We start from the raw sequence: 57,671 nt of genomic DNA on the forward strand, positions 1-57,671 counted from the left end.
GTAGGTATTCTAGTACTGCGTAAAACAGATCCTAATTTGGAACGCCCATTTAAAACACCATTGGTTCCTTTCGTTCCAATCATGGGTATCTTGGTCTGTATTTTAATGATGGCTTCATTGCCAATTGAAAGCTGGGAGCGTTTAGCCGTCTGGCTTGCTATAGGCTTATTGATTTACTTTGTATACGGCAAAAAACATAGTGTCATTAGAAAACAACATCAGAACCAACAAAAGGTTGGTTAAACATAAAAAAGGCTTCTTAATAAAGAAGCCTTTTTTATGTTTAAGAAATCCAATAACACATTCTTATTACAGCGCATTCAGTTTAAAATATCCATTCGCAATGGTATCTTCTTCTAGACCGATCTTTGGCGTAATTTGAATACTATACAGCTCTTTATCATGAGGTAATAGCAAATCTTCTATCTCATAAATATCATCAACATCCAAACCGTACTTATCATCGATATGTGCCGAACTGTGGTGCTTCCAAAAAACAGTGCGTTTTGCCTTTTCAGTCGCCTTGGCCAAACTAGATGCTACAATAAGTTCTTTGTAATGGAACTCGTCAAATTCATTCGGTTTGTAGCCACCTAAATTGACAAAAAACAACTTCAATTCCGAATCAATAGCCTGTTCATTCCCCCTTTCAGTAACCTTGATCTCATATTCCCCAATCTTATGGACAATACGGTACGCATCAATGTGAATTTTACCGTCAGCCTCTGGCCAAAAATCTTTAATGGGATCGACAAAATCCTTGAGCTCATTACCAATACCAAAGAAAATGTCATGCTGTTCTGTCCGTCTATTTTTCGGTTTACAACCGATCAAAATCATAAATAATTTCATAGTCAAAATCAGTCTTCAATGTCCGTGCTAGTATATCCAGTTTATTTTTCATCGATGTCTGTGCGTACGAATCATGGATATTTCATAACTTAAGCCCTATAAACAATAAAAATAACTATTATCCACCACATTTAACATATATTATATCTTCACAATGCACAAAATATTCCTATCATTTGCGTTACTATTCTCATCATTACTGTCCTTTGGTCAAAAAGCCGCTACCGATAAAAAACTCGAATCACAGATTAAACAGCTGATTCAGGGTTTTCAAGGCGATGTTGGCATTTATGTACACCATCTCAAAAAAAACAAAGAAGTCAACATCCAGGGCGACAGCATTTTCCCGACAGCAAGCATTGTCAAAATCCCCATTTTAGTCGGCATATTTGATAAAATTGAAAAAGGTGAACTACAACTTGATCAGCAACTGCTCTACCGTGCTAGTCAACGATATGGTGGCTCAGGGCTGATGCAATTTTTTAAGGACAGTACACAAGTTGATCTGAAAACCTTGGTTGCGCTTATGCTATCTTATAGTGATAATGTAACCAGCATTTGGAATCAAAAACTTGCGGGCGGAGGTGTCGCGATCAATAAATTAATGAGCGATCTTCAACTGGCCCACACACGTGTCAACTCACAGACAGAGGGACGGAAGCCGGATTGGGAAAGATATGGTTGGGGCCAAACTACACCAAAAGAAATGGCCGACTTGGTCACACGGATCCGACAAGGCAAAGTTGTATCCCAAAAATCTTCCGATCAGATGTATCGTTTTATGGGCAACATGTTCTATGATGAAAGAGGGCTATCGCAAATCCCATCCACTGTTAAAACAGCTTCAAAAACAGGCTCTTTAGATGACGTACGCAATGAGGTCATTTTGGTCAATGCGCCGAAAGGAGATTACGTTTTCAGTATTTTCACTAAGAACAATACAGATAAAAGCTGGGGAAAAACAAATGAAGCAGAGGTACTAACCCGTAAACTTTCCAAATTGTTATGGGATTACTACCAATAAGCTTATTTAAGCCAACGTTATAAAGATGTGATATAAAAAGGGGAGCACTCAAAAAAGTGCTCCCCTTTCCTATCGTTCAAATGAAATATGTCAACTAATTTTTCAACGCTTCACCTACATTTTTAGCTTTCCGACTAATATCGTCACCTACTTTTTTGGAAGCATCTTTTACATCTTTAGCAGCCTCCTTGGTTCCGGTAGCAACATCATTTGCAACTTTCTTCGTACCGTCAGCGACATCTTTTGCAGCGTCTTTTGTTTTATCAACAGCTGTATTTGTCGCATCTACTGTCGCATCTTTTGCATCTTTCAATCCCTCTTTTACATCCTCTCCAGCATTACGCAAAGCATCCTTGGTTTTCTCCCAAGCTGTGTTAGCTTCTTCAGAAGCAGCTCGAGCTTTTTCCTCGGCGGCTTTATCGCCTTTCGCGATAGCTTCATCCAAATCCTTTTTCGCTTGTTCTGCTTTCAAACGGGCATTTTCCTCCGCATTTTTTAAATCTGCGATTGCCGCATCTACATGCTCACCGACTGTTTTTGCCGAATCTGTCGCTGTAGTGTCTTTTTTCTCCGAATTGTTGCAAGAAGACATGACCAATGCTCCTGCTACGACTGCTAAAAGTGCAATTTTTTTCATTATAAATTGATTTATGAGTGTAGTTTTCAACGGCTCATCAGAGCACGTATACATCAATTTACAACTTCTATGCCAATTAGACAAAATTATTGCTTCGGATAGATTGTTCCTTTCGCAGCTTCTAACGTATTTTTCAATAAACCCACGATTGTCATTAACCCAACTCCGCCCGGTACCGGTGTAATCCAGGATGCTTTAGGAGCAACATTTTCAAAATCGACATCACCAAATAGCTTAAAACCAGATTTTGTAGCTGTAGAAGTTTCTCTATTAATACCGACATCAATCACAACCGCACCGTCTTTAACCATATCTGCTGTAACAAAATTTTTCTTACCGATTGCTGCAACAATGATATCACCCCGCAAAACCTCTGTTTTAAGGTCTTTTGTGCGACTATGTGTTAATGTCACAGTACAATTACCTGGATTGGAATTACGAGCCAGTAAGATACTCATTGGCGATCCCACAATATTACTTCTTCCAACCACTACAGCGTGCTTGCCTGCTGTATCGATCTTATAATATTCCAACATCAACATAATACCATATGGCGTAGCTGGAATAAAACAAGGAAGATTACGTTGCATACGTCCCAGGTTGATCGGATGGAAACCATCAACATCTTTGCGGTAATCAATTGCTTCGGTAACTTTATCTGGATCAATATGTTTTGGTAAAGGCAACTGCACAATCAAACCATCGATAGACTCATCCTGATTGATTTCTTTGACCTTAGCGATCAATTCATCCTCTGTTATGTTTTCATCATAACGAATGTTTGTTGATTCAAAGCCGACCAGTTGACAGTTGCGCATTTTGCTAGCTACATAGGTTTCGCTACCACCATCATTCCCCACAAGGATAGCAACCAGATGAGGCTTACGGCCAGTCTGTGTCGTAAATTCAGCCGCATCTAACGCAATTTGCTCTTTAATTTTTTCGGAAACTAGTTTACCATCTAAAAGATTCATGTTTAGGAGATTTTATTGTATTTAAAAGGAGCCCAAGAGCTCCTTTATTATTGTGTTATTTTGATTAATCTAATTTCAATACCGCCATAAATGCAGATTGCGGAATCTCTACGTTCCCAACCTGACGCATGCGTTTCTTACCTTTCTTTTGTTTTTCCAAAAGCTTACGCTTCCGGGAGATATCACCACCATAACATTTTGCCGTAACATCTTTACGTAAAGCTGAGATCGTCTCCCGGGCAATAATCTTTGCACCGATTGACGCCTGGATACGAATTTCAAATTGTTGACGGGGTAACAGTTCTTTTAGTTTTTCACAGATCTTTTTACCAAAATCATACGCGTTGCTCCGATGTATCAACGATGACAAGGCATCTACAGGTTCATCGTTCAATCGAATATCCAGTTTTACCAAATCTGACTTGCGATAACCAATCTGGTGGTAATCAAATGAAGCGTAACCTTTAGAGATTGTTTTCAACTTATCATAAAAGTCAAATACAATTTCTCCCATTGGCATTTCAAAAACCAATTCAACACGATCTGAAGTCAAATAATGCTGGTTCATGATCGTACCGCGTTTTTGGATACAAAGTGACATAATTGGTCCAACGAAATCCGATTTCGTAATAATATTAGCTTTGATATATGGCTCTTCGATTGAATCCAATTTACTTGGATCAGGTAGATCAGAAGGATTATGTACGATCACTTCCTCTTTATCTTTGGTCATATAGGCCTTATAGGATACGTTGGGAACTGTCGTGATCACCGTCATATCAAACTCGCGCTCTAGGCGTTCTTGAATAATCTCCATGTGAAGCATACCCAAGAAACCACAACGGAAACCGAAACCCAAGGCTGCCGACGACTCTGGTTCAAACACCAAAGAAGCATCGTTTAGCTGCAAACGGTGCATCGATTCACGCAACTCCTCGTAATCCTCCGTATCTACAGGATAAATACCCGCAAAGACCATCGGTTTCACCTCTTCAAACCCTTGGATAGCCTCAGAACAAGGGCGATCTTTATGCGTAATGGTATCCCCTACTTTCACTTCACGTGCCTCCTTGATACCAGAGATAATATAACCTACATCACCGGTCTTAATGACTTCTTTAGGTACTTGATTCAACTTCAGTGTACCAATTTCATCGGCAAAATATTCTTTCCCAGTAGCAACAAATTTCACGCGGTCGCCCTTGCGGATTTCACCATTTTCAACTTTAAAATAAGCCATGATACCACGGAATGAGTTGAAAACAGAGTCAAAAATCAAGGCTTGCAAAGGTCCATCAGGATCACCAACTGGATGTGGAATACGGTCAACAATAGCTTCCAAAATATCCGGAACACCAAGACCTGTTTTACCAGATGCAGGAATAATCGCATCGCGGTCACCACCGATCAAATCCACAATCTGATCTTTGACTTCTTCCGGCATAGCACCAGGAAGGTCCATTTTGTTGAGAATTGGGATGATTTCCAAATCATGTTCCAACGCTAGGTATAAATTTGAAATCGTTTGCGCCTGAATACCTTGAGATGCATCAACGATCAACAAAGCGCCCTCGCAGGCAGCAATTGAACGCGACACCTCATAAGAAAAATCCACGTGTCCCGGGGTATCAATCAGGTTCAAGATATATTCCTGACCATCTCTTTTATAATTCATTTGGATGGCGTGACTCTTGATCGTAATACCACGTTCACGTTCCAAATCCATATTATCAAGTAATTGTGCCTGTGCCTCACGCTGACTGATGGTATTGGTATACTCTAAAAGGCGGTCTGCCAAAGTACTTTTGCCATGGTCAATATGCGCAATAATACAGAAATTACGAATGTGCTTCATATAGGATTTTTAAACTCTTTTGCTAAAAGGCAAAGATACCTTTTTTTATATATATTTATATAAACTAGCTTTTTTTTAGTTTACTATACGCGAAGAAATCAGACTAGACACTATTCCTACTAAGAACGGTAGAAACTGCATCCGCTATTCAGCAATAGCATATAAAAAATGTTTCTGATTTCGTGTAACATTGTCTGTGTCCCAAGAAATTCGTCCCCGAAATTGCTCCGAACGAATTGGACAATTGCCGACCTGACAATATTGGCAGCACTGTGGAAGACAAGGATCCGCATGAACGAAAAATTCGGTCCGTACCGACATTTCCTTATTGACAATCTTATCTACAGCAGAAATTTCATCATGCACCTGGATCAGGTCAAGGTAACGGGGTAGTGTGAGATGGCAATCCACATGGAGTTCGTTCCCATAGCGCTGTACACGAAGATTATGAACATCAATCCATTCATCTTTCCGATTGCGCTCCAAGATTTCGACTACATCCTGTACGAGCGCTGTATCCGATTCATCCATCAATCCACCGATCGATTGGCGAAGTAGCTTATAACCATTGAAGAGGATAAAAAGCCCCAGTACAATTGAAATGACCACATCGATCCATTGGAAACCTGTCAGTCTCATCAATAGTAAACCCAGTATCAATCCGACCGTACTATAGGCATCTACCTGCAGATGTTTTCCGTCCGCCACCAAGGTAATAGACCCCAATGCACGTCCACGCTTCATGATATAGAATCCTACTGCAAAATTTATCACAGATGTAATACCAATTAGATAAATCCCTTGTTCAAGGTGTGTTAACGCTGCAGGAAAGAAAAGATTGTAACAAGCCTTGGCTAAGATAATGGCGCCGGCGATAAAAATAAGTCCACCTTCTAAAAACACCGAAAAGAATTCCACTTTACCATGCCCGTAGGGATGATTCTCATCCTTAGGCTGCGCCGAAAGATAAATACTATAAAATGCAAAACCCGAAGCAATCACATTAACGATACTCTCTGCCGCATCTGTAAAGATTGCACTGGAGTCCGTTAAAAAGTAGGCAAAAAACTTCACAATCATCAAACCTATTCCCGTAAAAAGCGATAATAAAACCAATCTTCTTTGTCTTGACATGATGCTTATCTTCTATATGAAACCTTCTATGAGCTAATGATGAAATGAGGACTAGCCAGCATTTTTGTGAGCGCAAAGGTAAAGATATAACGACAAATCAGAACGATTAGTTTTGAACATCCAACATCAGGGATCAATTAAATAACTGTGCTAAATCGCTTCAACTGCCCTTTTATTAAAAAAGCCCAATAAAAGAGCTACTTTTCTTTGTAAATTCTCAAAAATAAAGAAGATTATTTGCAACGTATATAATATCTTTGTCTTACCATGAGCACATCATCATACTTATCAGACAGGATAAATAATTTGTCCGAATCGGCTACACTTAAAATGACCAAGTTGGGCCGCGAATTAGCAGCAAAAGGCGTTAATGTAATTAGCCTTAGCGTAGGTGAACCTGATTTCAACACCCCTGAGCATGTAAAAGATGCAGCGAAGAAAGCCCTAGATGAAAACTGGACGCGTTATTCGCCGGTACCGGGATACCCTGAATTGCGCCAGGCAATTGTAAACAAGTTGAAGACAGAAAACAATTTAGATTATGATATCTCTCAAATTGTTGTTTCTACAGGTGCGAAACAATCCCTGTCTAATGTAATTTTGACTTTGATCAACCCAGGTGATGAGGTAATTATCCCAACACCATATTGGGTATCATACTCCGAAATGGTCGTTTTAGCAGAAGGAAAATCGGTATTTATCAATACAGAGATCGACAATAACTTTAAGATTACACCAGCACAATTGGAGGCGGCAATTACACCAAAAACCAAATTGTTTATGTTCTCTTCGCCAAACAACCCTACAGGAACAGTTTACAGCAAAGATGAATTGGCTGCATTAGCCGAAGTTTTCGAAAAACATCCACAGGTATTTATCCTATCCGATGAAATCTACGAACATATCAACTTTGTAGACAAACACGAATCCATCGCACAATTTGAAAGCATCAAAGATAGAGTAATTATCATCAATGGCTTTTCAAAAGCATTTGCAATGACGGGATGGCGTTTAGGTTATATCGCTGCCAACAAAACCATTGCTGCCGCGAATGATAAATTACAAGGACAGACAACCTCAGGTACATGTTCAATTTCTCAACGTGCGGGTATCGTCGCTTATGAACAGGGATTAGAATCTGTCAACAAAATGAAAGAAGCTTTCGCTCGTCGTCGCCAATTGGTATACGATCTATTAACTGAAATCCCTGGCGTAAGAACAAATCTTCCAGAGGGTGCATTCTATTTCTTCCCAGAAATCTCTTCGTTCTTTGGTAAAAAAGACCAAGATGGTAATGTCATTAAAAACTCATCTGATTTGGCATTGTACTTATTGAATGTTGGTCACGTAGCTACAGTAGGTGGAGATTCATTCGGTAACGACAATTACATCCGCTTGTCTTATGCAGCCTCAGACGAAAGTTTGATCGAAGCTTTAAAAAGAATCAAAGAAGCATTAGGAAAACTGGCCTAATCTCCTATCCAAATATAAAAAAGAGCTCCTCTGAGCTCTTTTTTTATGCAGTTCTAATTTTCCTCCTAAATTTTCGGCACAGCCTAACCGCCTATTCGGTCAAATATCATCTCAGCCCCATAATTTAAGCAGATGTTATCGCTTAAAATAAATATTTATTACATTTACTCCTATGAGTATTTTAACAGAGAAATTTAAAACGCAGCACGACACGGCTCCGTTTTCACAGATAAAAAACGAAGATTATATTCCCGCATTTGATGAAGCTATTCAGAGGACAAAAGATGAAGTCGATGCTATCGTCAACAATCCCGAAACGGCAACTTTTGACAATACCATCGCTGCTATGTCCTACTCTGGACAGACACTAGATCGTTTGTCCAATATATTTTTCAATCTCCATTCCGCTGAAACCAATGCTGATCTCGAAAAGATCGCACAGGATGTCGCCCCAAAACTATCTGCTTTAGGTAATGATATCACCTTAAATTTCGATCTTTTCAAAAGGGTTAAGGCTGTATACGATCAGAAGGATCAACTGACATTGACAGCAGAGCAAACCACCTTATTGGAAAAATCCTATAAGGATTTTGTACGCAACGGCGCACTTTTAAATGATGAACAGAAAGAAAAGCTCCGCGAAATAGATGCTGAGCTATCACTTTTAAAATTGAAATTTGGAGAGAATGTCCTGGCCGAAACCAATGCCTATCAGCTGTTGGTAACAGACGAAAAAGATCTTGCCGGACTTCCAGAGGGTGCTGTAGAAGCTGCCCATGCTTTGGCTAAAGCCAACGAAAAAGAAGGCTGGCTTTTTACCCTGGATTTCCCGAGCTATCTTCCTTTTGTCACTTATGCCGACAATCGGGAACTTCGCAAAGAAATTACCCTCGCCGCAGGCCGTAAAGCTTTTCAGGACAACGAGCACAACAACGTGGACAATGTCCTTAAAATTGTAAAACTGCGCTTCGAACGGGCCAAATTATTAGGCTACGCCACCCATGCAGACTTTGTCCTTGCCGAACGTATGGCGCAAAACCCAAGCAAAGTCACCGAATTCCTAAACGACCTCCTTGGAAAAGCGAAACCAGCAGCAGTGAAAGAATTTGCAGAATTATCCCAATTTGCAAAAAACATGCATGGCATAGACCAATTGGAAAAATGGGATGGTGCCTATTATGCCGAAAAGTTGAAACAAGAACGCTTTAATCTGGACGATGAAAAGCTCAAACCTTATTTCAAACTCGAAAATGTCTTACAAGGTGCATTTGAAGTAGCCCATCGCTTGTTTGGCATCAACTTCAAGGAAGTCGATACAATAGATACCTACCACGAAGAAGTACAAACATTTGAGGTCAGTAAAGACAACGGTGAATTAGTCGCTATCTTCTATGCCGATTTCTTCCCACGTAAAGGAAAGAGAAATGGGGCCTGGATGACATCTTTCAAACCACAGTACATTCAACAGGGTAAACAAGAACGTCCGCATGTCTCCATTGTTTGCAATTTTACGCGTCCTACAGCTTCAAAACCTTCGCTGTTGACCTTTCAGGAAGTGACCACATTATTTCACGAATTTGGACATGCCCTACATGGTATGCTAGCTGACAGCACTTATCCTACACTATCTGGAACCTCTGTATATTGGGATTTTGTCGAGTTACCGAGTCAGGTGATGGAAAACTGGTGCTACGAAAAAGAAGCTCTTGAGCTATTTGCCAAACACTATGAAACTGGCGAAGTGATCCCGATTGAACTTGTCGAAAAGATCCGCGAAAGCGCTTCATTTCTTGAGGGTATGGCAACAATGCGCCAATTGAGCTTTGGTCTATTGGATATGGGCTGGCATGGACAAGATCCAACAGCGATCTCGGATCTGAAAGCATTCGAAGATGAACAGTTTGCCTCAACAAAACTCTATCCCGATGTCAAGGAAAATGCCATGAGCACGGCCTTCTCCCATATTTTCAATGGCGGTTATTCTTCGGGCTATTACAGCTACAAATGGGCCGAAGTACTGGATGCCGATGCATTTGACTACTTTAAACAAAACGGCATTTTCAATCAGGAAATCGCAACCAAATTCAAGGATAATATTCTTTCAAAAGGTGGAACCGAACATCCAATGGTCCTTTACAAACGTTTCCGCGGACAAGAACCTTCGGTAGAACCTTTGTTGAAAAGAGCTGGATTGATCAAATAATTAGATTGATCAAATAATAAAAAAGCTGGATTTTATATCCAGCTTTTTTATTGGAAACATAAATCCATCAAGAACTTCCTCCCTATCAAAATCCCTGTAAAAGTAACAGAACACTCAGCCAATCAAATCAGGTTCGATTCTTAAGCTATTTTATTAAAGCATCATTTGTTTTCCATTCAGAACCAAAGCATTAAACAAGAATCGCACGTATCTTGCTGATTAAGCAAAAAAATTGTACCTTTGTAAGACATAATTGGGGTTGACCGGAATTGACAGGATGGAGACGGTTATGTAAGCATGTAGTGCGTTGTTAGTAGAGCACTTTAATCTGAACTTTCAGAATTATAACTGGCGAAGAAAACTACGCCTTAGCTGCTTAAGTTAGACTTAACATAGCTATTTGTCCCGTTAGATCCTGTTCTTTGGTTTAACATTCGGGGCATCGAACAATAGAACTGGCAAGTGTGATGTTGCTAAGCACTTGTGAGAAACAGCAACTACGGCGTACGGTATAGGTAAGCGACTCACCTTCCCTCGCTCGACAATTAAAGAGAAGCTAAACATGTAGAAAGCGTATACAGTACCATGACTGGACGAGAGTTCGAATCTCTCCAGCTCCACTTAAGGAGACACTTCATAGAAAGTGTCTCCTTTTTTATACCCATAAAAAACTATGAACCAAGCTATTAAAGCATATTCATTGAGAGTTCGATTTCTCCTTAAGGATTCGGCATCCAAAATACTTGAATCGCCATGGCAATATATTAGTGGTAATAATCAATCTTATATTTAAACTCTACATCAGCAACATCCAATAAGAATAACATTGATACGATTATTCTCATTTAATATAATCGCCTATTCTATTGATATCAGATATTGGGAATATAATATTATAAAGAACAATTCAGTTTAATAAGGAAATTAATAAAAACGGGAATAAAAGTGTCGCTTTATATTGCTAGAATTTCCAAGCTAATCTCACTTAAAACAAGAAATACTCCGGACTCAGTAGGGAGACACAAAATATTACTCTAATGATAAAAATTAAACACTTTTTAAAATTCGTGTTTTTTTCGGAGATACTTTTTAAGCAGTATCAACCGCCCTTTTGTTTGCTTGGTGATCAATGGAAAAGTACAGTTTTTGACAACAAAAAGTAAACAACTGTGGATATCAAGAAACTTTGCCAAGTTTGAAAGAATCTAAACGTCCCGAACCCTGAAATTTAATTCGTATACCAACAATATTCCCTATTCCGTTACTGAATGATCCTTCATACGCTAATTCGTTATTCAGTTTGATCTTAATCTTTTCAGAAGAAGCAGAGCATTCAACAGCAACGGGGGAAGAAAAATCCACCCCGAAAGCAGAGAGGTCATTTGATCTACCATCCATAAATAAATTGCCAATTCGTAATTTGATATCTCCAATGCAGCCCCGACTTGAAAGGGGAATGATTATTACTCCTTCTGTACCGAGAAGGACTATTTCTGTTTGTCTACAAGGGGCTCCAGGATAATCATAGGTATTCTGAACGTTCAACGATAATGAAAAAGATCGGCTATCTACACTGAGTTCCTTGTTCACATGCGTAAGCATAAATGAATGAACATCTTGGTTATAGATGTTCAGATCCCGACCTAAATCTTCGGGAGTTATGCCGAGCCAGTTGTCATGTCGGTAAATTTCCTCTGGAAAATAGAAAGGAATTGAATCTCTTAAAAGGACACCCATCCATTTCTCAGATTCAATAAAGACGTCATGTTCCTTTACAATGGAATCATTGAGAACTAACTTGGCTCGATAATATCCAGGTAGATAATATACACTTGCATGTTCGTGGTGGAATTTCTCCACCCTTTTCCTTCTCATATCATCCCAATTCTGTTGTATAAATACACTATCGGCATTTGACTGACTTGCATCATATTTAAATATCACAGTATTTGGAACACCATCTGTAACGGCTTCACTCTGAAATTTAACATTGCTGAAACTAAGGGTTTTATTGGACCTCATCTGCAAGAGAAAGCTGACTGCAAAAAACACTATACCAAAGATTATGAATAACCTATAATAGTCAATAGACTTTTTAGGCCGCGACGTAAGAGTTTCTGGATTATCGATCCCTGGTAAAGATTTTACAAAATCCCTCCAATTGGAGTAACCGATAAATCTAGACAATGCATCGAGGGTACTAATGTTGGGCCTGCTTTTATACTGAACCTTTCCCCATATACGCTTTAACGTGCTTGAACTGATTATTGTGTTTGTTTCTACAAAAATTTGCTCGCTTAGGTTTTCAAAGTCCTGTGATTGCCAACTGGAGCTATTTTCCCATCCTAATTTTTCTTCGATCAGTAATTTACATCGATCTATATATTGTTGATTTTCAGCCATATTTTATAATGTTCAGAACTTGAACAGATTTGAACAGGAAATGAACCGTTAAACGTCCTCAATTATTCTATTATTGATCAAAATATCTCAAAAATATAAAATCAAATCTTAATACTATGATCAAAATCAAATTAACGTTAACCCTGTTAGCAATGTTCTATCTTATGGTTGAACTGTACGGTCAGCAGTTTACAAAGCCCCTATTGCAAATGGAAAAATTAGAGTCCATTAGAAGAGAGTTTGTAATTTTAAAAGATGGTAAAGGAAATACCTATGTTCATGTGAAGGGCCAGCCAAATGCAGGTGTTGTCTGGATAAAGGACATCCTTTTCGAGACCGGGACAATTGAATTTGACGTTAGGGGCAAGGATGTTCTTCAGGAGAGTTTTGTAGGTATTGCATTCCATGGAACCAATGATACTACTTACCAAGCTCTTTATTTTAGGCCATTTAATTTTCGAGCTAAGGACCCTATTCGAAAGAAACATGCTGTGCAGTATATATCTCTTCCGGACAACGACTGGCCATACCTCAGGGAAGAGTTTCCGGATATTTATGAAGCTTCCATGCCAACGGTAATCGACCCAAACGATTGGTTTAATGTAAAGATAGTCGTTACCAAAGATACAATTAACACATTTGTCAATTCACTGCAAACTTCTGTGCTAACCGTAAAATCACTACATAAGGCATCATCAGGTAAGATCGGCTTCTGGACAGGGAATGATTCAGATGGTGATTTTGCAAATTTAAAGATCACATTTAACAAATAGAATCTGGTTATACTTACCACTCACGTCGTAAATGTAAAAACTATTATTCATCATTGGAGTTCTATTTCTTTGCGCATAGCATACGGGTATGTAGAGTGCAAAAAATATAAAAAAGGTTTTGTTTTTATATTTAAAAATTTGACAATCAATTCAATACAATAGAAGACAAAGTTTTATGTAAGAGATGAATTTATAGAAATTTTCGTTAAAGCGGGTGATTTCTGCAATGAAATCAGACCTCTTCTTGATGAAAAGCCTATAGAAGACAGAAAAGTTGGTAAATGCAATAGAAAAGCCAGTCTCTCTTAAAATGAAATCATCAGCTTAATGGTTCTTTTTCATACTGGCCAATTTACCAATTTCAAGTCTTTTTTATATTCATTTTGCATTTCCCCTTCTCAAATCTTTTCCTTGGTTTAGCCTCTTACAATAGATTTGGTGAAGTTCAACCAAGGTGTGCTATGCATTTTTATAAACATGTGCTGTCTTGGCAAGCGTGAAGGGATCAATTTTATAGACATTCTGCAGATCAAGGTCTGTCACATCGGAAGAATACACACCAATACAAAGTTTTTCAGGAACACTACAGAGCGAGTACAGTTTTCTATCGATTTGTGCATGGGTTTAAACTTAACTTGATCATGAATGATAAAGATGAAATATTCACTTTTTTAACTTACAAAAGGCAATATTGAGGACATAAACCCAAAATATCCGAGGGATATGATCAAGGACATTTTTTGCAAACTCTACGGGTGTGAACGGTATATTTCAAAAGCAATGGCCAATATGCATTGGGAACGATCCGGAAGGTGATAGCTTTCCTTACAAAGGAGTATAGATTGTTAATATCGAATTGTTCGGAAACGAACAAATAATGTACGGTACCGAACATTTCAAAACAAAAAATAATATAAAACACTAAAACTCAACACATTAATTAATTGGCAAATCTTTTGAAAGATTTAATAATATTCTTAAAACAATCCACTATGCTTAAAAACTATTTAAAAATAGCCTTCCGTAATCTTAAGAAGAACAAGGGCTTTACAGCGATTAATATTGTTGGATTGGCAATAGGTATGGTGTCGGCCATGTTGATTATGCTGTGGGTGAGAAATGAATTTTCTTACGATCGTTTTTATTCAAACACTGATCAAATTTACGAAGTAGGCATGAAAGATGTATGGGATGGCGTTGCAGTACAACATTTTTATACTCCTAAACCCATGGCTGCAGCTTTAAAAACTGATTTTCCAGAAATTAATAATATCGCCCGAGTAAATAACGGAACGGGGTTTCTATTAACTAATGGTGAAGTTAAACTCTCTAAAGAACAAGGGTCATTTGTTGATAGCTCATTTTTAAACATATTTGATTTTAAAGTTTTGGTCGGCAATCCAATTGAAGCTTTGAAGAATCCCAATCAAATAGTTTTGACAAAGTCATTAGCCATTCGATTATTTAATGATGCAACCCCCATTAATCAACCTATTAAGATTAACAATACCGAAATTCTTACCGTTTCAGCTATAATTGAAGATATACCCAACAACTCATTTATGAATAAAATCTCTTATTTCGTTCCATGGACTTTAATGGAAAAATTAGGTTATTCAGATGATTCTTGGCAAAATAATTCAATTCAAACTTATGTTGAATTGGATAAAAATATAAACATCGATCAATTTAACAGAAACATTAAATTTTTTTTACAAAGACATACAGAAACAAAAGTTGAGAATTTTGTCGAACCTGTTGCCAATAAGTGGTTATATAGTAAGTTTACCGATATGGGGAAACCGACTTCTAGTAGAATTCGAATGGTCCAATCTTTTGTAGCAATAGCTTGTTTTGTTTTGCTTATTGCCTGTATCAATTTCATGAATCTTAGTACTGCCCAAAGTGAAAAAAGGGCTAAAGAAGTTGGAGTCAGAAAGGTGGTAGGAGCGAATAAAAGTAAATTGATAAGTCAATTCTTAACAGAATCAATCCTTATAGCCTTAATTGCTGGAATTTTATCCCTTATTATAACATTTCTAGTACTTCCTTCTTTCAGCGATTTAATTTCAAGAAAGTTGACCATCCCTTATACCAATATATTATTTTGGTCTGTTTTTCTTGGGTTCATATTCATTACAGGTCTTCTGGCTGGAAGCTATCCTGCATTTTACCTTTCATCATTTATACCAGTCAAAGTACTAAAAGGTAAATTACTAAGTGTACAACAGAAATTTAATCCTAGGAAAGTTCTTGTAATCTCTCAATTCTGTATAGCAATCATTCTGATAATTACTACAATTTCTATTCAAAAGCAGATTCAATACGCACAAAATAGAGAATTAGGATATAATAAAGAGAGACTAATAAATATAATGGATCAAGGAGATATACGAAAAAACCATGCATTAATTAAAAATGCATTGATTTTCTCAGGTGTAGCCTCAAATGTTTCAAGAACTTCATCTCCATTAACCGAAAATTGGAGCAGCAATCCAATGGATTGGGACGGTAAACCGAAAGGTAACAATACAATATTCGCAAGAATAGGTGTAGATGATAATCTAGTTAAAACTGCAGGTTTGCACTTAATTGCAGGTAGGGACTTTGATTTGTCAAAATTCCCTACAGATTCTTCTGCAATGATCATTAATGAATCAGCGGCCAAAGTATTTAATTTCGATGATCCCATTGGTAAAACCATTGTAGATGGCAGAAATTGGCATATTATAGGAGTTATCAAAGATTTTGTTCAAGAATCGCCCTTTAATCCAGTAACCCCATTAGTCATTCAAGGAATTCATTCTGGAGTGAATGTAACCAACATTAGAATAAATGATAATATAGAAACTAAAGATGCTTTAAATCGAATAGAAAAAATATTTAAAGAGTATAATTCAGAATACCCTTTTGAATATACTTTTGTGGATACAGAATATGCTGAAAAATTCAAGGATTTTCAGCAATTAGGGAAACTTTCCAGTCTTTTTGCAATCCTAACGATTTTTATATCGTGCTTAGGACTATATGGATTAACTGCATATATGGCAGAGAACAGAACCAAAGAAATTGGTGTCCGCAAAGTTCTTGGCGCATCTATTTTTTCAATAACCAATATGTTATCTAAACAGTTTGTTTATTTAGTACTTTTTGCCTGCATTATTGCCTTCCCTATAGCTTATTTTATCTCTGACAATATGCTTAGCTCGTATTCCTATCGTATCAAGATTACATGGGACATTTTTTTATACGCAGGTATGGGAGCTATTACCATAACCTTATTGACTATAAGTTATCAATCCATCAAAGCAGCAATAGCTAATCCAGTAGACAGCTTAAGAGATGAATAATTAGAATATAGGTGAGCATTTGAATACAGGTATCAAACCTTTTTTTTCCTTTGTAGCATATTGATAACAAAAAAAAACTAAATCTCTTATATCTTATAATTTAGATAAAAAAACAGGCAAATAGAACTACATTGGGTAATCCCATATCATTCTATTTGCCTATTTTTATCTTCTTAATAAACTGTAATAAAGGCACTAAAGGTTCTATTGAGCTCTCGTGACCTCCATAAACAAAAAAGCCTAACTCACGTTAGACTTTTTTGTTTATTCTAGAATACCTTTGTAGACGGCATCCCGTAAGACACCTCCTTCTGTATCTCCCGCATATTCCCAGTACATCGCACCGAGTAGTCCTGTCGTGTGTACATAATCGCATTTAAGTGCTATCGATTCTGGTGTTTCATAAGTCAGTACAAAATCCCCTTTATCGTTGACAAGATAATGCGCTTTAGCCTCATCGTCCCATTTCTGCTCAAAGCCCTGAAGTGAAAGCAGATCTTTATAATCGATAAAACCCTTGACTTCAGTTTTATTGCCCCGACCATAGAATGGAATTCCCAGCACCAATTTTTCAACAGGCATACCGCCCTCGATGTGGGCCTTAACGGCCTCCACACAAGTTGTATGTCCAGATAAAGGTGAACGGTGCAAACTCGCGTGATGATAAGGCGGATGACCCGAATCATAAGTCATGATATTGACAAAATCCACATCATTCTTAATCTTGTCAAAAGCAATATACTTACCGTTCGCAACAGAAGCCAAAGTCAACAGTTTCTTCTTACCAATAGCCTTGCGGATATCGTGCATGAGCAAGGTGAAATTCTCCGTATCCGCTAAAGAAGACGAGATCCCTGCAGAAGAATTCGTTGGATATTCCCAGTCGATATCAATACCATCAAGATTAAACTCCTTCATCACACGCCAGCAGTCTTTGGCAAACTTTTGCCGATTAGATTCATTAGCAGCCATTTCGCTAAACCGACCGCTTCCCCAGCCGCCAACGGACAGCAATACCTTGAGATGTGGATGTGTTTTCTTAAGATCCGTAATAGCCTTCAATCTGGATTCATTATCTATACGTAGGCCGTCAAAGCTGTCGCTGACATGTGCAAAAGCATAATTGATATGCGTCAGATAAGTCGGATCAGGCATCACTTTAGACCAGGAAGTGACATAGGCGATAACAACTTTTTTGTTTTTCGCTCGTGCACAACTTACACTAGGATACAACAATAAAGTCAATAACAGAACAGTGAAGGTCTGACCAAATATTGATTTCAATTTACATTCCATAATAGGTTTTTATTTTGTTTCTAGATGATATTGATCGTCCTAAAATATAATCCGTAAAGCATTCACATTTGATGCTTACTCGCTAACTAAAGTTTCAGATAAATATGTAGCTTCTTTAGCAAGATTGCATACCACAACATGGCTAAAGCCCAAAACAATGAACCGGCAATAGCTAAGCTCATATAATCCGATTGCTTATAAAAGAACAGTGGAAGATGAAAACCCCAACAGACAAAGTAGATCAGATCAGGAGCAAGATAGGTCGTTAATGAGTTCTTTCCGGCCTCCTCAAACAATCTTATCCCGCGATGGTAGCCTTTCACATCAATGAAATAATAAAGTGGTATCAAAAGCAATACACTAATCCCGCAACAAACCAATGCCCAGCTCGGCGTACCATGGATTTTGGATAAAATAAACCAAAAACGCAATACAAAACCTGCAACTAGCCAAATCAAACCAATAATCAGCAAAAAACGCAACAATATCCGCGGATTTGCCGCATAACGTTTCATAAGCATCCCTATGGTTGTTCCGGACAGCACAATACAGGGTATATTGCCAGCTAGAAGAACATGTAAATATCTTCCGGCACCAGGGAATTCAACTTTAAATCCCATTTGGCTCAGCATATTGAGTACCAAAAACACCAACCAACCACATACAACCACAATTATCTTTCCCCTGCTCAATAAGAAAATAGAAGCCGCGGCAAAATATCCCCATCCAATCAGCCCTAAAATCCCCCACCACCCTACTTCCAAGCCTTTTCCATCCGACGCTTTGAAAATATACAGGAGATAAATGATCCCCATGATACCAACTGCACGCAGCCCCTTATAAATGGACTGATATTGCATGTCCTTCGGATAATGATTCCAAATCAGAAAAACGAATACATATAGCAGTGCCAACCACAACAAATGTGACATCCCCGTCAGCTGTGGATCAACTCGCGAACCATTCAGTATCAATACACCAATAAGCAATAAACTCAATGTTCTGATCAGCATATGAACAAAAATGACCGCTGTCGATGAACCTATCTTTTCCCTGGCCGCAACAGCATAAGGCACTGCCATTCCAACCATAAAAAGAAATCCCGGAAATACCCAATCCGCCAATCCCATTCCGTCCTCTTCTGCTTCCGAATGAACCAGCCATTTAGGTACACCTGGAATAAACAAGTCATTGACAAATAGCATCAAGAACAGCGTGAAACCACGCATAACATCCATTGAACGGATTCGGATTTTAGGTACAGCTTGCAATGCGTTCATAATTGATTCGTTGTATTCAAAAAAGTAGCTAACAGCATAGCTGCTAGCCAATCTCTTCCCTAGATCCTTCTTAGCTAATTTTTTAGTGATTTTATGGCGACCGGAACTCGGTGAAAAATTCCTGCTTAGAAAAGTTCCTGTATAACTAAACGAAAAGACAAGCTATTTCGCTAAGATCTATCATCAATAACGCTGATGTCTCTTCGTTGAATGATCTAAGATGAGAAAAAAATAACACTATATAGTGAAATATTTGTTCAAATTAGTGTAAATTTTACTCATAAAACACAGAAATCGTGTAATTTACCTCTGTGATCGATATAAACCAGCCAGAAGCACAACAAGAAATGTCTCACATGTATGAATTGTTACCTTTATGAAGGGTAATTGTATTGCATATAAAAAGCAATTTATCTAAGTTTGACAAAAACAGATTTAATACATAGCCGATCGCCATGAAATTCATTCTTTTTATCTGCTTGCTATTCGCAACACAAGCTATCTTCGGACAGAATATCAGCGTCGTCAATAATGAATCCTCCCTTTTTGAACTTGAAAACCCGAACGGTAAAATTGATTTTTTAGTCATTGATCCTGATCCACAAATTAAGAAACCTCTGTTTTTATTTTGTCAGGGATCGTTACCCTTGCCGCTATACTTTAATTACAAAAAAGAGGGATTAAGTCTTTTTGGAGGAGGATTAACCAACTTTAACTACCAGGATATTATTAAATCGTATCATCTCGTTGTTATTTCAATGCCAGAAACTCCAGTTATCGTAGACGAATCTCAGCTTAATGACTCTTATTGGTATTATGGTGACTCAAAAGATAAAAATATCCCGAGTATAGCGTACCAAAAAGCAGACTATCTAGATAATTATGTAGACCGAGCCGTTGCAGTATTAGATTATCTTAGCGGAAAACCATGGGTCGATAATTCAAAATTAGTTGTATTCGGTCACTCTCAGGGTGGACACGTAGCCTCCAAACTAGCCTACCGCTATAAAAAAGTAAGTAAATTAGGCCTATCAGGAACTAATATATTCGGACGAATAGACCAAGATATACGACAAGCAAAACGCGATGTTCAAAAAGGAAAAATTTCCTGGCAACAAGCCGCTCAAAAAATTGAACAAACCTATGCGTTTTATAAAGATGCCAACAATCCAGAAAAATTAAAAAACAATCCCAATTTGCGTTCCTGGCAGTCATTTTCGCAACCTGCTATTGACGAACTATTGGCCTTTAATAAACCAATCTATCTCGTCTTCGGTACAGAAGACATTGTATCTGAATTAAATGATTTAGTACCTCTTTATTTTATAAAAAATCAGAAAAGCAACTTAACTATAAAACGCTATTATAATCAGGAACACAATTATTTTGAAGTTCAGAACGACGGCCGGCCCGATTACAACAAGCCCCATTGGAACGAGGTAATGAATGGCTTTTTAGCTTGGGCATTAGAATCAAACCAAACAGTAAACAACAATTAAACAGTACAAACCATGAATCAATTAAAATTTCGCGACGCAGCACAACATGATTTACCACGCATAGTAGAAATATACAACTCTACAATAGCCTCCCGCATGGTTACTGCAGACACTGCCCCGGTATCTGTTACCAGTAGACAAAAATGGTTTGACGAACATAACGCTTCGAAAAGACCTCTGTGGCTGATAGAAGATGAAAATAACCAGATACTTGGTTGGGTAAGTTTTCAATCTTTCTATGGTCGTCCAGCTTATGATGCAACAGTAGAAATCAGTATCTATTTGGACGAACAGCAGCGAGGTCGAGGCCTGGGTAAACAGATTCTTCAGTACTGCATTGATAAAGCTCCAGATTTAGGCGTACATACCTTATTGGGATTTATCTTTGCACACAATCTTCCAAGCATTGCATTATTTGAAAAAATGGGTTTCAGGGAATGGGCTAACCTACCCAATATAGCAACCTTAGATCAGGAAGAACGTAGTCTAAAAATATTAGGTATACGAATTAAATAATAGCATGACTACCTAAGCTGTCGCCAAAAATAAAATTGTTAAATTAAAGTATTAACTTGATAAGATCTATAATTCGGTAATATGAAACATTTAATCCAATTCTCCTTGATGTTGATTGCTTATGTATTTATTTTTTTCCAGCCCCCTGTTGGCACAAAATCCAGACCGTACTAAAACTATCCCGATCGCAAGTGATTCGGCATACAGCAAGATAATACAAGTGCTTCAGGATGGTGGTTATTTTATTGTACAGCTCGATCGGCCTTCGGGATTTATTCAAACCAGTACATATCTTGAAAACAATAATCTCCTAAGCAATAAAGAAGGAGAAAAATTAATTTTCAACTTCCTGATCAGCCCTTTACAAGCTAAAAGATCAAAAATAGTTCTAAATATATTTTCAATACAAAGGCGTAAAGGCGGGAGTTTTGACGCACCTAATTATTATGATGAAGATAAGGGAATCGTCCGGAACAATAAAGCCTACCAGCAAATTTGGGATAAGATACTCCCGCTATTTCAATAAGTACAATCAAGATAAAGCCCAGTTGATCTCAGCTCACCTGGGCTTTTATAGTTAAAAAGAATTAGATCGAGATTGTCAGCAAAGGAACATCCAGCCCCGAGGCCATCATACGCGTCTTACTTCGATGGGTCAATGAGCTCCAAAAACCGTACCTATAGGGGATCATAACCAACAGATCCGTACTGCTTTCTTTTACCTCGTCCCGGATAGCTTTTACGACCTCATTGGACGTTACATTTTTGTAGTAATAACTTACGATTCCCATCACGTCGTTGATGGTTTCTCGTGTTTCTTTTCCTTTTTCCTCATTTAGCTGCTCCACTGTTTTACGAATGTTGAGTACCTCCAGTACCGCACCAAACTCAGCGGCAAAATCCTTTACTTTTTCAAGAATTTCCTTTTGCACACCACGAACAATATCACAGGCAAAAAGAATATGCTCCAGACCCGTAAATTTTGCGCCGAGCGGAACTGAAAGGATTGGTATTTTTAACTTACTAATGGCTGCCGTGGTCGTATTGCCAAGCATATCTTGATCAAAGGAACGTTTGGCCATTCCCATCACCAACAAATCGGCATTCGTCTCATGGATGCACTTGGTAATCTGGTCATAAAACAAGCCTGCTGCCAGATATGGAATAGTCAAAACACCACTTTCGGCAGTAATAGCCTCGGCTTTACGTCGTAAAACCTTACTTTGATGTTCAAAAATCTTGAACATAGAATCGGGAGAAAGTCGAGCGTTCATCGCATGGATGGAAGGATTTTGAAGAGAAAATAAAACGAGCTCGTATTCTTTTCCTGCGAAAACTTCCATAATAAACTTTAAGGCATGTTCGGCCTCTTCAGCGTAGTCTGTGGCAACAATAATCCGTTTCATATGGTCTAATTTAATTCAATAAAAAATCCCTTTTTATTACATTCAAGTTAACGAAAAATAATAAATCTATCAAACGGAGAATTGTCTCAACTGGGTCAATTTTCTCCCGATTTCCGGCTATTTTAAGTAGCTAGCCTTCACAAAAGAAGCTTTTTTTAGATAATCAATACTTTGTTGTAAACCGGTGTAAATATCGTTACGTGTTTCTTCCAGCTCAACAAAAATATATTGCAGGCCAGCAACTTTTGAATTGTTAAAAATTGCATCAAAACCGACCATACCACTTTGACCAATTTCACGATGATCCTTAATATGTAAAGCCTTGAATCTGCCGGCATATTTATTGAAATAATCAACAGGACTAACTTGTCCCATTACGGCCCAATACACATCCATCTCGAAAAATACATTCTCAGGATTTGTATGCTCTATCATATAATCGTACATCACCTTATCTTCCACTTTTCTAAACTCATGCGAGTGGTTGTGATATCCGTATACGATTCCTTGCTGACGGCATTTCGCACCCACAGCATCAAGGTAGCGACATTGCGTTTCCAGATCCTTAAGTGTTTTAGGCACATCCATCCAAGGCGTAACAATGTATTTCATTCCCGCTGCCTTATGAGTAGCAATACATTCGTCCCACCATTTTAGCGATTCCGTAAAATCTCCAGAAGCAAGCTCCCTGTCTGATAAAGTCTTCGTTGCGTGTGATGAAATTACTTTCATTCCAGCTTTTTCTACTTTTGCCTTAAACTCTTGTGGACTCAAGTTATATAATTTACCATCCTTGTATCCAGCGGCTTCCACTCCTGTATAACTCAATGCTGAGATCTTTTGTAGAATTTGGTCGAAATTCGGGTTTTTCCCGATTTCTTCACGTACAGAATATAACTGTAGACCAATTTCCTTTTTTGCAGCTTTCTGTTGTGCAAATGTTGGACTAACAGCCAACATCATACATCCAGCTACCAATGTTCCGATAAGAGTTCTTCTTTTCATTTAGTGCTCAATTATTTATTATAGACTTCGTTCAACGCAAAATTATTTGTAAACGCAGGGTTTACAGGTTGTTTAGGTTTATCGCGTTAAATATAGCCGCAATGTATGCAAATACTCGAAAAAACACAATGCTTTACCGTTTTATTTATTCACATCGCGCACTCAGTGCCACAAAACAGGTCTTTTATATGAATTAAAAATTGGCCTAACTCAACGATTTACAGTCCACCGCTGTTCTACTTATGATAACAAACAAATTGAATCATGGAAAATAAATATGACATCCCCGAGCATAACGACCAAAAACAGGAGGAGAAATTACCTGATGTTGCCATTGAGGAAAAAGATGATGAACCCGCTGGACGAAATTTAAAACGTACACTTATCATCGCAGTCTGTGTATTGATCGTATTTTATCTGATTTATTATTTTATGAGTGGACGATAATGTGCAACTCACCACAGCTCCGGCGGAACTTGACGGATTCTTGGAAACCGAAGCTGGGCAAGCCGACTTGTTTCGCCATACACGATCTGGTAGAAACTGACCATAGAATTGGCCATCGTGCTGACGTGCGATGTCATTTACCTTAGCTCCGGTGGAACTTGACGGATTCTTGGAAACCGAAGCCAGGCAAATTGACATTTTTCTCTTACAGTATCTTGTTTTTCATATGCCTATGTCCCATTAAGATAGCGAACTATCGTTAAGGTTATTTACATAGGTTGGAGATATAAGGTGTGCTAGTAGTCACTCTAAAGATTCAGTTCTGGCACTCATTCAAAATCAACCTAGACTTTCATGAAATGATTCTTATCACCGATTAAAAACATCTGTTATAACAAATATAAAACAAAAAAGAATAAATGCAAATTTTTAAACAAAAAAATAAACTATATTTTGCGCAAATTGTCATTCATTTCGTTGCATGACGGATGAAGACAAAGCATTACTGGAAACAATTGGTTTACGCTTTCGCGCGAAACGAAATGATCTATATTATTCACTGCGGGATCTATCCCATCTAACGGGCATTTCTACAGGAACACTCAATGGCATAGAAAAGGGAAAAGACTTAACGCTCACAAATTTTTTAACCTTATGTCGTAGCCTGGAAATTCAACCAACGATATTTTTTCAGCATGATATTGTCTTTAATTCTCCTTACTCCCTACCTCCCGATGCACAGGAAAGAATCACGCTAAGCAAAAAACTGGATGACCTCGTCTATCATTCGGATTTTTTCTACTCAGCACGACGTGTTTCGGAGGTATTGGTCCAATTGGGTATTGACAAGAGTCAAAGCAATAAATTCTCTGTTTACCTATCAAACTATTGTGAAGAAGGAACTCTTGTCTATCAGCAGCACGGTAACTATAAAACCTATCGTAAAAAAAGGTAAAAAAATTATTAAACTTTTTTGTTGGAAAGTTCACGAAAACGGTTTGCCCTCCTAAATGTTCCCAAATCATTAAAACGAACCCCATACTTCCGTAAGATTTCTTGTGCCTTCTTACGACCCATATGACGTACGTAAAATGTTTCATTGACAACAAAATGATGGATGCTATGTGTCCAGCCAAAAAAGAAACAAAACAATTGCATCGGAAAAGTCCACCAAACTGTCAATACCTGCGTTTGCTCAATAACATTTCCAGCTTCGACATCGCCAAAATAATGCATGTTTGACGTAATAAAATGTAAACAAAATTGGCGTAATAAGTTTGGTAATAGAATAACATAAATGATCCAATGCAGACTTATCAACATGTTATCAACATAATGTGGAAAACTCAAATCCACCCCAAAAACCTCTCTTAACCAATCAAATAATAGGTCTGCAAAGAAGAAATATAAGATCACATGTGCAAAAATTGTTACTGGAACAATGCTTAAAAACATAATCCGTTTTAGTTTTGAAGAAGTCTCCAATTTTAGATTCCCATTTTTCACCTCTTTGTCCATATCATTAAACATACGATGCAGCCGAAAGAGCCCGCCCAATACAACATCGGCCGTTGTTACCAAACGTTTGATCGACCATTGCTCGCCATTCGTCACACTGCGTTCCTCAACATCATGTAATGTACCCGAAAATTTATGATGATGATGATGCAAGGTCCTGCGTATCCAGGGATTGACAGTCAATGGGCGTAATATCCATACACTAAAAAGCATAAAATGATGAACCACTTTTTGTCTTTTAAAATAAAGCCAGTGAATCAGATCATGTTCTATTTCATGTAAAACACCCATAAAAAAGGCATTACTGACAATCATAAGCCAAGCCGGAACAAGAGCGCGAGACCAAGCTATCGATACAACAACAATGGCCAGGATCGCTAGTGCAAATATGGCCATTCCGATACTGTTCTGACTTTTTAAGATAGGGTACATTCCTTTAAGCTGTTGATAGGAAAGATTTATTTCCCTCCTAATCTGGCTCGACTTTTCCTGATGTCTCAATTCGATGTGATTTTATCGGTAAAAATAAGGATTTTTTCGCAGACATCTAAGCAGCTGACGGGACTAATCGAAGCATGAATAGCAGCTATCTCGGAAATATAAGCTTGGAAAGAGGATAAAGGCACTCCAGGGAAACAAATTCATCAACAGGAGAAATAAAACCATTCGAAAATAAGAACACAACACACTTAATTACAATAAGATAACAACATTTTAACCCTGAATTCATGTAAACACCTTAAATTAGTATAAACGATGTGATTTACAATCGATGGTTTCAACAGCCACATCAATTTCGGCCATGAAGCCAATCGTCTTTATATCTAGTAGGCATTTGGTTACCCCCTCAGCAATCCTCAACACATATCCATGTGCAAGCCCTACTACTTTCTCTATTCAGTTCGGCAAGCTCATACCTTGCCGAACATTCTATTACCCATCGGATCAGCCCCACCATGTGACTTAACTGCCAAAAGGATCTGTCTTTTTTTCGGTTTTTACGATTTTAATCAGATGCTCCAACGCATTTTTCAGACGTTTGGCATCCTCTTCCGTTTGGATTGCCCATAAAATTTCATCCGTACTTGGCGAGGACTTAAATCGAATTTGATAACCAGATTTTACTCTTGCGATGACAAGTACATCTGATTTGGCAATATCACTTCGAAAATGCTGGCCACTGGAAAGAAAGACTGTTAACACCTTCCCGTCTACCGTCACCGTATCAATTTTTGTATCCTTATAATGGTAAGCAACCTTATATAGCTTATTAATATAGGCCATGGTCTGTTGTTTATTCAAGCTCGCATTTTGGGCTACCGACGGTACTGTAATACCAATAGCCAAAAGAAAGCACAAGAAAAAATTCTTCATTTATCTAGCATTTTTTATTTCCTTACACCGCAACAACGTATCGCTCAGATTGTACTTGCTTACCACATATCACGTAACGACAATCAGCAGAAGCAAAATACGTTCCTTTTATTGATGACCAAAAATATAGATTTTATTTACTTTTTTGGCTATTGTCCCACAAACTAAACTATTTCCAGCAGCAGCATTTCGATTGCTGCTACTGAAAATCCTTATTTAGTCATTTTTATTTATTCTTTCGATCTCGATAAATCCCGGGCATTTTCTGCAATACGGATAAATTCAGCACGATAACCTTCCTCATCTTTGCCTTTAGAAGCTTTTGCTCGCGCTATGAGCTGATCAAAATTGGCCTTTTGCTTAAAATCAGAATCACGAAGTAATAGACCTAGTTCCGCTACCGCTGTTACGAATCGTAAATCTTCACTCACACTGTTCAATTCCGTAACAGAAGTTCCGACCACCTTTTGCTGCAACTTGCTTTTCTCCCCTTCAGGCTCCTTATACCGAAATTTAACTGTTGCCAGTTCAGCATTTCTCCGTCCGGCTGCCTGATCCGCTTGCTGTTGATATTTTAAGGGATCTACCGTTCCGATCCCCCCCGACTCTACACCGACAGGTACAATTTCATATAAGGCTGTCACCACATGTCCTACGCCCATATCACCACCCATCTTTTGATCATTATTAAAATCCTCAGCCTCCAACAAGCGGTTTTCGTATCCCACTAAACGGTATGCCTGCACATAACTGGGATTAAATTCGACCTGAATCTTGACATCTTTAGCAACGGTAAACAAAGTTCCCCCAAATTCGGTTACCATCGCTTTTCGTGCCTCAGAAATATTGTCTATATAGGCATAATTCCCATGCCCTTTGTCGGCAAGGATTTCCATCTTACTGTCCTTCAGATTTCCCATGCCATACCCCAATACTGTGAGGAAAACCCCCGATTTACTTTCTTTGGAAATTAATTCTTCCATCGATTCGTCACTACTCTCCCCAACATTGAAATCGCCGTCACTGGCCAAAATGATCCGGTTGTTTCCTCCTTTAATAAATTGTTGCTTCGCAATTTCATAAGCCTTCTTAATTCCTGCAGCACCAGCAGTACTTCCACCGGCTTCCAGCTCCTCAATAGCCGATTTTATTTTCATCTTTTCATCACCAGGCGTACTCTCCAGTTTTACCACTGCCGATCCAGCATAGGTCACAATGGCTACATGGTCCACAGCACGAAGCTGATCGACCAACATTTTCAACGAAGCTTTCACCAAAGGTAGACGCCCCGGTCCCATCATTGACCCCGACACATCGATCAAAAACACCAAATTGGAAGCTTTAAGATTCTCCGTCGGAATATCTTTCGCCTTTAACGTGACGCGCATAAGCTGATGCGTTGTATTCCAGGGTGCCTTCGTCAATTCGGTGACGATATTTACAGGTTCACCATTTTTAGGTCCAGCCACTTGATACTGAAAGTAATTGATCATCTCTTCAACCCGTACTGCGTCTTTTTCAGGCAGAGTTCCCGAATTGATAAATCGACGCACATTACTATAGGAAGCAGCATCAACATCGGCTGCAAAGGTCGATAAAGGCTCTTTACGTGGATTGATAAAGCTATTTTCCTTCAACTTTTGATAAGATTCTTGGTTCTGATTGGGCACATACGCCGTTCCTCTAATATACAAACCCGATACTTGCCCAGACAAAGCTGCATTAACATTCATCACCGATGCCGTCTGACGCTTCGCCTTGTGCTCATATCCGGTCACCACAACCTCATCCAGCGCATTATTTTGCTGCACCAACGCCACATCAACCTTTGACCGATGGTTGACCGCTATCCGCTGCTCAAGATATCCGATATAACTAAAAATCAAGATGTTTTTACCATCAAGGACTTGAATACGATAGTTTCCCTTGTCATCGGTCTGCACATGTGCTTTGGTTGCAGCATTGTTCACCTGTACCCCCACAATTGCCATTCCTGTATTCGCATCGACAACCTTCCCCCTAACCTCATATCCTTGCTTGGCATATCCGCCTAAGGATAGCAACAAGCCTATTACAAAAAGTATTGCTCTCATATCTTTTACATTTTTGCCAAGGGATGCCTCAAATATTAAATTTCCATAAACCAGAAAAAAAAAATATTTTTAACCAATAAAATGTTCGCATTCAAGTCGTCAAAAATAGATACAGCACAAGACCACGAGCTCTTGCTGCACTACCAGGAGTCTAAGGAGCTCCAGGTATTGGGTGATCTATACCAACGACATACGGAGATGGTATACTATGTTTGCTTACGGTATCTCCAAGATTCCGAATTGAGTAAAGATGCTGTCATGAATATCTTTGAAGAATTAATACACAAAGTCAACAAACAAGAAATCAAGGACTTCCCAAGGTGGCTTTATGTATTAAGCAAGAACCATTGTCTGATGTATTTGAGGTCTCAAAAGAACAAAACTCAAATTTCTTTGGATGAATTTGTGAAATTTCCGGGAGACATGCATCAGTATGAACAATATGATGAAAAAGAAGAACAGCTAACAGCCATGGAAGGCTGTCTGGGAAAATTACCAGACAAACAGCAACAGTCGGTTAGACTCTTCTTTTTGGAGGAAAAATGTTACAAAGAGATTAGTGAATCTACCGGTTATAGCTTGAACGAAGTAAAAAGCTATATTCAGAATGGAAAACGGAATTTAAAAAATTGCATGGAGGCTTGGAATGAGCAACAGTAATTACGACATAGCATACTTAAAGAAATACGTCAACGGCGAACTATCTCCTACGGAGATGTATGCGCTTGAACGGGAGGCGCAACGTGACCCCATGTTGGCGGATATTCTTATAGGTATTGAAATGGATCAGAATAAAACCGTACTTACAACAATCAACAACCAAATTGCACAACGTGTTCAGAAAGATAATACCGCTAAAATAACGGTCTTTGATTGGAAGAGACTTGCCATCGCCGCAGCGGCAGTGATCGTGTTGGGGATTGGTCTCCTCCTTTACCGTCAACAGGACAAAAATTCATCCGAAGCGAGGCGTACCGCTGAAGTAAGTGTTACACAGGAAAAACCCAAAACAAAGGTTACAGCAGCAGATTCTATCATTCCTTCAGATGATATTGCATCAAAAATAGGATCTCAAGATCATTCGCCACAATTAGCAGATAATAACAGACCGCGGCTTCATGAACAGCACCCACTGGAAGAGGTGACCGTTTTATCCCAGGAACCCTCCCTACGTGTAAAATCACTGGAAGAAATGAAGGAAGGTCTCAATAATGATCGCCCTGTATTTGGATTAAGACCTACAGACAGTACAATTGTTATCGGTTATGCGCCAATGGCAAAGAAAAAAGATGCTTCCCAAACGATTATGATTCGAGGAACCTCAAGTTTAAACAATGCACTTGCAGGCAGAGCTCCAGGTATTTCGATCCCACAACAACAAGGTACACCGCTACAACTTACAATTCGGGACAAAGAGACAGGCTTACCTATTTCGGGAGTGACAATCATTCAACCCAATAGCAAGTTTGCGACGAATACCGACGCACAGGGTCAAGCTACCATCCAACCCAGTACAATGGATTCACTCGTCGACATCATGGCGCTGGGCTACAATTCTGTTGCATTGAATATGCGTCGCAGCAAAAATACAACGATCAAACTGCAACCTTCCGGCGCCACACTTGATGAAGTCGTCGTCACAACGATGTCTTCACGCAAATCAAAGAGTGCCGAACCGATCTGGGGCTGGAGATCGTTCAACAATTATATCAAGAAAAAAACAGCTAAAAGTCGTTATGAGGGCACTGTCCGTTTAAGCTTCTATATCGATAAAGATGGACTCCCAACAAATATCAGCGTTCTCCAAAGTGCAAATGATTACCTCGATGCCAAAGCCAAAGAGATTCTACTTTCGGGACCAAAATGGAAAGGGGAAGACTACCGCTATGTCACGTTAAGCTTCGAATTCACCTTGTAAGGATGCGATCTGAGCACATCCTATCTAATTACAACACAAGTTTATCTCGCTATCGGGACAAATAAGCAATCGCAATTGATCGATCCATTTATCTTTTCAACCAATTTAATTTATAAGGGTTTGGATTTAAAATTATTTCATACTTTAGTGTTATAATTCTTAACCATACAGTCATTTTTTATGAAAAGTTTTTTCACTGGCCTCCTCCTGCTTAGTGGTGTATACCTACAAGCGCAAGATTTTTCGTTCGGTAAAATAAAAAAGGAAGATTTTGCCATTACTGTTGATAAAATAGATACGGCAGCAAATGCCTTTGTCTTACGCGAATACGGTTCAGCCGAAGTAAGTTACAACAAGAATAAAGGTTTAGTCGTTGAATTTTTCAAACATGTTCGCATTAAAATATTAAATAAGGAAGCTTATGATTATGCTAATTTCAGCATCCCGCTATATAAAAGTGGGAACGACCGGGAAGTCCTTATGGACATCAAGGGGGCGTCCTATCACCTTGTCGGTGATAAGGTCGTGGAAACAGAAATGACCAAAGCGAATATTTTTAACGAAAACGCCTCAGAAAACTATGCGGTAACGAAAGCGGCTATACCACAAGTTCAGGAAGGTACAATTATCGAATACCGTTACCGTACGGAATCCCCATTTATCTTTAACCTAAATGCTTGGGAATTTCAGGAAGATCTTCCGAAACTTTATAGCCAATACGTCACGCGTATTCCCGAGATCTGCCATTATAAAGCCAATTTAAAAGGTGGGCTTGCTGTCAGCGACAGGAAGGTAGAAAACTACAACACAGGCCTGGATTCTCAAGTTGGTGAAGTCCTAGGTAGTAAAACTACCTACACCATGGAAAATATCCCGGCTTTCCACACGGAAGATTACATGACCTCGTCCAAAAATTTCAGGTCAATTATCTTCTTCGAACTCGGCAGATATAGCGTTCCAATGGGACCAACAAAAGACTTCTCGCTCACATGGGAAAATGTCAGAGATAAACTTGTACAGGACGAAAGTTTTGGTGGACAAGTAAAGCGAAAAACCGCATTGAAGGAGTTCATTGAACCGGTATTGCAGGATTCAAAAGATGACCTGGAGAAAGCGGTACGACTGTATACCTACTTCCAGAAACAAATAAAATGGAATAACCGCCATTCGATCTACGCAAAAAATATCAAAGAAGCCATCGAAAAAAGAACAGGCAATAGCGCCGATATTAACCTTGGACTGGTCAATGCCTTACGTTATGCGAAACTAGATGCCATCCCTGTTATTTTATCGACACGTGAGAATGGCTATGCAGGGCTCTATGCACCAGCGATATCAGAGTTCAACCATGTCATTGCCCAGGTAAAAATAGGTGAAAACTACTACCTGCTGGATGCGACCTCTCCCTATGAGATGTTTGGAAATATTCCAATGAAATGTATTAACTTTCAGGGAAGATCAATTCCCCTGGAAGGCGAATCTGACTGGGTAAAGCTCGAGGCAAATCTTGCATCTACTTACAGTAACTTCTTCTACGGTGAACTGTCGGAAGATGGTGCATTAAAAGGAAAATGGATTACCTCACGTAACGGTTACGGTGCTTCCAAAATGCGTGAACGCCTTCAAGGAAGTAATTCTGAAGAAGAATTCTACGAAAAAATAGATGAAGAAAACAATCGCATCAAAATCAATAGTTTTAAAGTATCGAATCGGGAATCTCTTGACAAACCACTAACGGAGGAGTTTGAAATTGAGATTAAGAATTTTGCAACCCTGCAAAATGAACAACTTCTATTCAATCCTTATATTGACACCAAAATGTCCAAGAATCCCTTCAACCTAACTGAGCGGAATTATCCGATCGACTTTGGTTCTTTAGTCCAAGAAGAGTGCTACATTGAAATCAAACTACCAAAAGGCTATGCATATCCAACGGAAGGAAAGTTAAAAAATATCAGTATGGCTCTTCCTGAACGTGCGGCCCGATATATTTTCAAAATCAATAATACAACACCGGATGTTCTGATAATAGAATCTGCAACACAATTAAACAAACCCTTGTTTATGCCGGAAGAGTATTTTGATTTAAAAGAGTTTTTCAGCCGAATCATCCAGGCAGAAAAATTAGATGTTGTACTCAAAAAAATATAACAATATCGCTTAACACAAATTTCATTTTATATTGACGATTAGCTTAAATAAGGATGATAACTTTGAATATCAAAAAAATAGTAAAATGATTAAAGATTCAGATTTATTCGAACTAGAGAATACCTTCCTTGGTGAAGGTTTCGAATTAGATGGTGATGATATTATCACCGATGAAGACTAGGTCTTCACTTCTTTAGCAAGTATTATTCCCCTTATATAATCTCAAAGCCCAGACATTCTTTGCTGGGCTTTTTCTTTGCTCCGTTGTTCGGCAATTTGGCCAAAACTTATTATTTCTCTATCTTTATGTCATCCTGACAATCCGCCGTTGAGCTAACCCAGCTTCTATTTTTACAGGAACGCAAGTAACAGGTTTAAATCAAATAACACACATGAGAAAAATAATATTGGATCTGGCCATGACCCTAGATGGCTTTATCGAAGGCTCACAGGGAGAGGTTGACTGGTGCATTATGGATGATGACATGGATTTCGATGGCTTTTTGGCTTCGGTCGATACCATCTTTTATGGCCGGGTAAGCTATGATGCCTGGGGTAATTTCCAGCCGCACGCTAAGGCCGATGAAACAGAAATAAATCTTTGGAAAAATGTCCATGCGAAGAAAAAATATGTTTTTTCTAGTCAGGCAAGGCAAGATGAAAACGCTACCTTCATCCAGACTGAGATCACTAAACAAGTTCAGGAAATAAAAGCACAGCCCGGAAAGGATATTTGGCTATATGGTGGAGCGCGTCTAATTAAAACATTCATTCAAGCTAACCTTGTTGACATCTATCGCATTTCCGTTCACCCTATTGCCCTGGGAAGTGGCAAGCCTTTATTCGAAAACTTACCTGAACGACTATCCCTAAAACTTGTTCAAAGCGTCACATTCAAATCGGGAGTTGTTCAGTTAATCTATACCCCCCAACATGAATCTTAACCATCAGGCAACCCCACAGATCGCTGATGATATGATCAGGAAAGTGATAGATCAACTCGAAAGCATACTTATGCTTCGTTGCTCTAGCCTATCACAAGATCAAACAGGCAGAGCCTATTATGGTTTTAATTTTCAACTGGGCAACAAAAACTTCAAATTTAGAAAGGCCAAGATAACACCAAAAAAAGTAGGATTATTCGTTGCTCTTTGGAAACGTGACAGCGATGGTCAGACCATTCCCTTTACTGCAGATGATCCTTTCGATTATTACCTTATTTTGGTTGAGCAAGACCAGCATTGCGGCCTATTTGTCTTTCCAAAACAGGCGTTAGTTGAACATACAATCCTCACAGCGGGTTCTCAAATGGGCAAACGCGGATTCCGTATTTATCCAGATTGGAGCATGCCAACGAACAAACAGGCTACCAAAAGTAAACAATGGCAGCACACATACTTTGTGGATTTCTGTGGTCCCCACCAAGAAGCCAAAAACAAATTGACCCATATACTGCAAAGCAGCTAGTCGATATTTTCGACCAAATCAGCATAAGCTGCACGCAACAAAGAAATTGCCGCCACCATACTTTGTTCGTCAAGATGAGCAAACCCCAACCGCAATGCAGTGACCGTTTTATTTTGATAAAGGCAATTACTCGGCAACAAAAGTCCCTGCGACCGCACTTTCTCTTGCAAGGCTGTCAGCGAAACAACCTTATTAAACTGTATCCAAAAGGCCAGTCCCGAGGCCGGGACGTCAAACCTGATTTTATCTTCAAAATGCCGTAACAGCAATTGTGCAAACAATTCTTTTCGCTCAGCAATTGTTTTCTGAAATTTACGCTGGTACCGGAAGATATCACCCTGGTGGATAATCTCGCCCAATGTCTTCTCGATCATAAAATTCGGCTTTCCGAAGATGTTCAAATACTTTTTTCCCTCTTCCAACAGATCCTGAGGTGCGATCAAAAAATTCATTTGGAAACCAGGGTCAAAGAAACTACCGAAAGCACCTGTATAAATCACGCGGTTACCGCCATTTTTCCGGAAAAGTGATTCACCTTTCTCCTTAAAAAAAGAAGACTCAAAATCTACATCATCCTCAATAATAATAAAGTTATACTGCTCGGCCAACTGTAACAGTTGAATTTTCCTTCGCTCGGAAAGGTTAACCGTCGTCGGATACTGACACCTGGTATTGAGGTAAACACACCTGATTTCCCCGGGTTTAAATTGATCTCCGATCTTATCTACAATCATCCCCTCCGCATCTACCGGAATGGTTTTTAGCTTGGCCCCAGCTTGATTAAAGATCATGTTAGGTAGAAAATAACTTAAATTTTCCACCAACACAATATCGTCGGGCCGGATCAATAATCGGGATAAAATTGAAAAAATCTGCTCCCTGCTGGCAATCGGCAACAAGAAATTCCGGGAAAGATGAAATCCTCTTGTTAAATTCAGATAATAGCTTAACTGATCCCTAAAAAACAAATTTCCCTCAGTCGTCGTCGGAAAGTCATCACTTTTCTTTTTCCGTTTCACCATGGATGCATAAAAACGCACTAGTTCCTCCGCTCCAATGACATTATAATCAGGTGTTCCGTCCGTAAAATAGTACCTTTCGGGAACCTCTGAAATAGGCATATCCAATATGAGTTCCTTCCTAAAAAAGTAAGGCGCAAAATCAGGTGGCTGTCTAAATGCTTCAATCGCCGACCCGGAAGTACCGATAAGCTCAGGATTTTTCACAAAAGTCCCGCGATTAGGTAAAATTTTTACCCAGCCCTGTTCCTGCAATTCCGCTAAAGCGGCTACAATAGTTTTTCGGTGCACGCTCAGTTCTTCAGCAATCTTCCGGCTTCCGGGCAACAGATCTCCTTCTTCCAATAAATTTCGCTTGACGGCATTGATAAATTGATAAACGATCTGTAGATAGATGGCATCTTCCTTACGGCGATCTATCTTAATAATGGAATGAAAACCTATACTAACCGGACTACTCATTATGTTTATTTCGGACTACCAAAGTTATCATTTAAACTATAATCTTTGCAATCATCATGAAAAAATAATCGCATTGAATTACGAAATCCGAATGGTCATTAAGTAAAATAGATTTGATTTTAGCATAAAAACTTAGCATTAATATGGAAACAAAACCAAAATGGACGCAGGAAGAAGTTGTCGCTTTATACAACAAACCAATAATGGACCTGCTTTATGAAGCGGCATCGATACATCGGAAATATCACGACCCCAACAAAGTACAAGTATCCACATTGATATCCATAAAAACAGGTGGGTGCCCCGAAGACTGCGCCTATTGTCCCCAGGCCGCACGTTACCATACGAATGTAAAATCGGAAGGCTTAATGAGTGTAGAGCAGGTAAAAGAGCAGGCACTAGCGGCCAAAGCTGGAGGTAGCTCAAGGATTTGTATGGGGGCCGCCTGGCGCAATGTTAAAGATGGCCCTGAGTTTGACCATGTACTTGATATGGTCCGAACACTGAATAGACTTGACATGGAAGTCTGCTGCACGCTAGGAATGCTGACCGAAAACCAAGCACAACGTCTTTCAGAAGCTGGACTATACGCCTACAACCACAACGTCGATTCCTCTGCCGATTACTATAAGGAAATTATCTCGACCAGAAGCTATGACGATCGCCTTCAAACGATCGAAAATATCCGTAAAACAAACATAACCGTATGTAGTGGTGGTATTATTGGGATGGGAGAAAGTATAGACGACCGTGCCGCGATGTTGATCACACTTGCTTCACTCATTCCACAACCCGAATCGGTACCGATCAATGCGCTCGTTCCTGTAAGCGGTACTCCAATGGAGGTCATGGAAACAGTTTCGATATGGGAAATGGTACGCATGGTGGCTACAGCCCGAATTTTATTGCCCACCACACAAGTTCGCCTTTCTGCAGGACGTACCAACATGAGTACAGAGGGACAAGCGTTATGTTTTTTCGCGGGAGCAAATTCGATTTTCTCAGGTGACAAACTCCTCACCACGCCCAATCCCGACGTCAACGAAGATATGGACATGTTTAAAACATTAGGTTTGGTAGCACAACAGCCTTTCGAAAAAAGAAATCAACCCGAAACCATCGCAACTGAGATGGCACATTACCATGATCTTGGTGAACGGCCAAAATGGTCAAGACCCGAACATAAAATCCAGCGCAACATCGCTAAGCAGCAAAACAAATAACAGAACTAATTCGGCAGACCATCATGGAAAGAGAAGAAATCAATCAACACGACCTTATCGATGATTTTGATAAAGAGCATCTTTGGCATCCGTATACCACCATGACAAATCCCTTACCTGCCTACAAGGTTAAACGGGCAGATGGTTGTATAATCGAGTTGGAAAATGGACAGCAGCTTATAGATGGTATGTCCTCTTGGTGGTGCGCCATCCATGGCTACAATCACCCCGTCCTTAACGCTGCGGTCACAGCACAGCTCAGTAGCATGTCACACATGATGTTTGGTGGACTTACGCACGAACCAGCAATTGCTCTCGGTAAAATACTGCTTGACATCACCCCTACTCCACTCAACAAAATATTTTATGCCGACTCGGGTTCTGTTGCGGTAGAAGTTGCGCTTAAAATGGCTATTCAATACTGGGTATCACAAACAAAGACCAATAAAACAAACTTTGTCACGGTTCGTTCGGGGTACCATGGTGATACCTGGAACGCGATGTCGGTCTGTGATCCCATTACTGGCATGCACCGCATCTTTGACAATGCTTTACCCAAACGCTATTTTGCCCCTGCCCCAAAAATAGGGTTTGAGCAAGAATGGGATGCCAATGACATCCAACCCTTGGCAGACCTGATCTGCTCACACAAGGACGAATTGGCCGCTCTCATCCTTGAACCTATCGTCCAGGGAGCCGGTGGCATGCGTTTTTACCATCCGGAGTACTTGCGTCAGGCAGCACATCTCTGCAAAGAAAATCAACTTCTTTTAATCTTTGATGAAATTGCTACCGGGTTTGGGCGCACGGGTAAGCTCTTTGCCTGGGAGCATGCCGGAATAGTGCCCGATATCATGTGTATCGGCAAAGCCTTGACCGGTGGCTATATGACGCTATCCGCCGTGATCACCTCAGATCATGTTGCGAATACAATCTCCAACGGTACGCCAGGTACGTTTATGCACGGGCCAACTTTTATGGCAAACCCCTTGGCTTGCGCAGTAGCCCACGCTTCCATCAAATTACTATTGGCAACGGACTGGAAAGCGAAAGTAACGTTAATCGAAGAACAATTGAGACGGGAACTTAGCGCTGCAACAGCGCTGCCCCAAGTCGAGGAGCTCAGAATTCTAGGTGCAATTGCAGTCATCGAGATGAAAAACTCCGTCGATCTCTCCAGCATACAACAGCGGTTTATCGAAGAGGGAATTTGGGTAAGGCCATTCGGAAAACTGATTTATATCATGCCCCCTTTTATCATAAATGAAGGTGAGCTTCATAAGTTAACACAGGCATTGCTAGCCGTAATCAGCACAGTCCAATGATTGAAAACAGTCTAATCCAGCGCATTGAAGATGAATTATTTACCCTTGAAAAACATGGAAATAAACGAAAACTTCTCCTTATCACACAACAGGATAACACAGCACAAGAGCATGTTAAAGAGCGTTACAATCTCTCGTCCAACGATTATCTTGGACTTGCGACAGATCAGATACTTCGTCAAGAATTCCTAAACTCAGTGACAAAGGATAATGCTGTATTCAGCGCTTCCTCTTCGCGTCTACTCACAGGAAACCATGCACGCTATACGCAATTGGAAACAATGTTGTGCCGAATGTTCGGTACGGAGAGTGCATTGGTCTTTAACAGCGGCTATCATATGAATGTAGGCATACTTCCTGCAGTTTGTGATACACAGACATTAATTCTCGCCGATAAGGGTGTCCACGCAAGCCTAATTGATGGTATCCGACTATCCAATGCAACCTGCTACAGGTACCGGCATTCCGATTATACGCACTTAACGCAATTATTGACAAAATATGCCCATCGCTTCACATGCATCATCATCGTTACAGAAAGTATTTTTAGCATGGATGGTGATTGCACGGACCTCAACTATCTGATCAGTCTAAAACAACGTTTCCCCAATACCTTACTTTATGTCGATGAAGCTCACGCCGTAGGCGTACGCGGAATACAGGGACTTGGCTGCGCAGAAGAACAGCAATGTATTGCCGATATTGATTTCCTGACAGGCACCTTCGGAAAAGCTTTAGCATCGGTTGGTGGCTACCTGCTATGTAAGGAACCAATCCGAAATTATTTGATCAATAAGGCACGTACGCTACTTTTTACAACAGCGCTGCCACCAATCAATCTATTATGGACTGTGTTTGTTTTGGAACGCTTAAGTGACTTTACAGACCGGCGCCAACAGCTGCACAAAAATAGCCTATTGCTCAAACAGCAAATAATTGCCAAAGGCTTTAATTGTCCGTCAGAGAGTCATATTTTACCGGTCATTATCGGTAATAACAAGGAAACGGTACTGAAAGCAGAAGACCTGCAGCGAAAGGGATTTTACGTGCTTCCCATACGCCCGCCCACGGTACCAGAAGGAACATCAAGAATCCGAATTTCATTGACAGCAACAATGACATCGTCCATGATCGAACAACTTGCAGCAAGCTTATGATACTTAAAAGAATCGCTCCTAAAAGAGTCACTCCGATCGATAATTTGCCAGGGCAGCATCTTCAGCCAAAATCCAACGAAAAACTACTGTTATTCTTTGCAGGCTGGGGCATGGATGAACATCCTTTTTTGCACTATTCCCCATTCGGCAAAGATCTTATTGTTGCCCATAGCTATACGGATTTACTGTTGGACAAAAGTCTACTGGCAGGCTACCAGGAAATTGAGATTTTCGCCTGGTCTATGGGAGTATGGGCGGCATCAATGGTACTGCCCGAACTTCAAAACAGCAATTACCCCATCAGCACATGTACTGCAATCAATGGAACACCATTTCCAATAGATGACGAAAAAGGAATTCCTAGCCAGTTATTTAAAGGAACATTGGATACACTGAGCAATAAAACGTTAGAAAAATTCAGGTTACGCATGTGTGGTTCCAAGACCCTTTTCAACTACTTTCTTGAAAGAGCCCCCCAACGCAACATCGAAGACCTCCGTTCAGAGCTCATCGCGATTGAAAAAACAGCTGGTGCAAAATCAGCAGCGGCATTCCAATGGCATCAGATATATATAGGCAAAGAAGATCGAATCTTCAACTTAGAGAATCAAAAACGCGCCTGGCCCGGTACTGCATATACGATAATCGATGCTACTCATTATCCCGAACAATTATTTAAGCACCTTTTAAGATGATCATCATGATGGACAAACAAAGGATTAGGTCCCGTTTCGCTAAAGCGGCATCTAACTATCAGTCGGCAGCGATCGCTCAATACGAAATAGCAAAAAAAATGATCAGGTTGATGCAGGAGAACATACAGCTAAGACCGCAAAAAGTATTGGAAATTGGCTGCGGAACAGGTTTTTTTTCGCGGTTAATCCTACAGCATATCAAACCAAAAAAAATGGTTTTAAATGATATCTGTCCAGAAATGATGCCTGAAGTAATGGATATCTTGACATCGTCGCACACGTTCATCTGTGCTGATGCAGAAACTTATGCTTTCCCCAAAGACATCAATCTAATCGCGTCCTGTTCTACGATTCAGTGGTTCAACAATCCTCGCGCTTTCTTTGAAAGCTGCTATGGATCCCTTCCGGATTCCGGTATCCTTGCCTTCAGCACTTTTGGACATGACAATATGCACGAGATCAATGCAACGGCACATGTTGGACTAACATATCGATCTAAATCGGAACTTATCGCAGAACTTTTAGCGTTGAATTATAAGATCCTCGTTGCACAAGAAGAACATTTAAAACTACACTTTGAAAGCCCACTACAAGTTCTTGTTCACCTGAAACAAACCGGGGTAACGGGAATAAAAAATCACCGGTGGACAAAAGGCACACTTCGGGCTTTCTGTGATAAGTATACATCGCACTATGGGACAGAAGAGGGCGTTTCCCTAACCTACCATCCCATCTATATTATTGCAATAAAAAGCAACAGCTGAGCACTTCAATTACAAACAGTCGAACAACCTACAAAAGAAATACAGCAATGAATGAAAATATCTATTTTGTTTCCGGCATAGATACCGGGATAGGAAAAAGTTATGCAACTGGCCTCCTCGCGAAACAATGGAATACAAGCGGTATACGCACCATTACCCAAAAGCTTGTACAAACTGGAAATACAACTATTTCCGAAGACATCGTCCTCCATCGCCAACTCATGGAAATCCCATTAACGGCAGAAGATCATCAGAAAATCACGATGCCAGAGATTTTCACCTACCCCGCCTCCCCCCATCTAGCAGCACGCCTGGATAATCGTGAAATTGACTTTAAAAAGATCAGACAAGCTAGCATAACATTAAGCCAACGCTACGACGCTGTACTTATTGAGGGTGCAGGTGGGTTGATGGTTCCACTAAGAGAAGATTATCTGATTATCGATTACATCCAAGAAATGCAGTATCCGCTTATTTTTGTCACCTCCGGAAAATTAGGGAGTATCAATCATACCTTACTTAGTCTGGAAGCGATCACCAAGCGCAGGATCAATCTACATACCGTTGTTTACAATACATTCCCTGTTCATAAAGACCGCACGATAAGTACTGATACGGAGTTGTATCTTCGTCGTTATATAGAAACAAACTATCCGGAGACCTTATTTGTTTGCTTGTAAATAAGGTCAAGCTGTTACTATTGATAGATATATAGTAACAGCAGGGAACCCATTCAATAAGAATTGACCGCCATCCCTGCTGAAACAGTACAGATTATGCTAATAATGGATCAGTTGTACACTCAACACCTGTTTCCAATCGCCCTGCGAGCTGAATGACGAAGCTGCTGTCTCCCTTGATTCGTACAGCAATATCATACCAATTTCCTTGACTTTCAACATCCAGGATCAATGGAACTTCTTCGGCGGGAGCTATTTCTTTCGTTATGGCATATTTTCCATAGCTAAGGCTCTCGACAACTACCGTTACCCGCTGGTCACTCTTGTTGCTGAGTCTCAACTGCAATTTCCCTGTCGCTGCCTGAGTTAGCGCTTTCAGTTCCGGAGAAACGGTAGCCTCTAGTGCTGCTGTTCCTTTTTGTCCAGAAAATTTTCGATAAAAACCATTTGGACCGTGCAATTCAAACGCATAGCGATCTCCTTCAAATCGTGCCAGGTCCCACTGATATGCCAAACGATCACCGGCCTTCACCGCAAAATTCCAATTACGGTAAGTTTCACTTTGCCCCTGTTCATCACGATATTCCAACGGACTATAAACGTTGAAGGCTGTACCTGCGGTCCTTTTTCCGAAAAACTTGCTGTCTACAGTCATCGTTAGATGAAACACTCCGTCTTTCACAAAGCCCACCGCATCATGCGCATAAGGCAATGGCAAAGATTTACGAATCCCCCGCTCCTGTATTCGGTCAAATCCCGGAATCCATCCGTTTTTAGTCGCGAGATCAGGATCTTTGACCTCAACAAAGCCTCGCGGATCATCTTTGAACTGCGCATTGTATATCGTTTCGATATACTGATTCCTATCAAGAAAAGGGAGTTGTTCCTTTTGCTGAGTAAAAGGTGTAAAAGCGGTTGTCAAATCACCACAGATTGTTCTACGCCATGCACTGATGTTTTCCAAATGCATATTCTTGTTCAGCTTTTTGTTAAAGAAAGATTCCAAAAATTGCAAAGTAGACGTATGATCAAATACCTGAGAGCAGACCTTACCACCTCGTGACCAAGGCGACGCAATATACATGGGAACACGAAAACCTAGGCCCACAGCCCCTTCGCGTGCCTGTTTTTTAGGAATCCCCTGTTTTAGCTCATTTTCTAAACGAACCATCTCCACCTCCGTATCGATCCCAGGAGAACATGCCCCTGTATCTTTCTTCTTTAAATCAGGTACAAGGAAAGGTTTAACATGATCATAGTAACCATCGTTTTCATCATAGGTAATGATAAAAATAGTTTTTTTCCAAACCTCAGGGTTCTTTGTTAAGATATCTAAAACTTCAGATACATACCAAGCTCCATACCAGGGCGCACTCGGGTGGTCCGAGAAATTCTGTGGGCCGGCCAACCAGGATACCTCAGGCAATTTACCAGTATCAACGTCTTTGCGAAATTGATAAAGAATATCGCCTTTTGGGACTTCCAGCGCAGCTTTTTTCCCCTGTGCCTTAAAATGTAACGTATCAAGCGACCTGTAATTGTTGTCCCCTTTGTTTACCGTAAACGCCCGCTCATTTAATGATTTCGTAAAATCACTTAGCTTTTTATAATTGTTTGGATTGAATTCCTTTAGTTCGGTCTCCGCTCGCTCAAGTGCCTCACTTTTTTTGCGAACATCAGCGCGTATCTTTTCGGCTTGTTCTTCGGAAGAAGGAGACTTCTCTTCCAACTTGGAAATCTGCATGGGCAAATCCCGAACCTGTGTTTCTAGGCTTTTGATATAGTTCTCCTTAAATTTAACTTGATAAGCCTGAAAAAACTCCAGCAGATTACACCCAAAATTGGATAGCCATGCCCTTTCCTGTCCAGAAAACCCGCCGCCACAGCTTGTCTCATTTTGATAAAAACGCCAGTTAATGCCATTCTTTTCAAGCAATTCCGGAAAAGTTTCCCAGGTCATTTTACCATAGCCAAAGTCATCATTCCGAATATTCGCTTTTTGCAGACCATCTTTCATCTCTGTAATCTTACCCGTCCAGAAAAAGGAACGGTTAGGCGTAGTGCTGGTCATGCCCGAGCAAAAATTCTGATCACATACTGTAAAAGCATCCGCTAAGGCATAATGAAAGGGCAAATCTTCACGTGTAAAATACCCCAATGTTAAGGGCATAGCCGCATATTGTTTATTCCCTGATTGCTTCGATAACAGCCAATGATCGTAACGACCTTGGTTAAAGGCATCCACCTGGCTTGCACGACTATGTGGAAGAGAACCCATCCAGGTCACTTTACTTTCCTTCAGGTTTAATCGGAAAGGAGCATACGTTTTTCCCTCTTTATCCGTTTGATACCATACGGGTAAACCGTTCGGTAAACGTATCGAACGTGGATCATTGAAACCCCGAACTCCCGAAAGACTACCTAGCGTATGATCAAAGGATCGGTTCTCCTGCATCAGGATGACGATGTGTTCGGCATCTAAAAAACTACTTCCTGGGTCAGGGTCTATGGCAAAGGCTTTCTGGATCGATGCAGGCATGAAGCTGGCAATACCTGCTGCTCCTGAAAATAGTAGGGTCTTTCGTAGGAATTCTCTTCTGGTTTCCATAACACTTATTTATAATTTCGATTTGAATCTACTTAGATTTCTTTTTGTTTCATATTTCTTCGTGTAAATCTTATGTTACCAAATTAAGTACGAAGAAAACATCGCCTTGATTGGATGACAAAAATTTGTTTATTTTTACGAAAAGACAACAGATATAAATATGGTGGACATTTTGCTGCTCGAAGACGACAAGGTACTCTCTAAAGAGATCCGATCTTTTCTATTAAGCCAGGGCTTTACCTGTGATCAAGCCTTTGATGGAATCGATTTTTTGGCCAAAACACACCAGAAGAAATATGGTTTTTATCTATTGGACATCAATGTCCCCAAAATCAATGGATTGGAAATCTGTAAAAAGATAAGAAGCCATGACGCCTTTACACCAATTATTATTCTCTCGGCATACGATGATATAGATGATAAAAAGGAGGCATTTCTACGGGCTGCTGATGACTATTTGGTTAAACCTTTCGTCTTAGATGAATTGCTGATGCGCATCTATTCCCTATTGCGTCGGCAACAGCATAGCGAAAGCAATGAAACAAAAACACTGGTAGTCGATGATCTGATCATTTATCCTGATGAGGCCCGTGTATTACGTGCAAATGAAGAAATTAATCTTACTCAAAAGGAATTTCAGCTGCTGCTTATCTTAGCACAGGCAAAGGGCCGCACCCTGTCCAAGCAACATATATCGGAGGAAGTATGGCAAAATCAATTTCAGACAACACAGAATACAATTGAAGTTTATATCAACTTTTTGCGTAAGAAGATTGATAAAAACTTTGAGAATAAACTGATCCATACAAGACCTGGCTTTGGTTATTACCTATCGGCAGAAAAATGAATTTAAAGAAGAAAATAGCGATTAGCTTTAGCATTGCATTCTCCGTCCTTTTCGGTATGGCGATGTTGATTATCTACTATGCTAGTTTCGATTTTCGGAAAGATCAATTTCGCCAGCGACTGATTGATAAATTGGACAATATTTCCCATTATATCGCCAGTAACCCCTATTTCAACCGCCAGTCTTACAAAAACTATTTTCACGATGACGAAGATGGCCTTTTCTATGAAGATGTTATCATCCTTGACAAAAACAAACAGCTCGTCTTCAGTACCGTAAAGGATCAGACCATTACCTGGAATGCCTCGATTGTCAACCGGCTAAATCAGGAAAAACAGATCTTCTACAATCAGGACCAATATGAAACGCTGGCTAAATATTATCGCATCAACGGTTTACCTTATTATATTATCGTAAAAGCACAGGATTACTCCGGAAATGAAAAAATGGACCATCTAGCGCTCGTCCTAACGATATTATTTGTCCTGAGCGCTGTTCTGGTCTGGATATTTAGTTATAAACTCATCCAGCGCCTATTGATCCCACTCGATAAATTAAAAGATAATATCACGCAGATTAATGCCAGTAAACTTACCAAACCTGTCGAGTATACCGGTCATACCGATGAGATTGCTGTACTAACCCGAGCATTTAATACCATGCTGCTGCGACTTTCGGCTGCTTTCGAATCGCAGAAAGAATTTAATTCCAGCGCCTCCCACGAGCTGCGAACACCGCTTGCCCGAATGTCCTTTCAGCTGGAGAACCTATATCATCAAAATCAGCTGAGTGAAGACGTAAAGCAGGTTTTACGTAACATATCCAAGGAAACCTTACATCTTTCGGAGGTAACCGATTCGCTGATGTTACTTTCAAAGTTCGACTCTGAGCGTTTGAAAATGACCTATAAGGAAGAGCGGATCGATGAAATTATCTTTATGGCCTATGAAAAAGTAGCCAAGGTATTCCCCGACCTGCAACTGGATTTTTCAATCGGTGGGATCGAAGATCCAAAACTTAGTATTTTCTGTTCCGCACAATTGATTGAAATTGCTTTTGTGAATTTATTTAAAAATGCTGCGCTCTACTCCGATACCAGGGAGGTAAAAGTGATAATTCTAGAATCAACCTTCGAACTCAAGGTACTTGTCAGTAATACTGGCCCGGCCTTGAGCACAATCGACCAAAAGCGGATTTTTGATGCATTCAGCCGCGGTGAAAACGCAAGTGAAACAACAGGATCAGGCTTAGGGCTACGTATCGTTCAGCGTATCATGCAATCGCATCAAGCAACGATAGCATATCAGGCAGATCTAAAACAATCTACGCATACTTTTGTATTACTATTTAAATTGTTCCCAAACAGGGAAATTTAGTTGCCTGATTAAGACAGATAATGTCAAGTCTCTTAGCTACAAGCACATATATTTACTATACCCATTCAAACCTATCCACCGATCTGAAAAAACATGCTTTTTTAAGCTTTTTTTAAGCATTTATTAAGGGGCTTTTAATATTCGACCAGTTATTTTGTTACATAAGATTTGAAACATATGACAAAGACAGCCCTCATATTTTTATTGCTTTTCAATAGCATGGCTTTTGCTCAACAAAAACCGCCACAAGCGGATTACGCGAGCATACCTGAAAGTACACTTGGGAATAAGCAAAGTGAGATCTTGGGACAACAGATGACCCTGCAGGAATGCGAAGAAGCCTTTATCAAAAGTAACCTCTCCTTGCTCGCGCAACAATATGACATCAGCCAAGCAGAGGCTGACGTCATACAAGCCAAAATATGGGATCTACCACAATTGCAGTTATCTGCCAATGCCTACGATCCACAGAACAAAAAAACATTTCATATTGGTCAATCCAAGGAAGCAAGCGTATCCCAATTGGTTTATCTCGGTGGAAAAAAGAAGAATGAAGTGGAATTTGCCAAATCAAATGTTGAACTTGCTAAGTTGCAGTTCAGTCAATTACTGGCGAGCCTTCGCGCGCAACTGCGTACAACCTTCTACTCCCTCTACTTTGAGCAACATAAGTTGGCAGATATTAAAATTCAGTTGGATTACCTAAATAATCTGCTTGCAGCTTATAAAGAGCAAGGAAAAAAGGGGAACGTTTCTTTGAAAGATCAAGTTCGTCTTCAAACAATGGCCATCGATCTCAACAACGAAAAAACGACAGCGATCAATAATAGCATCAATCTACAGCAGCAATTACGTGTGCTTATTTCCAGTCAGGAAGATGTATTACCGAAGTTAACAGATCAAGAAGCAGATCAGGAACTTGCCGTAAAGCCAACCATGGCTTTGGACAAAATCTATCAATTGGCCTTGGAAAACAATGCCGATTATCAATTTGCCTTAAAGACTGCTGAAAGCTCTCAGTTATTTACAAAATGGCAACAGTCTTTAAATACACCTGATATTAACCTTGGCCTTTCCTACAGCCAGAATGGGGGTGTATTCCACAATGAAGTCAATGTTACAGCCGCCATTCCGATCCCCTTGTGGAAACAAAATAAAGGAAATGTTATCAAAGCGAAATACGCCGAAGAAGAGGCAAAGAAAAATATTGAAGTCCAACGGCAGCTGTTGGAGTCACAGATCCGTTCCAACTATCAGTCATGGGAAAATCAATATAATCAATATTTTACCATTACTCCAGACGACCTTCACAACATCGCTGTGGTCTATGATGGCATATTCAATAATTTTAAAAAAGGGAATATTTCTTTAGTTGAGTTCACTGATTTTATGGACAGCTATCGCATATCTATTCTTAAGTTATACGATATGAAAAAGGAAATTATTCTAAACGCCGAACAACTAAACTACCTGGCTCAAACTTCTATATTCAATTCAACTCATGTCAACTAAAAAACTTCTTATAGCCACTGTGGCAATAGTGCTACTTTACTCTTGCCAAAATCATAAAGAAACAGATAATGCAGCCATTGTCAAAGGTTTCGAAATTAGTGAGACGATGCTTAAATCGACAAGTTTTGCTACGGTAAAAAAAGAAAATGTGACCGAAGAACTCAACTTTTTTGGAAAGATATCGGCCGATCAAAACAATTACATTGATATTTTCCCACTCGTTGGAGGGAATGTTGTCTCCGTTAATGTTTCTTTGGGTGATTATGTCCATAAAGGTCAGGTATTGGCAACAATCAGAAGTACGGAAGTCGCTGGTATACAAAAGGATCTTTCGGATGCCAAAACCGATGTACTACTCGCAGAGAAAAACTACCGTGTAGCTGAAGATATGTATAACGGAAAATTGAGCACAGATAAAGACATGTTGGAAGCAAAAGGACAATTGACAAAAGCCAAAGAGCAGCTACGCCGTTCAGAAGCTGTAAGTCAGATTTACAATGTCCGTACAGGCAATATTTATTCGGTCGTATCTCCAATCGATGGTTACATCGTCCAAAAGAACATCAATAAGGACATGCAGTTGCGTAGTGACCGCAGCGACAACATCTTTGATGTGGCCAATACAAAAGATGTATGGGCAATTCTTAACGTCAACGAAACGGATATCGACAAGATTAGTATGGGCATGCCCGCTATGGTGTCTACCCTGAGCTACCCGGACAAAAAATTCCAGGGCAGTATCGATAAAATCTTTAAGATCATCGATCCGCAGACGAATTCAATGCAGGCACGGGTGGTGCTAGACAATAAGGATGGTTTACTTATTCCGGATAGTAAAGCGACCATTAAAGTATTGCATCGCTCCAATACGGAAGCGCTCGCAGTTCCTTCTGATGCGGTCATTTTCGATCAAAACAAATATTTCGTATTAATCTATAAATCCCAAAATGATATTAAGATTCGCGAAATATTGCCGATCAAACAAAACGAAGGAACAACCTACATGGCTACGGGACTACAGGAAGGTGAAAAAGTTGTTGTCAACAATAAACTTCTGATCTATAGAGCTCTGAATAATTAATCCGTCTTAGCATTTACACGAATGAACAAATTCATTAAAAATATCATTGCCTTTTCCATTAAAAATAAAGCATTTACCTTTATTTGGGTCGGTATTTTGGCTATTGCTGGTTTCATTAGCTTTAAAAGCATGCCTATTGAAGCATTTCCTGATGTAACCAATACACAAATAACCATCATTACCCAATGGAATGGAAGGAGTGCGGAGGAAGTCGAACGTTTTGTAACGACACCAATCGAACTAGGCATGAGTCCAGTTCAAAAGAGAACAAGTATACGGAGCACCACCATGTTTGGCCTTTCCATTGTTAAAATCATTTTTGATGATGGTGTAGACGACACTTTTGCCCGCAACCAGGTCAACAACCTCATGCGGTCTGTAAGTCTGCCAGACAATGTCGACCCTGAAGTGCAGCCCCCTTATGGCCCCACAGGAGAGATATTCCGTTATACATTACATAGCGATCAACGCAATTCACGCGACCTCCTTACTTTGCAGACTTGGGTCATTGACCGCGCTTTACGTGGTGTCCCTGGCGTAGCAGATATCAACGTTTTTGGTGGACAGGATTTGGTTTACGAAATCAGTACTGACCCTATCAAACTAGACAAATTTAATCTGACTCCGTTGCAGGTATTTGATGCTGTCAGCAAAAGTAACCTGAATGTCGGTGGAGATGTCATCGAAAAAAGTGGCCAGTCCTACGTCGTACGCGGTATTGGTTTGGTCAACTCAATCAATGATATCGAAAACATCACTGTAATCAACCAAAAGGGAAATCCGGTCTTTGTTAAAAATGTAGCCGAAGTAAGAGAAAGCGCGATGCCCCGCGTGGGCCAAGCCGGTTTTGGTAAAAATGATGATGTGGTAGCAGGAACCATCGTAATGCGGAAAGGCGAAAATCCAAGAGAGGTTTTAACTGCTGTAAAAGCGAAAATAGACGAGCTCAACAACAAAATCCTTCCCAAAGACGTCAAAATGCAAACCTTCTATGACCGTGACAATCTCATGGATTTCACGACCCATACCGTTATGCATAACTTGATTGAGGGTATTGTACTCGTCACCTTAATGGTATTGCTCTTTATGGCAGATTGGCGCACTACGGTCATCGTTTCCATTATCATACCGCTCGCATTACTTTTTGCCTTTCTATGTCTTAAACTAGCGGGCATGAGTGCCAACTTGCTTTCTCTGGGCGCAGTAGACTTTGGTATTATCATCGACGGTGCCGTCGTCATGGTTGAAGGGATATTTGTCATGCTGGATCACCAAGCCCATAAGCTGGGCATGGAGAAATTCAACAAAATGGCCAAAGCCGGCTGGATCAAACAGACAGGAACAGGCTTGGGAAAAGCAATCTTTTTCTCCAAGCTAATTATCATCACCTCATTGATGCCTATATTCTCCTTCCAAAAAGTAGAAGGAAAAATGTTCTCTCCACTGGCCTTTACCCTGGGTTTTGCTTTACTGGGTGCATTACTATTTACCTTGACACTCGTTCCGGCTTTATCGCATATTCTGCTCAATAAAAATGTGAAAGAAAGACACAATCCATTTGTTGAATTCTGGAATAAAATTGTCGCCAAGGGTTTTGGATTTACATTCCGAAACAAGCGTCTGAGTATGATCGTTGCAATTACTTTACTAGCTGCAGTCTTATTTTCTGCAAAATTTTTAGGAACTGAATTTTTACCGACATTAAATGAAGGATCTCTTTGGGTTACTGCCGAAATGCCCATGAGCACTTCTTTACGTGAATCGGTTAAAACTACCAAACTGTTAAAGAGTACTTTGGAAACCTTTCCTGAGGTCACCGGTGTACTGTCGCAAACAGGACGGAGCAACGATGGTACCGACCCCAATGGCTTTGGCTTTGTTCAGTTTGCGGTGGCCCTAAAACCTAAAGAAGAATGGACACGTAAAATCACCATGGATCAACTGATCGAAGAGATGGACCATAAACTCAAACAATTTCAGGGTATTACCTATAACTATTCACAGCCTATTTCGGATAATGTTGCCGAAGCCGTTGCCGGTTTCAAGGCCGAAAACGGCATCAAGATCTTTGGCGATAACCTCGCAACCTTAGACCGCCTGGCGAAAGAAGTTTATGCACAGGTCAAAGGTATTCAAGGCATTAAAGAACCCGGTATTATTCTCAATATTGGTCAGCCCGAAGTGAGTGTGGTATTGGATCGGACCCGTATGGCAGCCTTCAACGTTCTACCGGCAGATGCACAGGCGGTACTCGAAATGGCCTTCGGCGGAAAGACCGCTTCCATTTTGTACGATGGTGAACGCAAATTTAACATTCGCCTACGCTATGCACCCGAATATCGGAAAACAGAAAAAGATATTGCACAGCTGATGGTTCCATGTGGTGATGGTACATTAATTCCTTTGAAAAGTATCGCGACCATTGAAAAAGATAATGGTGCTGCTTTTATCTATCGCGACAACATCAAACGCTATATCGGCATCAAATTTTCCATCCGCGACCGTGACTTAGGAAGCACCATTGCTGAAGCACAACAAAAAGTAAGTAAAATTAAGCTTCCGGAAGGATATTCCATTGGCTGGACTGGACAATTTGAAAATCAGCAACGTGCTACACATCGTTTAGCACAGGTGGTACCAATCAGTTTGATCGTCATCTTCTTCCTATTGTTTATTCTATTCGGGAATATCAAGGATTCGCTGCTCGTATTGGCCAACGTTCCTTTTGCGCTTATCGGTGGAATTATTGCCTTACACGTTACAGGTATGAATTTTGGAATTTCGGCTGGCGTAGGTATGATTGCATTATTCGGGATATGTATCCAGAATGGGGTTATCCTGATCTCGGAATTCCATCAGAACAAGAAGGAAGGTCTACCCAATGACCAATCAATTTATAAAGGTGTAAAATCGCGAACACGACCTGTGGTCATGACAGCTCTAATGGCTTCCATCGGACTACTGCCGGCTGCATTATCGACCGGTATAGGTTCGGAATCACAAAAACCTTTGGCGATCGTCATCATTGGCGGACTAATCTCAGCGACGATATTGACGTTGTTGGTATTTCCAATCATCTATGATATCTTCAACAGAAAAGAAAAGGTACAACAAACAATTGCTGAATAATGTTGTCCATATTTTATATACGATATACTTAGACCATTAAAAGGTCATCGATACTGCCCCGCGCTGGGAAGCGGCAGGGCAGTATCATTTTTTTGATGATACTTTTGATGTAACATTTGTATCTATTCCGGCTTAAAAATTTCAAAAACAATAAAAAGCCCTTAAGTTTACAACAAATTACCTTCCATTAAGCGAAAGCTGCTTTTTGGATCACACAAACAAACAAACAAATATTTATGACTATTCTCACCTTTACAATCATCCTTCTCCTGGGTGCTTTTGTAGCAGGACTCTTAGGATCCCTGACAGGCTTAGGCGGAGGGGTCGTTGTCATCCCTTTATTGACTCTGCTGTTTCATGTCGACATCCGTTATGCCATTGGAGCTGCCTTGCTTGCTTCCATAGCGACTTCATCCGGTGCAGCTACAGCTTACGTCAAGGAAGGCATCACCAACATCCGACTGGGGATGTTTCTTGAAATTGCAACTACCATTGGAGCAGTGATCGGCGCTGTTATTGCCATTTACATGCCTACGAATACCATTGCAATCATCTTTGGTGTTGTACTTATCTTCTCTGCGGCTATGACGGTACGTAAGAAAAACGAACACGCACTTTCCGGCGGTTCGGTCCTGGCAGAAAAATTGAAGCTGAACAGTACCTATCCTGCTGATGGCAAATTAATTCCATACAAACTTACCAACATAGCCGGAGGCTTCTCTTTGATGGGGATTGCCGGAATTCTTTCCGGTCTATTAGGAATCGGCTCAGGATCCCTTAAAGTTCTCGCAATGGACAGCATGATGAAAATTCCATTTAAAGTCAGTACCACAACGAGCAACTTTATGATCGGTGTCACCGCAGCTGCTTCTGCAGTAGTCTATCTACAAAGAGGCTATATGGATCCAGGTATTGCTTTTCCAGTTATCCTAGGCGTATTATGCGGCGCCATTACCGGATCCAAGCTCTTAAAACGTATGAATCCGAAGACTTTACGCATTATTTTCGCCGTCGCCATTACATTGGTGGCATTGGAAATGATCTTCAACGGATTCCAGCATAAATTCTAAAAACGGTAGTTTACACGATTTAGAATTTTAGTTTGTAACGTCCTTCCGCTAGACAATGAAGGACATAACTACTCAAAATGAAACAAGTATTTTCGAAACACTATTGGGGAGACAAGGACATCTCACTTTTGGTAGGACAAATTTTACGTATAGGCGTTATACTCGCCTCCTCTATTCTTATTCTTGGTGGTATTTTCTACCTCATTGTTCATGGACAGGATACGGTACCGAATTACAGAGATTTTGTCGGTGAGGGAAATTCCAACACAACAATGACCGGAATTATTACCGGGGCATTTAGCCGAAATATTCCACAGGTTATACAGCTCGGTGTACTGCTATTGATTTGCACCCCCATCGTGCGCGTGATTGGCTCGTTATTGGGGTTTATCATCGAGAAGGATAGGCTTTACATTATTATCACATTAATTGTATTAACCGTCATTATAGGCAGTATACTCAGCGGGGTCAAGGGATAATAAGGCTTTATCTCTTGATCCGCCGCCAGGCCGATTTTTCTAATGCGTATTCAAAATTTTTACGTTCAGGTTCGTTCACATAGCTGACCATCTTTTCAGCCACTTTAATTGCGCCCAAGCGCTCAACTGCTGTCTGAGAACGATAATTTTCAGCCCCCACATGCAGGTAAATTCGATCCACAAAATTGAAGGCAAAATCAAACATCATCTCTTTGACCAATGGATTGATTCCTGCACCCCAATAGGATCGGGCATAAAACGTATACCCAACAAAAATCGATTTTTCCGCTTCATCAAGCCCATAATACCGCGTACTACCAATGCAGGCACCACTTACCTTATCCAAGATCAAATAAGCAGACTTACTTGCCAAGGCACCTTCAAAAAATAGGCGAAAAACATCTTCCTTCCAGCGGTCCTTATTGGGATGCTGTTCCCAGATCAGGGGATCTTTGGCAACTTGATACAACGTATCAAAATCCGCTGGTTCCATGATTCGTAATACGACCTTATCGTTTTCAAGGGTATTGGGTGCAACAAACTTCATGAGACATATTTATGGTTTTAGCAATCAAATTATTTTAAATCCTACAGAAGATACCAATTATTGATGAAACTATTTAAATTACGGCAATATCCAGTCAAATATTACACCAAAATGTTGATTTCATCGCTGTTTTGATAAAATTGAATAAAAGCAACAACCATCAACTGGATTATTTCAACTTAGAATTGATAGGAGTCAAACAGCTTGTTAAATTAGTATTACAAAATTTTGTATTTTACAGCCAAATGGAACAATTCAAGGAATTTGTAAAACAACGCATTGATGTCACCGAGGAAGAACTGAATGACATCGTTTCACGTTATCAGGTAAGGAAAATAAAGAAAAAAGAATACTTTCTCCGTGCAGGCGAAGTCTGCCATCATGAGGCCTATGTGATCAGTGGGTTATTTAAATCATTCTATGTCACCGCCGATGGAATCGAACATATTCTACAGTTTGCAATTGAAGACTGGTGGATCGGCGATATCGCGAGCTTCAATTACCAGGAACCCGCACTACAAAACATCCAGGCCCTGGAAAACTCCGTGGTACTTACACTGTCAAAAAAAAATAAAGACAAACTCTACGAAGATCATCCAATCTTTGAGAAACTCTCCAGGATAATGGCCCAACGTGCACAAATAGCATCGCAGCACCGTATTATCTCGAGCATAGGTTTTACAGCACAAGAGCGGTATCTGGATTTCATCAAAAGGTATCCTAAAATCTACCCGCGGATCTCCAATATGCAATTAGCCTCCTATCTCGGTGTCACACAAGAGTTTTTAAGCCGTCTAAAAAGGCAAATATTGAAGCCTAATCGAAATTCTTGACCTACATCAATTTTTTCTTTGCTAGTTTATCCCACCTTTGCAAAGCTTGTTCAAACAAACATTTTGAACTTTTGAAGGTTAGATAAATAAAAAAAGAAAACAAGATGAATAAATTTTTCCAAATTCTGGCAGCAGCAGTATTAATGGTTAATGCCGCTGTAGCACAAGTAAAGTGGTCTGCTGACCCTGCGCACACAAATGCAAGATTCGATGTAAAACACCTTGGAATCAGCTTTGTTGACGGTGAATTCACAAAGGTAGAAGGTACAGTTGAAACTGCTACTGGAACAAGTTTTAACAATGCCAAAGTAAATTTCGCTATCGACGTCAATAGCATCGATACACGTATCGCAGCTCGCGACAACCACTTGAAAACCGATGATTTCTTTGCTGCGGAAAAATTCCCTAAAATGACATTGAAGTCTATCAGTTTTAAAAATGCAAAAGTAAAAGGAAAATATGTTATGGTAGCAGATTTGACTATTCGTGATGTAACGAAAAAAGTAACTTTCGATGTGACTCAAAATGGCGGAATCATTACCGACCCTTGGGGAAAAACACGTGCCGGCTTTACTGCTAAAACAAAAATTAACCGTCAGGATTTTGGCATCAAATACAATGATAAATTACCATCTGGTGTAGAGGCAGTTGCTTCTGATGTGGATATCATTGTCAATACCGAATTGGTATTGAACTAATTGAAAATAATAAATCACACAAACTTAGTGGCTATCCTATTTGATATAGGATAGCCACTTTTTTATAAGCCTTTTAACATACCGCCATCCAGGGGAATATTGGTCCCAGTCAGATAACCTGCATATTCGGAGCAAAGGAAAGCGACGAGATAACCGTATTCTTCAGGCTTACCCAGGCGCTGTGCAGGAACCTGTTTTAACCGCAATTGCAACGCTTCCTCATAGGAAATTCCCAGACGTTGTGCATCTAGGTTGGTTAGCGACTGGATACGATCCGTATCAAACAGACCTGTTAAGATGCTGTTGACAGTCACACCGTCTTTGGCAACATCTTCGGCCAACGATTTACTCCAGCTAATCAATGCTGTACGGATTGTATTGGACAACACTAAATTAGATACCGGTTCTTTCACTGTTGAAGAAGACACATTAATAATACGGCCATATCGGTTTGCCAACATATAAGGCAGCGCACATGAGGTTGTGTAGCAATGATTTTGAAATAAGAGTTCAAAAGCATGTTGGTAATCCGCCAGATTTTTTTGGTCTATGGTTCCAGATTGTGGACCATTCGAATTATTGATCAAAATATCAACCTTATTCGACTCAAAATAATGTGCTATCTGCTTTTTGTATGCTTCGTGGTTGTTATAATCCACCAAGATATATTGATGTACCTGTCCTTTGGAGGTATCAAGACTTTCACAGGTACGCTGCAGCTTTTCCTCATGTCTGGACGCTAAAGTTACAGATACACCGCAAGAGGCAAGCACCTGGGCAATACCTGCACCTATACCCGCAGAACTCGCTCCGATCAACGCCTTTTTCCCATTTAGATTGATTTCCATATTTTTTTGTTTTCTATTTTATCGTGTGTATGTATGCATAGCCCATCATCGTCGCTGAAAATGTATGCTAGATCTAGCTAATCGTTGTCTTTTGCCCGGATCATCGCGATAAATAAATATATGGCAAATACCCATGCTGAGCCAAGGCATATCCAGGCAAAAATGGGAATTCCCCACCACTGCGGTTCTACCCTTGCAACGATAATCATTCCGCCCAGTAAATTGAGTGACATAAACATAATACCGATGACAATACGATTGACCCCCTTGCGTAAAATGGCATTAAAAGATCGCGCACTGATCAGACGATGGTTGAGTGTAAAATTTCCCGTCCGAAACAAACGCACAAGGGCACGCATATCTTCAGGGAGTTTTTCGACATCGCGGGCAAAAGATTCAACTTTATGTTTTCCTTTTTTGAATATCGCCTCTGGAGAGAGTCGTTCCATCATAATCCTTCGTGCAAAAGGCTTGATACTCTCCATAATATTAAGATCGGGATATAACTGGCGTCCAATACCTTCCATCAACGAAATGCCCCGCATCAACTGATAGATATATTCCGGAAAATACAAGCGGTTGTCGCCAATGATGTTCCACAGTTTATTAAACAATAAATCTAAGCTAAGATCCCCGAGAGACACATTGTCAATCATATCGAAAATCTCAT

General features: G+C 40.0%; 49 protein-coding genes and 1 other RNA gene (2 of these 50 running past the window's edge). 32 read left to right on the plus strand and 18 right to left on the minus strand.

The features are described 5' to 3' along the window. Positions 1-243, plus strand: the 3' end of a protein-coding gene (locus K2F45_RS22875) for an amino acid permease (protein ID WP_075994050.1). The gene continues 1,242 nt to the left of window position 1, outside the view; the window shows 243 of its 1,485 coding nt (coding positions 1,243-1,485); the start codon falls outside the window, past its left edge; it ends in the stop codon at positions 241-243. 66 nt (positions 244-309) lie between these two features. On the opposite strand, the gene K2F45_RS22880 is transcribed toward K2F45_RS22875, so the two are convergent. Further along, positions 310-852, minus strand: coding sequence for a DUF1543 domain-containing protein (locus K2F45_RS22880; protein ID WP_198385983.1), 543 nt, complete (start codon positions 850-852; stop codon positions 310-312). Positions 853-1,006: 154 nt separating this feature from the next. On the opposite strand from K2F45_RS22880, the gene K2F45_RS22885 reads away from it, so the two are divergent. Then, positions 1,007-1,876 (plus strand): serine hydrolase, encoded by an 870-nt coding sequence (locus K2F45_RS22885; RefSeq protein ID WP_075994051.1) that lies wholly within the window; start codon positions 1,007-1,009, stop codon positions 1,874-1,876. Between the two features lie 94 nt (positions 1,877-1,970). Here the strand turns inward: K2F45_RS22885 and K2F45_RS22890 are convergent, their stop codons facing one another. From K2F45_RS22890 to K2F45_RS22905, 4 genes are all read right to left on the minus strand, one after another. Beyond that, positions 1,971-2,513, minus strand: a complete 543-nt coding sequence (locus K2F45_RS22890; RefSeq protein ID WP_115046770.1) for a hypothetical protein — start codon at positions 2,511-2,513, stop codon at positions 1,971-1,973. Positions 2,514-2,599: 86 nt separating this feature from the next. Next, positions 2,600-3,487, minus strand: coding sequence for a bifunctional 5,10-methylenetetrahydrofolate dehydrogenase/5,10-methenyltetrahydrofolate cyclohydrolase (locus tag K2F45_RS22895; RefSeq protein WP_075994053.1), 888 nt, complete (start codon positions 3,485-3,487; stop codon positions 2,600-2,602). A 64-nt stretch (positions 3,488-3,551) separates the two neighbouring features. Continuing rightward, positions 3,552-5,342, minus strand: coding sequence for a translation elongation factor 4 (gene lepA, locus K2F45_RS22900; protein WP_046672392.1), 1,791 nt, complete (start codon positions 5,340-5,342; stop codon positions 3,552-3,554). Between the two features lie 144 nt (positions 5,343-5,486). Next, a complete protein-coding gene (locus K2F45_RS22905; protein ID WP_075994054.1) occupies positions 5,487-6,476 on the minus strand; it encodes a cation diffusion facilitator family transporter in 990 nt (329 codons plus the stop codon). A 267-nt stretch (positions 6,477-6,743) separates the two neighbouring features. On the opposite strand from K2F45_RS22905, the gene K2F45_RS22910 reads away from it, so the two are divergent. From K2F45_RS22910 to ssrA, 3 genes are all read left to right on the plus strand, one after another. Beyond that, positions 6,744-7,949, plus strand: a complete 1,206-nt coding sequence (locus K2F45_RS22910; RefSeq protein ID WP_232475608.1) for a pyridoxal phosphate-dependent aminotransferase — start codon at positions 6,744-6,746, stop codon at positions 7,947-7,949. A 172-nt stretch (positions 7,950-8,121) separates the two neighbouring features. Then, on the plus strand, positions 8,122-10,152 hold the full coding sequence (locus K2F45_RS22915; protein ID WP_248932495.1) for a M3 family metallopeptidase: 2,031 nt from the start codon (positions 8,122-8,124) through the stop codon (positions 10,150-10,152). Positions 10,153-10,407: 255 nt separating this feature from the next. Continuing rightward, positions 10,408-10,775: a transfer-messenger RNA gene (gene ssrA, locus K2F45_RS22920) on the plus strand. Positions 10,776-11,328: 553 nt separating this feature from the next. Here the strand turns inward: ssrA and K2F45_RS22925 are convergent. Further along, the gene (locus K2F45_RS22925; protein WP_248932496.1) at positions 11,329-12,555 is read right to left on the minus strand and encodes a hypothetical protein; all 1,227 of its coding nucleotides are present in this window, start codon (positions 12,553-12,555) and stop codon (positions 11,329-11,331) included. Between the two features lie 116 nt (positions 12,556-12,671). Here K2F45_RS22925 and K2F45_RS22930 point away from each other — a divergent pair, with 116 nt between their 5' ends. Next, the gene (locus K2F45_RS22930; protein WP_248932497.1) at positions 12,672-13,328 is read left to right on the plus strand and encodes a hypothetical protein; all 657 of its coding nucleotides are present in this window, start codon (positions 12,672-12,674) and stop codon (positions 13,326-13,328) included. 992 nt (positions 13,329-14,320) lie between these two features. Then, positions 14,321-16,678 carry an ABC transporter permease gene (locus tag K2F45_RS22935; protein ID WP_248932498.1) on the plus strand — a complete coding sequence of 786 codons (2,358 nt, stop codon included), beginning with the start codon at positions 14,321-14,323 and terminating at the stop codon, positions 16,676-16,678. A gap of 264 nt (positions 16,679-16,942) precedes the next feature. Here K2F45_RS22935 and K2F45_RS22940 read toward each other — a convergent pair whose 3' ends face one another. Together K2F45_RS22940 and K2F45_RS22945 are read right to left on the minus strand one after the other, a co-directional pair. Beyond that, on the minus strand, positions 16,943-17,974 hold the full coding sequence (locus tag K2F45_RS22940) for a glycoside hydrolase family 18 protein (RefSeq protein WP_248932499.1): 1,032 nt from the start codon (positions 17,972-17,974) through the stop codon (positions 16,943-16,945). A gap of 86 nt (positions 17,975-18,060) precedes the next feature. Beyond that, a complete protein-coding gene (locus tag K2F45_RS22945; RefSeq protein WP_248932500.1) occupies positions 18,061-19,254 on the minus strand; it encodes a DUF5009 domain-containing protein in 1,194 nt (397 codons plus the stop codon). Between the two features lie 455 nt (positions 19,255-19,709). Between K2F45_RS22945 and K2F45_RS22950 the strand changes: the two genes are divergently transcribed. From K2F45_RS22950 to K2F45_RS22960, 3 genes are all read left to right on the plus strand, one after another. After that, positions 19,710-20,753, plus strand: a complete 1,044-nt coding sequence (locus K2F45_RS22950; RefSeq protein WP_248932501.1) for a prolyl oligopeptidase family serine peptidase — start codon at positions 19,710-19,712, stop codon at positions 20,751-20,753. 12 nt (positions 20,754-20,765) lie between these two features. Next, on the plus strand, positions 20,766-21,269 hold the full coding sequence (locus tag K2F45_RS22955) for a GNAT family N-acetyltransferase (RefSeq protein WP_248932502.1): 504 nt from the start codon (positions 20,766-20,768) through the stop codon (positions 21,267-21,269). 121 nt (positions 21,270-21,390) lie between these two features. Next, entirely contained in the window at positions 21,391-21,795 is a 405-nt protein-coding gene (locus tag K2F45_RS22960) for a hypothetical protein (RefSeq protein WP_248932503.1), read from the plus strand. Positions 21,796-21,856: 61 nt separating this feature from the next. Here K2F45_RS22960 and K2F45_RS22965 read toward each other — a convergent pair whose 3' ends face one another. Next, entirely contained in the window at positions 21,857-22,675 is an 819-nt protein-coding gene (locus K2F45_RS22965; RefSeq protein ID WP_120333307.1) for a universal stress protein, read from the minus strand. Between the two features lie 117 nt (positions 22,676-22,792). Beyond that, on the minus strand, positions 22,793-23,680 hold the full coding sequence (locus K2F45_RS22970; RefSeq protein ID WP_248932504.1) for a sugar phosphate isomerase/epimerase family protein: 888 nt from the start codon (positions 23,678-23,680) through the stop codon (positions 22,793-22,795). A gap of 264 nt (positions 23,681-23,944) precedes the next feature. Here K2F45_RS22970 and K2F45_RS22975 point away from each other — a divergent pair, with 264 nt between their 5' ends. Continuing rightward, the gene (locus K2F45_RS22975; RefSeq protein ID WP_075994062.1) at positions 23,945-24,127 is read left to right on the plus strand and encodes a hypothetical protein; all 183 of its coding nucleotides are present in this window, start codon (positions 23,945-23,947) and stop codon (positions 24,125-24,127) included. 481 nt (positions 24,128-24,608) lie between these two features. Continuing rightward, the gene (locus tag K2F45_RS22980) at positions 24,609-25,082 is read left to right on the plus strand and encodes a helix-turn-helix domain-containing protein (RefSeq protein WP_075994063.1); all 474 of its coding nucleotides are present in this window, start codon (positions 24,609-24,611) and stop codon (positions 25,080-25,082) included. Positions 25,083-25,090: 8 nt separating this feature from the next. Here the strand turns inward: K2F45_RS22980 and K2F45_RS22985 are convergent, their stop codons facing one another. The 3 genes from K2F45_RS22985 to K2F45_RS22995 form a co-directional block, all read right to left on the minus strand. Then, a complete protein-coding gene (locus K2F45_RS22985; RefSeq protein WP_157626211.1) occupies positions 25,091-26,146 on the minus strand; it encodes a fatty acid desaturase in 1,056 nt (351 codons plus the stop codon). 462 nt (positions 26,147-26,608) lie between these two features. Beyond that, complete coding sequence (locus tag K2F45_RS22990; RefSeq protein WP_075994065.1) at positions 26,609-27,019, minus strand: hypothetical protein; 411 nt, start codon at positions 27,017-27,019, stop codon at positions 26,609-26,611. Positions 27,020-27,249: 230 nt separating this feature from the next. After that, positions 27,250-29,112: a vWA domain-containing protein gene (locus K2F45_RS22995; protein WP_248932505.1), complete on the minus strand. Its 1,863-nt coding sequence runs from the start codon at positions 29,110-29,112 to the stop codon at positions 27,250-27,252. A gap of 81 nt (positions 29,113-29,193) precedes the next feature. Between K2F45_RS22995 and K2F45_RS23000 the strand changes: the two genes are divergently transcribed. From K2F45_RS23000 to K2F45_RS23020, 5 genes are all read left to right on the plus strand, one after another. Continuing rightward, positions 29,194-29,772 (plus strand): RNA polymerase sigma factor, encoded by a 579-nt coding sequence (locus K2F45_RS23000; RefSeq protein ID WP_075994067.1) that lies wholly within the window; start codon positions 29,194-29,196, stop codon positions 29,770-29,772. Further along, positions 29,759-31,030, plus strand: a complete 1,272-nt coding sequence (locus tag K2F45_RS23005) for a TonB family protein (protein WP_248932506.1) — start codon at positions 29,759-29,761, stop codon at positions 31,028-31,030. The genes K2F45_RS23000 and K2F45_RS23005 overlap by 14 nt, the downstream gene beginning before the upstream one ends. Positions 31,031-31,210: 180 nt before the next feature. Next, positions 31,211-33,181, plus strand: coding sequence for a DUF3857 and transglutaminase domain-containing protein (locus K2F45_RS23010; RefSeq protein ID WP_248932507.1), 1,971 nt, complete (start codon positions 31,211-31,213; stop codon positions 33,179-33,181). A gap of 392 nt (positions 33,182-33,573) precedes the next feature. After that, on the plus strand, positions 33,574-34,125 hold the full coding sequence (locus K2F45_RS23015) for a dihydrofolate reductase family protein (protein WP_075994070.1): 552 nt from the start codon (positions 33,574-33,576) through the stop codon (positions 34,123-34,125). Further along, complete coding sequence (locus K2F45_RS23020) at positions 34,115-34,648, plus strand: MepB family protein (RefSeq protein WP_083663754.1); 534 nt, start codon at positions 34,115-34,117, stop codon at positions 34,646-34,648. The genes K2F45_RS23015 and K2F45_RS23020 overlap by 11 nt, the downstream gene beginning before the upstream one ends. On the opposite strand, the gene K2F45_RS23025 is transcribed toward K2F45_RS23020, so the two are convergent. Continuing rightward, positions 34,645-36,129: an aminotransferase-like domain-containing protein gene (locus K2F45_RS23025; RefSeq protein ID WP_248932508.1), complete on the minus strand. Its 1,485-nt coding sequence runs from the start codon at positions 36,127-36,129 to the stop codon at positions 34,645-34,647. The genes K2F45_RS23020 and K2F45_RS23025 overlap by 4 nt on opposite strands. Positions 36,130-36,272: 143 nt before the next feature. Here K2F45_RS23025 and bioB point away from each other — a divergent pair, with 143 nt between their 5' ends. Genes bioB through bioD form a run of 6 tightly spaced genes read left to right on the plus strand, consistent with a single transcriptional unit; the run spans position 36,273 to position 41,973 of the window. Next, positions 36,273-37,352, plus strand: a complete 1,080-nt coding sequence (gene bioB / locus K2F45_RS23030; protein WP_248932509.1) for a biotin synthase BioB — start codon at positions 36,273-36,275, stop codon at positions 37,350-37,352. A 23-nt stretch (positions 37,353-37,375) separates the two neighbouring features. Then, entirely contained in the window at positions 37,376-38,677 is a 1,302-nt protein-coding gene (gene bioA, locus K2F45_RS23035; protein ID WP_248932510.1) for an adenosylmethionine--8-amino-7-oxononanoate transaminase, read from the plus strand. Further along, positions 38,674-39,834 (plus strand): 8-amino-7-oxononanoate synthase, encoded by a 1,161-nt coding sequence (locus K2F45_RS23040; protein WP_248932511.1) that lies wholly within the window; start codon positions 38,674-38,676, stop codon positions 39,832-39,834. The genes bioA and K2F45_RS23040 overlap by 4 nt, the downstream gene beginning before the upstream one ends. Continuing rightward, on the plus strand, positions 39,831-40,529 hold the full coding sequence (locus K2F45_RS23045; protein ID WP_075994074.1) for a DUF452 family protein: 699 nt from the start codon (positions 39,831-39,833) through the stop codon (positions 40,527-40,529). The genes K2F45_RS23040 and K2F45_RS23045 overlap by 4 nt, the downstream gene beginning before the upstream one ends. A gap of 5 nt (positions 40,530-40,534) precedes the next feature. Next, entirely contained in the window at positions 40,535-41,293 is a 759-nt protein-coding gene (gene bioC, locus K2F45_RS23050; RefSeq protein ID WP_248932512.1) for a malonyl-ACP O-methyltransferase BioC, read from the plus strand. A 47-nt stretch (positions 41,294-41,340) separates the two neighbouring features. Then, complete coding sequence (bioD, locus tag K2F45_RS23055) at positions 41,341-41,973, plus strand: dethiobiotin synthase (protein WP_075994075.1); 633 nt, start codon at positions 41,341-41,343, stop codon at positions 41,971-41,973. A 94-nt stretch (positions 41,974-42,067) separates the two neighbouring features. Here the strand turns inward: bioD and K2F45_RS23060 are convergent, their stop codons facing one another. Further along, complete coding sequence (locus K2F45_RS23060; protein ID WP_075994076.1) at positions 42,068-44,581, minus strand: phosphocholine-specific phospholipase C; 2,514 nt, start codon at positions 44,579-44,581, stop codon at positions 42,068-42,070. A gap of 160 nt (positions 44,582-44,741) precedes the next feature. On the opposite strand from K2F45_RS23060, the gene K2F45_RS23065 reads away from it, so the two are divergent. From K2F45_RS23065 to K2F45_RS23095, 7 genes are all read left to right on the plus strand, one after another. Further along, positions 44,742-45,428, plus strand: coding sequence for a response regulator transcription factor (locus K2F45_RS23065; RefSeq protein ID WP_201667286.1), 687 nt, complete (start codon positions 44,742-44,744; stop codon positions 45,426-45,428). After that, a complete protein-coding gene (locus K2F45_RS23070; RefSeq protein WP_248932513.1) occupies positions 45,425-46,804 on the plus strand; it encodes a HAMP domain-containing sensor histidine kinase in 1,380 nt (459 codons plus the stop codon). Before K2F45_RS23065 ends, K2F45_RS23070 begins: the two co-directional genes overlap by 4 nt. A 177-nt stretch (positions 46,805-46,981) precedes the next feature. Continuing rightward, positions 46,982-48,316 (plus strand): TolC family protein, encoded by a 1,335-nt coding sequence (locus tag K2F45_RS23075; RefSeq protein ID WP_248932514.1) that lies wholly within the window; start codon positions 46,982-46,984, stop codon positions 48,314-48,316. Next, entirely contained in the window at positions 48,306-49,397 is a 1,092-nt protein-coding gene (locus tag K2F45_RS23080; RefSeq protein WP_248932515.1) for an efflux RND transporter periplasmic adaptor subunit, read from the plus strand. Before K2F45_RS23075 ends, K2F45_RS23080 begins: the two co-directional genes overlap by 11 nt. A 21-nt stretch (positions 49,398-49,418) precedes the next feature. Next, entirely contained in the window at positions 49,419-52,526 is a 3,108-nt protein-coding gene (locus tag K2F45_RS23085) for an efflux RND transporter permease subunit (RefSeq protein WP_248932516.1), read from the plus strand. A 236-nt stretch (positions 52,527-52,762) separates the two neighbouring features. Beyond that, positions 52,763-53,596 carry a sulfite exporter TauE/SafE family protein gene (locus tag K2F45_RS23090; RefSeq protein ID WP_075994080.1) on the plus strand — a complete coding sequence of 278 codons (834 nt, stop codon included), beginning with the start codon at positions 52,763-52,765 and terminating at the stop codon, positions 53,594-53,596. Positions 53,597-53,673: 77 nt separating this feature from the next. After that, the gene (locus K2F45_RS23095; protein ID WP_075994081.1) at positions 53,674-54,075 is read left to right on the plus strand and encodes a DUF1634 domain-containing protein; all 402 of its coding nucleotides are present in this window, start codon (positions 53,674-53,676) and stop codon (positions 54,073-54,075) included. 7 nt (positions 54,076-54,082) lie between these two features. Here the strand turns inward: K2F45_RS23095 and K2F45_RS23100 are convergent, their stop codons facing one another. Continuing rightward, a complete protein-coding gene (locus K2F45_RS23100; protein WP_248932517.1) occupies positions 54,083-54,622 on the minus strand; it encodes a GNAT family N-acetyltransferase in 540 nt (179 codons plus the stop codon). Positions 54,623-54,867: 245 nt separating this feature from the next. Between K2F45_RS23100 and K2F45_RS23105 the strand changes: the two genes are divergently transcribed. Together K2F45_RS23105 and K2F45_RS23110 are read left to right on the plus strand one after the other, a co-directional pair. Next, entirely contained in the window at positions 54,868-55,455 is a 588-nt protein-coding gene (locus tag K2F45_RS23105; protein WP_075994967.1) for a Crp/Fnr family transcriptional regulator, read from the plus strand. A 104-nt stretch (positions 55,456-55,559) separates the two neighbouring features. After that, positions 55,560-56,153: a YceI family protein gene (locus tag K2F45_RS23110; RefSeq protein ID WP_075994083.1), complete on the plus strand. Its 594-nt coding sequence runs from the start codon at positions 55,560-55,562 to the stop codon at positions 56,151-56,153. A 62-nt stretch (positions 56,154-56,215) separates the two neighbouring features. Here K2F45_RS23110 and K2F45_RS23115 read toward each other — a convergent pair whose 3' ends face one another. Then, positions 56,216-57,001, minus strand: coding sequence for an SDR family oxidoreductase (locus K2F45_RS23115; protein WP_248932518.1), 786 nt, complete (start codon positions 56,999-57,001; stop codon positions 56,216-56,218). A gap of 77 nt (positions 57,002-57,078) precedes the next feature. Beyond that, on the minus strand, positions 57,079-57,671 hold the final stretch of the coding sequence (locus K2F45_RS23120; RefSeq protein ID WP_248932519.1) for an ABC1 kinase family protein. 1,060 nt of this gene lie beyond the right edge of the window; 593 of the gene's 1,653 nt are visible here — the last part of the coding sequence; its start codon lies off the right edge, out of view — the gene reads right to left on this strand; its stop codon occupies positions 57,079-57,081.

The organism is Sphingobacterium siyangense (assembly GCF_023277505.1).
Taxonomy (GTDB): Bacteria; Bacteroidota; Bacteroidia; order Sphingobacteriales; family Sphingobacteriaceae; genus Sphingobacterium; species Sphingobacterium siyangense.

What these genes read in the sequence shown, in the direction of transcription:
- K2F45_RS22950 (WP_248932501.1), top strand. Translation starts at nt 19,710, where the DNA reads ATGAAATTCATTCTTTTTATCTGCTTGCTATTCGCAACACAAGCTATC.
- K2F45_RS22905 (WP_075994054.1), bottom strand. Translation starts at nt 6,476, where the DNA reads ATGTCAAGACAAAGAAGATTGGTTTTATTATCGCTTTTTACGGGAATA.
- K2F45_RS22935 (WP_248932498.1), top strand. Translation starts at nt 14,321, where the DNA reads ATGCTTAAAAACTATTTAAAAATAGCCTTCCGTAATCTTAAGAAGAAC.
- K2F45_RS22945 (WP_248932500.1), bottom strand. Translation starts at nt 19,254, where the DNA reads ATGAACGCATTGCAAGCTGTACCTAAAATCCGAATCCGTTCAATGGAT.
- K2F45_RS23020 (WP_083663754.1), top strand. Translation starts at nt 34,115, where the DNA reads ATGAATCTTAACCATCAGGCAACCCCACAGATCGCTGATGATATGATC.
- K2F45_RS22930 (WP_248932497.1), top strand. Translation starts at nt 12,672, where the DNA reads ATGATCAAAATCAAATTAACGTTAACCCTGTTAGCAATGTTCTATCTT.
- bioA (WP_248932510.1), top strand. Translation starts at nt 37,376, where the DNA reads ATGGAAAGAGAAGAAATCAATCAACACGACCTTATCGATGATTTTGAT.
- K2F45_RS22975 (WP_075994062.1), top strand. Translation starts at nt 23,945, where the DNA reads ATGGAAAATAAATATGACATCCCCGAGCATAACGACCAAAAACAGGAG.
- K2F45_RS23085 (WP_248932516.1), top strand. Translation starts at nt 49,419, where the DNA reads ATGAACAAATTCATTAAAAATATCATTGCCTTTTCCATTAAAAATAAA.
- K2F45_RS23095 (WP_075994081.1), top strand. Translation starts at nt 53,674, where the DNA reads ATGAAACAAGTATTTTCGAAACACTATTGGGGAGACAAGGACATCTCA.
- K2F45_RS22960 (WP_248932503.1), top strand. Translation starts at nt 21,391, where the DNA reads ATGTATTTATTTTTTTCCAGCCCCCTGTTGGCACAAAATCCAGACCGT.
- K2F45_RS22980 (WP_075994063.1), top strand. Translation starts at nt 24,609, where the DNA reads ATGACGGATGAAGACAAAGCATTACTGGAAACAATTGGTTTACGCTTT.
- K2F45_RS22925 (WP_248932496.1), bottom strand. Translation starts at nt 12,555, where the DNA reads ATGGCTGAAAATCAACAATATATAGATCGATGTAAATTACTGATCGAA.
- K2F45_RS22970 (WP_248932504.1), bottom strand. Translation starts at nt 23,680, where the DNA reads ATGAAAAGAAGAACTCTTATCGGAACATTGGTAGCTGGATGTATGATG.
- K2F45_RS22915 (WP_248932495.1), top strand. Translation starts at nt 8,122, where the DNA reads ATGAGTATTTTAACAGAGAAATTTAAAACGCAGCACGACACGGCTCCG.
- K2F45_RS23090 (WP_075994080.1), top strand. Translation starts at nt 52,763, where the DNA reads ATGACTATTCTCACCTTTACAATCATCCTTCTCCTGGGTGCTTTTGTA.
- K2F45_RS23065 (WP_201667286.1), top strand. Translation starts at nt 44,742, where the DNA reads ATGGTGGACATTTTGCTGCTCGAAGACGACAAGGTACTCTCTAAAGAG.
- bioB (WP_248932509.1), top strand. Translation starts at nt 36,273, where the DNA reads ATGGAAACAAAACCAAAATGGACGCAGGAAGAAGTTGTCGCTTTATAC.
- K2F45_RS22955 (WP_248932502.1), top strand. Translation starts at nt 20,766, where the DNA reads ATGAATCAATTAAAATTTCGCGACGCAGCACAACATGATTTACCACGC.
- K2F45_RS23070 (WP_248932513.1), top strand. Translation starts at nt 45,425, where the DNA reads ATGAATTTAAAGAAGAAAATAGCGATTAGCTTTAGCATTGCATTCTCC.
- K2F45_RS23010 (WP_248932507.1), top strand. Translation starts at nt 31,211, where the DNA reads ATGAAAAGTTTTTTCACTGGCCTCCTCCTGCTTAGTGGTGTATACCTA.
- K2F45_RS23000 (WP_075994067.1), top strand. Translation starts at nt 29,194, where the DNA reads ATGTTCGCATTCAAGTCGTCAAAAATAGATACAGCACAAGACCACGAG.
- K2F45_RS23075 (WP_248932514.1), top strand. Translation starts at nt 46,982, where the DNA reads ATGACAAAGACAGCCCTCATATTTTTATTGCTTTTCAATAGCATGGCT.
- K2F45_RS23105 (WP_075994967.1), top strand. Translation starts at nt 54,868, where the DNA reads ATGGAACAATTCAAGGAATTTGTAAAACAACGCATTGATGTCACCGAG.
- K2F45_RS23110 (WP_075994083.1), top strand. Translation starts at nt 55,560, where the DNA reads ATGAATAAATTTTTCCAAATTCTGGCAGCAGCAGTATTAATGGTTAAT.
- K2F45_RS22895 (WP_075994053.1), bottom strand. Translation starts at nt 3,487, where the DNA reads ATGAATCTTTTAGATGGTAAACTAGTTTCCGAAAAAATTAAAGAGCAA.
- K2F45_RS23045 (WP_075994074.1), top strand. Translation starts at nt 39,831, where the DNA reads ATGATACTTAAAAGAATCGCTCCTAAAAGAGTCACTCCGATCGATAAT.
- K2F45_RS22880 (WP_198385983.1), bottom strand. Translation starts at nt 852, where the DNA reads ATGAAATTATTTATGATTTTGATCGGTTGTAAACCGAAAAATAGACGG.
- K2F45_RS22990 (WP_075994065.1), bottom strand. Translation starts at nt 27,019, where the DNA reads ATGAAGAATTTTTTCTTGTGCTTTCTTTTGGCTATTGGTATTACAGTA.
- K2F45_RS23100 (WP_248932517.1), bottom strand. Translation starts at nt 54,622, where the DNA reads ATGAAGTTTGTTGCACCCAATACCCTTGAAAACGATAAGGTCGTATTA.
- K2F45_RS23025 (WP_248932508.1), bottom strand. Translation starts at nt 36,129, where the DNA reads ATGAGTAGTCCGGTTAGTATAGGTTTTCATTCCATTATTAAGATAGAT.
- K2F45_RS23040 (WP_248932511.1), top strand. Translation starts at nt 38,674, where the DNA reads ATGATTGAAAACAGTCTAATCCAGCGCATTGAAGATGAATTATTTACC.
- K2F45_RS22885 (WP_075994051.1), top strand. Translation starts at nt 1,007, where the DNA reads ATGCACAAAATATTCCTATCATTTGCGTTACTATTCTCATCATTACTG.
- K2F45_RS22910 (WP_232475608.1), top strand. Translation starts at nt 6,744, where the DNA reads ATGAGCACATCATCATACTTATCAGACAGGATAAATAATTTGTCCGAA.
- K2F45_RS22940 (WP_248932499.1), bottom strand. Translation starts at nt 17,974, where the DNA reads ATGGAATGTAAATTGAAATCAATATTTGGTCAGACCTTCACTGTTCTG.
- K2F45_RS22965 (WP_120333307.1), bottom strand. Translation starts at nt 22,675, where the DNA reads ATGAAACGGATTATTGTTGCCACAGACTACGCTGAAGAGGCCGAACAT.
- K2F45_RS22995 (WP_248932505.1), bottom strand. Translation starts at nt 29,112, where the DNA reads ATGAGAGCAATACTTTTTGTAATAGGCTTGTTGCTATCCTTAGGCGGA.
- K2F45_RS23060 (WP_075994076.1), bottom strand. Translation starts at nt 44,581, where the DNA reads ATGGAAACCAGAAGAGAATTCCTACGAAAGACCCTACTATTTTCAGGA.
- bioC (WP_248932512.1), top strand. Translation starts at nt 40,535, where the DNA reads ATGATGGACAAACAAAGGATTAGGTCCCGTTTCGCTAAAGCGGCATCT.
- K2F45_RS23015 (WP_075994070.1), top strand. Translation starts at nt 33,574, where the DNA reads ATGAGAAAAATAATATTGGATCTGGCCATGACCCTAGATGGCTTTATC.
- K2F45_RS23115 (WP_248932518.1), bottom strand. Translation starts at nt 57,001, where the DNA reads ATGGAAATCAATCTAAATGGGAAAAAGGCGTTGATCGGAGCGAGTTCT.
- K2F45_RS22890 (WP_115046770.1), bottom strand. Translation starts at nt 2,513, where the DNA reads ATGAAAAAAATTGCACTTTTAGCAGTCGTAGCAGGAGCATTGGTCATG.
- lepA (WP_046672392.1), bottom strand. Translation starts at nt 5,342, where the DNA reads ATGAAGCACATTCGTAATTTCTGTATTATTGCGCATATTGACCATGGC.
- bioD (WP_075994075.1), top strand. Translation starts at nt 41,341, where the DNA reads ATGAATGAAAATATCTATTTTGTTTCCGGCATAGATACCGGGATAGGA.
- K2F45_RS23080 (WP_248932515.1), top strand. Translation starts at nt 48,306, where the DNA reads ATGTCAACTAAAAAACTTCTTATAGCCACTGTGGCAATAGTGCTACTT.
- K2F45_RS23005 (WP_248932506.1), top strand. Translation starts at nt 29,759, where the DNA reads ATGAGCAACAGTAATTACGACATAGCATACTTAAAGAAATACGTCAAC.